The 57,671-nt window shown below is 66.8% G+C and carries 41 protein-coding genes, 11 pseudogenes and 1 riboswitch (2 of these 53 cut by a window edge); of the genes and pseudogenes, 31 read left to right on the top strand and 21 right to left on the bottom strand.

The window, feature by feature from the left end:
• On the bottom strand, window positions 1–374 hold the beginning of the coding sequence (locus tag ACZK2V_RS17165) for a L,D-transpeptidase family protein (protein WP_486322612.1). It extends 589 nt beyond the left edge of the window; only the first 374 of its 963 coding nucleotides appear in the window; it begins with the start codon at window positions 372–374; its stop codon lies beyond the left edge, outside the window.
• 235 nt (window positions 375–609) lie between these two features.
• Here ACZK2V_RS17165 and ACZK2V_RS17160 point away from each other — a divergent pair, with 235 nt between their 5' ends.
• On the top strand, window positions 610–2,736 hold the full coding sequence (locus tag ACZK2V_RS17160) for a methyl-accepting chemotaxis protein (RefSeq protein WP_486322611.1): 2,127 nt from the start codon (window positions 610–612) through the stop codon (window positions 2,734–2,736).
• A gap of 89 nt (window positions 2,737–2,825) precedes the next feature.
• On the opposite strand, the gene ACZK2V_RS17155 is transcribed toward ACZK2V_RS17160, so the two are convergent.
• Both ACZK2V_RS17155 and ACZK2V_RS17150 read right to left on the bottom strand, forming a co-directional pair.
• Complete coding sequence (locus ACZK2V_RS17155) at window positions 2,826–3,116, bottom strand: hypothetical protein (RefSeq protein ID WP_044570698.1); 291 nt, start codon at window positions 3,114–3,116, stop codon at window positions 2,826–2,828.
• Between the two features lie 14 nt (window positions 3,117–3,130).
• Entirely contained in the window at window positions 3,131–3,670 is a 540-nt protein-coding gene (locus ACZK2V_RS17150; RefSeq protein WP_005414174.1) for a hypothetical protein, read from the bottom strand.
• Between the two features lie 140 nt (window positions 3,671–3,810).
• Here ACZK2V_RS17150 and ACZK2V_RS17145 point away from each other — a divergent pair, with 140 nt between their 5' ends.
• A complete protein-coding gene (locus ACZK2V_RS17145) occupies window positions 3,811–4,551 on the top strand; it encodes an alpha/beta fold hydrolase (protein WP_154353151.1) in 741 nt (246 codons plus the stop codon).
• A gap of 9 nt (window positions 4,552–4,560) precedes the next feature.
• On the opposite strand, the gene ACZK2V_RS17140 is transcribed toward ACZK2V_RS17145, so the two are convergent.
• Window positions 4,561–5,052: a hypothetical protein gene (locus tag ACZK2V_RS17140; protein ID WP_049421237.1), complete on the bottom strand. Its 492-nt coding sequence runs from the start codon at window positions 5,050–5,052 to the stop codon at window positions 4,561–4,563.
• A gap of 22 nt (window positions 5,053–5,074) precedes the next feature.
• Window positions 5,075–7,163 (bottom strand): annotated as a pseudogene (locus ACZK2V_RS17135) (catalase).
• 115 nt (window positions 7,164–7,278) lie between these two features.
• On the opposite strand from ACZK2V_RS17135, the pseudogene ACZK2V_RS17130 reads away from it, so the two are divergent.
• The 4 genes and pseudogenes from ACZK2V_RS17130 to ACZK2V_RS17115 all read left to right on the top strand — a co-directional run bounded on the left by ACZK2V_RS17130 (window position 7,279) and on the right by ACZK2V_RS17115 (window position 9,961).
• Window positions 7,279–7,999, top strand: a pseudogene (locus ACZK2V_RS17130) (PAS domain-containing protein).
• A gap of 81 nt (window positions 8,000–8,080) precedes the next feature.
• A complete protein-coding gene (locus ACZK2V_RS17125; protein WP_014038111.1) occupies window positions 8,081–9,448 on the top strand; it encodes an amino acid permease in 1,368 nt (455 codons plus the stop codon).
• A 103-nt stretch (window positions 9,449–9,551) separates the two neighbouring features.
• Window positions 9,552–9,860: a VOC family protein gene (locus ACZK2V_RS17120; RefSeq protein ID WP_486322610.1), complete on the top strand. Its 309-nt coding sequence runs from the start codon at window positions 9,552–9,554 to the stop codon at window positions 9,858–9,860.
• Window positions 9,833–9,961, top strand: coding sequence for a VOC family protein (locus ACZK2V_RS17115; RefSeq protein WP_486322609.1), 129 nt, complete (start codon window positions 9,833–9,835; stop codon window positions 9,959–9,961). Before ACZK2V_RS17120 ends, ACZK2V_RS17115 begins: the two co-directional genes overlap by 28 nt.
• A gap of 92 nt (window positions 9,962–10,053) precedes the next feature.
• Here the strand turns inward: ACZK2V_RS17115 and gcvP are convergent, their stop codons facing one another.
• A complete protein-coding gene (gene gcvP / locus ACZK2V_RS17110; protein WP_201117062.1) occupies window positions 10,054–12,921 on the bottom strand; it encodes an aminomethyl-transferring glycine dehydrogenase in 2,868 nt (955 codons plus the stop codon).
• 62 nt (window positions 12,922–12,983) lie between these two features.
• Window positions 12,984–13,086, bottom strand: a riboswitch (glycine riboswitch).
• Between the two features lie 299 nt (window positions 13,087–13,385).
• On the opposite strand from gcvP, the gene ACZK2V_RS17105 reads away from it, so the two are divergent.
• The 3 genes from ACZK2V_RS17105 (at window position 13,386) to ACZK2V_RS17095 (ending at window position 16,125) form a co-directional block, all read left to right on the top strand.
• Window positions 13,386–14,612, top strand: coding sequence for a multidrug effflux MFS transporter (locus ACZK2V_RS17105; RefSeq protein ID WP_201117060.1), 1,227 nt, complete (start codon window positions 13,386–13,388; stop codon window positions 14,610–14,612).
• Between the two features lie 141 nt (window positions 14,613–14,753).
• On the top strand, window positions 14,754–15,650 hold the full coding sequence (locus ACZK2V_RS17100) for a siderophore-interacting protein (protein WP_100473587.1): 897 nt from the start codon (window positions 14,754–14,756) through the stop codon (window positions 15,648–15,650).
• A gap of 82 nt (window positions 15,651–15,732) precedes the next feature.
• Window positions 15,733–16,125, top strand: a complete 393-nt coding sequence (locus ACZK2V_RS17095) for a hypothetical protein (RefSeq protein WP_201117058.1) — start codon at window positions 15,733–15,735, stop codon at window positions 16,123–16,125.
• 119 nt (window positions 16,126–16,244) lie between these two features.
• Here ACZK2V_RS17095 and ACZK2V_RS17090 read toward each other — a convergent pair.
• From ACZK2V_RS17090 to ACZK2V_RS17075, 4 genes and pseudogenes are all read right to left on the bottom strand, one after another.
• A pseudogene (locus tag ACZK2V_RS17090) lies at window positions 16,245–18,208 on the bottom strand (M2 family metallopeptidase).
• 617 nt (window positions 18,209–18,825) lie between these two features.
• Window positions 18,826–20,472: a phosphoethanolamine transferase gene (locus ACZK2V_RS17085; RefSeq protein ID WP_486322608.1), complete on the bottom strand. Its 1,647-nt coding sequence runs from the start codon at window positions 20,470–20,472 to the stop codon at window positions 18,826–18,828.
• Window positions 20,469–21,236: a phosphatase PAP2 family protein gene (locus tag ACZK2V_RS17080; RefSeq protein ID WP_154264165.1), complete on the bottom strand. Its 768-nt coding sequence runs from the start codon at window positions 21,234–21,236 to the stop codon at window positions 20,469–20,471. The genes ACZK2V_RS17085 and ACZK2V_RS17080 overlap by 4 nt, the downstream gene beginning before the upstream one ends.
• Before the next feature lie 111 nt (window positions 21,237–21,347).
• On the bottom strand, window positions 21,348–23,051 hold the full coding sequence (locus tag ACZK2V_RS17075) for an ArnT family glycosyltransferase (RefSeq protein WP_486322607.1): 1,704 nt from the start codon (window positions 23,049–23,051) through the stop codon (window positions 21,348–21,350).
• A gap of 130 nt (window positions 23,052–23,181) precedes the next feature.
• On the opposite strand from ACZK2V_RS17075, the gene ACZK2V_RS17070 reads away from it, so the two are divergent.
• Together ACZK2V_RS17070 and ACZK2V_RS17065 are read left to right on the top strand one after the other, a co-directional pair.
• Entirely contained in the window at window positions 23,182–23,895 is a 714-nt protein-coding gene (locus tag ACZK2V_RS17070; protein ID WP_049421248.1) for a response regulator transcription factor, read from the top strand.
• Window positions 23,882–25,164 (top strand): annotated as a pseudogene (locus ACZK2V_RS17065) (sensor histidine kinase). The gene ACZK2V_RS17070 and the pseudogene ACZK2V_RS17065 overlap by 14 nt, the downstream one beginning before the upstream one ends.
• A 215-nt stretch (window positions 25,165–25,379) precedes the next feature.
• On the opposite strand, the gene ACZK2V_RS17060 reads toward ACZK2V_RS17065, so the two are convergent.
• The gene (locus ACZK2V_RS17060; RefSeq protein WP_049401346.1) at window positions 25,380–25,769 is read right to left on the bottom strand and encodes a VOC family protein; all 390 of its coding nucleotides are present in this window, start codon (window positions 25,767–25,769) and stop codon (window positions 25,380–25,382) included.
• A gap of 134 nt (window positions 25,770–25,903) precedes the next feature.
• Here ACZK2V_RS17060 and ACZK2V_RS17055 point away from each other — a divergent pair.
• Window positions 25,904–27,152 (top strand): annotated as a pseudogene (locus ACZK2V_RS17055) (DUF819 family protein).
• 200 nt (window positions 27,153–27,352) lie between these two features.
• Here ACZK2V_RS17055 and ACZK2V_RS17050 read toward each other — a convergent pair.
• Window positions 27,353–27,577: a YbdD/YjiX family protein gene (locus ACZK2V_RS17050; RefSeq protein WP_005410613.1), complete on the bottom strand. Its 225-nt coding sequence runs from the start codon at window positions 27,575–27,577 to the stop codon at window positions 27,353–27,355.
• Window positions 27,577–29,658 carry a carbon starvation CstA family protein gene (locus ACZK2V_RS17045; protein WP_049401342.1) on the bottom strand — a complete coding sequence of 694 codons (2,082 nt, stop codon included), beginning with the start codon at window positions 29,656–29,658 and terminating at the stop codon, window positions 27,577–27,579. The genes ACZK2V_RS17050 and ACZK2V_RS17045 overlap by 1 nt, the downstream gene beginning before the upstream one ends.
• A gap of 215 nt (window positions 29,659–29,873) precedes the next feature.
• Between ACZK2V_RS17045 and ACZK2V_RS17040 the strand changes: the two genes are divergently transcribed.
• Window positions 29,874–30,725: a pirin family protein gene (locus ACZK2V_RS17040; protein ID WP_049421250.1), complete on the top strand. Its 852-nt coding sequence runs from the start codon at window positions 29,874–29,876 to the stop codon at window positions 30,723–30,725.
• Between the two features lie 128 nt (window positions 30,726–30,853).
• Here ACZK2V_RS17040 and ACZK2V_RS17035 read toward each other — a convergent pair whose 3' ends face one another.
• The 4 genes and pseudogenes from ACZK2V_RS17035 to ACZK2V_RS17020 all read right to left on the bottom strand — a co-directional run bounded on the left by ACZK2V_RS17035 (window position 30,854) and on the right by ACZK2V_RS17020 (window position 36,093).
• The gene (locus ACZK2V_RS17035; protein WP_071229554.1) at window positions 30,854–31,315 is read right to left on the bottom strand and encodes a hypothetical protein; all 462 of its coding nucleotides are present in this window, start codon (window positions 31,313–31,315) and stop codon (window positions 30,854–30,856) included.
• Window positions 31,316–31,511: 196 nt separating this feature from the next.
• On the bottom strand, window positions 31,512–32,231 hold the full coding sequence (aqpZ, locus tag ACZK2V_RS17030) for an aquaporin Z (RefSeq protein ID WP_486322606.1): 720 nt from the start codon (window positions 32,229–32,231) through the stop codon (window positions 31,512–31,514).
• A 120-nt stretch (window positions 32,232–32,351) separates the two neighbouring features.
• Window positions 32,352–33,213, bottom strand: a pseudogene (locus ACZK2V_RS17025) (pirin family protein).
• A gap of 818 nt (window positions 33,214–34,031) precedes the next feature.
• A pseudogene (locus ACZK2V_RS17020) lies at window positions 34,032–36,093 on the bottom strand (3-hydroxyacyl-CoA dehydrogenase NAD-binding domain-containing protein).
• Window positions 36,094–36,328: 235 nt separating this feature from the next.
• Between ACZK2V_RS17020 and rpoE the strand changes: the two are divergent.
• From rpoE to recO, 9 genes are all read left to right on the top strand, one after another.
• Window positions 36,329–36,949: an RNA polymerase sigma factor RpoE gene (gene rpoE, locus ACZK2V_RS17015; protein ID WP_010482816.1), complete on the top strand. Its 621-nt coding sequence runs from the start codon at window positions 36,329–36,331 to the stop codon at window positions 36,947–36,949.
• Window positions 36,946–37,833 (top strand): sigma-E factor negative regulatory protein, encoded by an 888-nt coding sequence (locus ACZK2V_RS17010; RefSeq protein WP_049421254.1) that lies wholly within the window; start codon window positions 36,946–36,948, stop codon window positions 37,831–37,833. Before rpoE ends, ACZK2V_RS17010 begins: the two co-directional genes overlap by 4 nt.
• A 74-nt stretch (window positions 37,834–37,907) precedes the next feature.
• Window positions 37,908–39,443, top strand: coding sequence for a DegQ family serine endoprotease (locus tag ACZK2V_RS17005; RefSeq protein WP_032129850.1), 1,536 nt, complete (start codon window positions 37,908–37,910; stop codon window positions 39,441–39,443).
• 179 nt (window positions 39,444–39,622) lie between these two features.
• Window positions 39,623–41,416, top strand: a complete 1,794-nt coding sequence (gene lepA, locus ACZK2V_RS17000; protein ID WP_032129849.1) for a translation elongation factor 4 — start codon at window positions 39,623–39,625, stop codon at window positions 41,414–41,416.
• Between the two features lie 54 nt (window positions 41,417–41,470).
• Entirely contained in the window at window positions 41,471–42,265 is a 795-nt protein-coding gene (gene lepB / locus ACZK2V_RS16995; RefSeq protein WP_032129848.1) for a signal peptidase I, read from the top strand.
• A 52-nt stretch (window positions 42,266–42,317) separates the two neighbouring features.
• Window positions 42,318–42,701 (top strand): DUF4845 domain-containing protein, encoded by a 384-nt coding sequence (locus tag ACZK2V_RS16990; RefSeq protein WP_010482821.1) that lies wholly within the window; start codon window positions 42,318–42,320, stop codon window positions 42,699–42,701.
• Window positions 42,691–43,371: a ribonuclease III gene (gene rnc, locus ACZK2V_RS16985; protein ID WP_032129847.1), complete on the top strand. Its 681-nt coding sequence runs from the start codon at window positions 42,691–42,693 to the stop codon at window positions 43,369–43,371. Before ACZK2V_RS16990 ends, rnc begins: the two co-directional genes overlap by 11 nt.
• On the top strand, window positions 43,368–44,264 hold the full coding sequence (gene era, locus ACZK2V_RS16980; protein ID WP_010482823.1) for a GTPase Era: 897 nt from the start codon (window positions 43,368–43,370) through the stop codon (window positions 44,262–44,264). Before rnc ends, era begins: the two co-directional genes overlap by 4 nt.
• A gap of 18 nt (window positions 44,265–44,282) precedes the next feature.
• Entirely contained in the window at window positions 44,283–45,002 is a 720-nt protein-coding gene (recO, locus tag ACZK2V_RS16975; RefSeq protein ID WP_049421256.1) for a DNA repair protein RecO, read from the top strand.
• Window positions 45,003–45,576: 574 nt separating this feature from the next.
• Here the strand turns inward: recO and ACZK2V_RS16970 are convergent.
• Complete coding sequence (locus ACZK2V_RS16970; RefSeq protein ID WP_032129364.1) at window positions 45,577–46,305, bottom strand: response regulator; 729 nt, start codon at window positions 46,303–46,305, stop codon at window positions 45,577–45,579.
• A gap of 127 nt (window positions 46,306–46,432) precedes the next feature.
• On the opposite strand from ACZK2V_RS16970, the gene rlmD reads away from it, so the two are divergent.
• The 9 genes and pseudogenes from rlmD (at window position 46,433) to ACZK2V_RS16925 (ending at window position 53,756) form a co-directional block, all read left to right on the top strand.
• Complete coding sequence (gene rlmD / locus ACZK2V_RS16965) at window positions 46,433–47,767, top strand: 23S rRNA (uracil(1939)-C(5))-methyltransferase RlmD (protein ID WP_049421257.1); 1,335 nt, start codon at window positions 46,433–46,435, stop codon at window positions 47,765–47,767.
• 33 nt (window positions 47,768–47,800) lie between these two features.
• Window positions 47,801–48,286 carry a CYTH domain-containing protein gene (locus tag ACZK2V_RS16960; protein WP_049421258.1) on the top strand — a complete coding sequence of 162 codons (486 nt, stop codon included), beginning with the start codon at window positions 47,801–47,803 and terminating at the stop codon, window positions 48,284–48,286.
• Window positions 48,287–48,400: 114 nt separating this feature from the next.
• Entirely contained in the window at window positions 48,401–49,096 is a 696-nt protein-coding gene (locus ACZK2V_RS16955; RefSeq protein WP_049421259.1) for a DsbA family oxidoreductase, read from the top strand.
• A gap of 163 nt (window positions 49,097–49,259) precedes the next feature.
• Window positions 49,260–50,263: pseudogene (gene nagZ, locus ACZK2V_RS16950) on the top strand (beta-N-acetylhexosaminidase).
• A pseudogene (locus ACZK2V_RS16945) lies at window positions 50,263–50,813 on the top strand (hypoxanthine-guanine phosphoribosyltransferase). The pseudogenes nagZ and ACZK2V_RS16945 overlap by 1 nt, the downstream one beginning before the upstream one ends.
• Before the next feature lie 82 nt (window positions 50,814–50,895).
• Window positions 50,896–51,642, top strand: a complete 747-nt coding sequence (locus tag ACZK2V_RS16940) for an S-methyl-5'-thioinosine phosphorylase (RefSeq protein WP_010482830.1) — start codon at window positions 50,896–50,898, stop codon at window positions 51,640–51,642.
• 88 nt (window positions 51,643–51,730) lie between these two features.
• Window positions 51,731–51,937, top strand: coding sequence for a cold-shock protein (locus ACZK2V_RS16935; protein ID WP_005410590.1), 207 nt, complete (start codon window positions 51,731–51,733; stop codon window positions 51,935–51,937).
• 102 nt (window positions 51,938–52,039) lie between these two features.
• Window positions 52,040–53,306 (top strand): annotated as a pseudogene (locus ACZK2V_RS16930) (FAD-dependent oxidoreductase).
• A 180-nt stretch (window positions 53,307–53,486) separates the two neighbouring features.
• Complete coding sequence (locus ACZK2V_RS16925; protein ID WP_049421261.1) at window positions 53,487–53,756, top strand: hypothetical protein; 270 nt, start codon at window positions 53,487–53,489, stop codon at window positions 53,754–53,756.
• A gap of 1 nt (window position 53,757) precedes the next feature.
• On the opposite strand, the gene pdeM is transcribed toward ACZK2V_RS16925, so the two are convergent.
• From pdeM to ACZK2V_RS16910, 3 genes and pseudogenes are all read right to left on the bottom strand, one after another.
• Complete coding sequence (pdeM, locus tag ACZK2V_RS16920; protein ID WP_032129346.1) at window positions 53,758–54,399, bottom strand: ligase-associated DNA damage response endonuclease PdeM; 642 nt, start codon at window positions 54,397–54,399, stop codon at window positions 53,758–53,760.
• Entirely contained in the window at window positions 54,389–56,848 is a 2,460-nt protein-coding gene (locus tag ACZK2V_RS16915) for a ligase-associated DNA damage response DEXH box helicase (protein ID WP_201117043.1), read from the bottom strand. The genes pdeM and ACZK2V_RS16915 overlap by 11 nt, the downstream gene beginning before the upstream one ends.
• Window positions 56,845–57,671 (bottom strand): annotated as a pseudogene (locus ACZK2V_RS16910) (ATP-dependent DNA ligase) (it continues 779 nt past the right edge of the window). Before ACZK2V_RS16910 ends, ACZK2V_RS16915 begins: the two are co-directional and overlap by 4 nt.

The following is a 57,671-nucleotide window of genomic DNA, read 5'->3' as shown; positions in this document are numbered from 1 at the left end:
TTCGGAGTGGCCTGGAACGGACCGGCGACATCCTCAGCAGTCAGCGTGTAGCTGGCCAGCGGCCCAACGGTATCGGCCTGCAGGGCCTTCCAGGTGGTGTCGTCCAGTTCGCCCGTTACGTCCAGCCCATGCGCTGCCTGGAAACCCGACACCGCGCGTCGCTGGTTGCTGCCCACTTCGCCGTCGATCTGGCCAGGGGAGAAGTTCGCGCGATCCAGCAGCACCTGGGCGTGCAGCGCGGAGTGGGGTGCGGTGTCCGGTCCGGCCGTTTCGGCAATGGGTGCGGGCAGGTGGGGCGGCGGCGCCTGCGCGAAGGCTGGCGACGCCAGCAGCGAGAGAGCGAGCAGGGTGGATCGGGACACGGGTAATGGCATTGGGATCTCCAGCAGGTCACGCCACCACCTTGCCCGCAGCAGCCGCCGAGCCACCGTGAAAGGGATCTGATGCCCGCATGAGCAGCCATGGGTATTGCAGCCGTGTCCAGCGCGCAGGTGCTGCTGCGCAGGGGGCTCACCAAGGTGAACGGTGGCCGACGCCGTCGACGGACGGCGATCAAGATTGCCTGCCGGGCCGCCGATAAGGGCGCATCCCCCCGTTTTGGATATCCCCATGAACTACTTGAGGAACGTCAGGGTTGCCTGGCGTCTTGGGCTGGGCTTTGGCCTGTTGCTGCTGCTGGTTGCCGCCGTGGTGGCCACCGGCGCCACCGCCAGTGTCGTGCAGAAGCGCGCGATGCAGCAGGTGGTCGACGTCAGCGTAGCCAAGGTGCGCCTGTTGTCGCAGATGCTCGATGCCAACAACCAGATGATGGTGGTGCGTCGCGAGATGCTGATCCGCCAGGGCGACGACCGTGGCCACGACGAGCAGCGCATCGCCGATCTGGTGAAGCGCTACGAGGCCAGCTGGACCGCCTATCAGGCGCTGCCCAGCGACGCCGACGGCAAGGCCATTGCCGAAACCATCGCCGCCAAGCGTGCCATTGCGCGCCCGCTCAACAAGCAGACCAGCGAACTGATGGAGCAGGGCGACTACCCGGGCGCCGTGGCGCTGACCCTGGGCCCGGTGCAGGAAGCCGCCAACGGCTGGAACAAGGCGCTGTCCGATGGCGTGGACTTCGAAGAGAAGGAAAGCCGTGAGGCGGCCGCCGAGGCGATCCGCCTGGGCGAGCGCAGCCTGCTGCAGCTGCTGGTGCTGGGCGGCGTCGCGCTGCTGGTGGGCATCGGTGCCTCGGTGATGATCGGCCGCAGCCTGACCGGCCCGTTGGCCCGCGCGGTGAACCTGGCCGAACGCCTGTCCAAGGGCCAGCTGGACCAGGAGTTCCGCCTTGGCGGCCGCGATGAACTGACCCAGCTGGGTGAAGCCATGGCCAGCGTGCGGCAGAGCGTGCAGGCGGCGATCGGCGCACAGCTGCAGATGGCCGAACAGCACGAGGCGGGTGCGATCCGCTACCGCATGGACGCCAGCGCTTTCCCCGGCGATTTCGGCCGCATGGTGCAGGCCACCAACAGCCTGGTCGAATCGCACGTGCAGGTGGAACTGCTGATGGCTGAAGTGATGCAGCGTTACGCCATCGGTGACCTCAGCCGCGACCTGCCGGACTACCCGGGCGAGAAGGGCACTCTGACCCGCACTCTGGCGGCAGTGAAGCAGAGCCTGATGGCGATCAACGCGCAGATCGATGCACTGGCCCGGGCCGCGCGCGCCGGTGATTTCAGCATGCGTGGCGATGCCGCTGCGTTCCAGTTCCAGTTCAAGGCGATGGTCGAGCATCTCAACGGCATGATGGCCAGTTCGCAGGCCAGCATCGCTGATGTCTCCGATGTGCTGCGTGCGATCTCGCACGGCGACCTGACTGCACGCATGGACGGCGAGTACGACGGTGTATTCGCCCGCATGCGTGACGACGCCAACACCACCACCGCGCAGCTGACCGGCATCGTGCGTGGCATCCAGGTGGCCGCCGACAGCATCAACAACGCGGCGCAGGAACTGGCTGCCGGCAACAACGACCTGTCGCGCCGCACCGAGCAGCAGGCCGCCAACCTGGAAGAAGCCGCCGCATCGATGGAGGAACTGACCTCGACTGTGCGCCAGAATGCCGAGCTCGCTCGTCAGGCCGACAGTGAAGCGCATGCCGCCGGTGCCGCCGTACGCGAAACCGAGCAGGCGATGGCGCAGATGGCGTCGGTGATGGGTGAGATCGATCAGTCCTCGGCACGCATCTCGGAAATCTCCACCGTGATCGACGGCATCGCGTTCCAGACCAACATCCTGGCGCTGAATGCTGCGGTTGAAGCCGCGCGTGCAGGTGAGCAGGGCCGTGGTTTTGCCGTGGTCGCCAGCGAGGTACGTACGCTCGCACAGCGTGCCGGTGTCGCCGCCAAGGAGATCAAGGAGCTGATCGAAGACGCTGCTGCCAAGGTGAAGAGTGGCCTGGCGGTGACCGTTGAATCGGAAGCCGCGATCGCCCGCGTGGCCCAGGCCAGCTCGCGCACCACGCAGCTGATGAGCGACATCGCAGCGGCCAGCAAGGAACAGGCCGCCGGTATCGAGCAGGTCAACCAGGTGGTGGTGCAGATGGACCAGGTGACCCAGCAGAACGCTGCGCTGGTGGAAGAAGCCACTGCCGCCAGCCGCGCGCTGGAGGAACAGGCGCATGCGCTGACCACGTCGGTGGCGGTGTTCAAGGTGGAGCAGGGCGCGCGCATGCCCATCGTGCCTGCGCAGGCGGCGTAAGCAACCTGCGACTGGATGTTGGATGACGCCCTGCATGCGATGCCCCGCATGCAGGGCACCGCATGCACGCAACCGGTCGGTGCCGCTGGCTAGCGGCCGCCCGCGGCGCGTTCGATCAGCCAGCCGGCTGCGTACAGCAACAGCAGTGTTGGCGGAACCAGTACTGCATACGCGGTCGACCAAGGTTTGCCGTACAGCAGGCTGCCTGCGCCGATGGCATCGAGTGCAGCAGACTGCAGGGTGATGGGGAGCGACATCAGGATATAGGCCCCCTTCGGGTCCGCGTCCGACTGCGCGCCGTGAACCAGCCATGCGGTCAACAGCAGGTAGACCACGCAAAGCGCAAGACCGGTCCAGCTCAGTAATCGCCGCATCTTCATCCGCATGCCTCCGTTCAACGGACGTCGAAGTGAGCCTGCAGAGGCAGGCTCACATTCCGCAGCAGATCCCTGACCACCACCTGCGCAGTCCACGTGCCTTTCGGATCACTGGCCTCGGCCACGAACTTCAGGTGCAGGTTGGTCATGTACAACAGGGTTGGCGGGCCGGGCAGGGCAGCGGTGAAACAGGGAACATCGCGTTCGTCGATGCTGGTAGTGCCGTCCGGGCGCAGCATGCGCAGATCGCAGTGCACCTTGGGTACGCGGTTCTCATCCAGTTGCGGGTTGGACAGGAATGTCAGCAGGAACAATTCACCGCCCGGGTGGACTTCGTCGGCCTGGGTAAAACCGGGAGTGGTCTCTGGCGGGGTCTCCCACTTGGCCTGCCAGTCGGCATCGGAGGTGACCAGCAGCGATGCCGCAAAGCCACCGCTGGATTTCATGGCATCGGTCTCCGGCATCGCCTTGCCTGCCCCGTTTATCCAGCCATCGTTGGCGGAACTGTTCAGTGGCAGCATCATGGCCATCATGGCCAGCGCGTAGGTCCATCGCATCAGAGGCTCTCCTTGGCAGCCGCGTCCCGCGGCAGAGCGGGCAGTATCGCTCAACCTTGACCGGGAAAGCAGCAGGAGAGCCGGAGCAGAGGTGCCGCTGCCTGCCGATGTGGGCGATGCTTGCCAGCAAAGGAGGTGACATGGGAATCGGGAGCGAGGAAAAGCCGGGCTGTGATTCAGCATCACCCACGCCGCAGCACGTGCTGATGCTGCCCGGGCTGGATGGCTCCGGCAGGCTGTCGATCCCGTTTCTGTCAGCACTCCAGGCTCATGGGCTGACGACGCAGGCGATTACGCTGCCTGCGCAGGGAGGGCAGGATCACGCCACGCTGGCCCAACGGCTGTGGTCGCAGCTGCCCGGCCATCCCTTCATCCTGCTTGCCGAGTCCTTCTCGGGCCCGTTGGCGGTTGAACTGGCCACGCGACAGCCCGCCGGGCTGCGCGGACTGGTGCTTGCCGCGACCTTTGCGCGTCGGCCGGTGCCATTGCCGGCAGCCAGCGCAGCCCTGCTGACGCCGGCCTGGCCTCTGCCTCCCGTGGCGTTGCTGGCGCGCCTGCTGCTGGGGCGGTGGCGCACCCGCGAGCACCTGTCGATGCTGCGCGATGTGCTGGCCCGGATTCCGGCGGCCACATTGCGGCAACGCGCCGCAGCGACCCTGCGCGTCGACGTACGCGCATTGCTGCCGGCAATCGACGTGCCGACGCTGTGCCTGCACGCGTGCCATGACCGCCTGCTGTGGCCGCCCAGTGTGGCAGAACTGCAGGCCCTTTTGCCGGATGCCCGGCATGTTTCGCTGGAAGGACCGCATCTGCTGCTGCAGGCACGCGCTGACGCAGCCGCAGCCGAAGTTGCCGCGTGGATGAGGACGCTGTCGCCCTGATCGAAGGACTCAGCCGCGCGCGCGGGTACGCGCGGCCTTCTTCGCCGCCACCTTGCGCACGGTCTTCTTCGCCGCACGTGTCTTCGCCGCCTTCTTCGCTGCAGCACTGCGCGAGGCGGCTGTACCGGCCTTCTTCGCCGCTGTCTTCTCTGCGGTTTTCTTTGTGGCTGTCTTGCGAGCCGGTGCCTTCTTTGCCGCCGCCTTCCTGGCTGTCGTCTTCTTCGCAGGTGCCTTCTTCGCCGCCGTCGCCTTGGTCGTGGCCTTCTTTGTGCCCGACTTTCTGGCAGGCGCCTTCTTGGCCGCCTTCTTGGTGGTCGCCTTCTTCGTACCCTTGCGCGCGCTGCCGCTACGCTTGCCACCACCATCCTGCTTGTTCACGGTCGCCCAGGCAATGCGCTCGGCCGTGCCTTCGCTGGCACCGCGCTCGCGCTCGCTTTCCTCGATGTGCTCGGCCTGGCGCTTCTGTTTATCGGAGTATGCGGATTTGTCACCACGGGGCATGACAGTTCTCCTGTTGTTGTAGTCAGGCCAGCAGGCGCAGCTTGGGTTCGCGTGCCCACTGGCGGGTGGCGGCCGTCGCCAGGAATGCCTTGGCGTCTTCCGCTTCGACGATGCCGGCGTCGTTGCCGACCCTTGCCGCCTTCAGCAGCGTCTGGCCGCCCGCATCGCTGGCGATGGCCTTCAGGTGCGCCCACGCCTGGCTGACGAACTCAAGGGCAGCGCTCTCTTTCGACAACGCCTTTGATGCCTCTACGCTCAGCACCACGGCCACCGCATCGAACACGGCCGATGGCGTGCCGGCCAGTTGCCCATCGGCGGCCTGTACGCTGCCGTCACTGAGCGTGGCGCCTCCCACTTTTGGTGCGACCAGCTTCACGTCTGCACCTGCTTTCCTGGCTGCTTTGCTCAGGCTGGCAATGATGCGAGCCTCGGAGCCTTCATCGAAAAGGATGCCGATGCAGCGACCCTGCAGGGTAGGCTTGTTGCGCCCGATCACGCGTACCTCGGGAGCGGGGGGCATGTCCCGCACCGGGGTGCCAGTCGGCGCGGGGGCGGGGAGTGCAGCCAACGCCAACCCGTCGGCCACGCGCTGTGCCAGTGAGTCGTCGATATTGCGCAGGTGGCTGACGGTACGCACCCGCACCTTCAGCGTTTCCACCTTGGACAACTCGAACACCAGCGCCGATGCCAGATGGGCCTGTTCCGGCTTTTCAAGGCTGCGGAAGAACATGCGCGCCTGGCTGTAGTGGTCGGCGAAGCTCTCCGCGCGGGTCCGCCCCTTGCGACCGTCGTCCGCGGTGGCGTGGCTACGGAAGCCGCTCGGGGTCTCGCGTGGTGTGTCGTCCTGCAGCGAGCTGGGATCGTAGGCCACCCGGCCCTTGGGAACCTGCATCTGCATGTGGCCGTCGCGCTGATGATTGGCAAACGGGCACTTGGGCGCATTCACCGGGATCTGGTGGAAGTTCGGGCCGCCCAGGCGCAGCAGCTGGGTGTCCAGGTAGGAGAACAGGCGCCCCTGCAGCAGCGGGTCGTTGCTGAAGTCGATGCCCGGTGGCACGTTGGCCGGGCAGAAAGCCACCTGCTCGGTCTCGGCGAAGAAGTTGTCCGGCCAGCGGTCCAGCACCATGCGCCCGATGACCTGCAACGGCACCAGCGATTCGGGAATGATCTTGGTCGGGTCCAGATGATCGAACGGGAATGCGTCGGCGTCTTCTTCGGTGAACAACTGCACCGCCAGTTCCCATTCCGGGAAGTCGCCGCGCTGGATGGCCTCGAACAGGTCGCGGCGATGGAAGTCATTGTCGGCCGACTGCAGCTTCAGCGCTTCGTCCCAGACCGTGGACTGGATACCCAGCTTGGGCCGCCAGTGGAACTTGACGAACGTTGACTCGCCGGCCTCGTTCAGCAGGCGGAAGCTGTGCACACCGAAGCCTTCGATCATCCGCAGCGAACGCGGTATGGCGCGGTCGCTCATCGCCCACATGATCATGTGCATCGATTCGGGCATCAGCGAAATGAAGTCCCAGAACGTGTCATGGGCCGATGCGGCCTGCGGGAAGGCACGGTCCGGTTCCATCTTCACCGCGTGCACCAGGTCCGGGAATTTCATGGCGTCCTGGATGAAGAACACCGGGATGTTGTTGCCGACCAGGTCCCAGTTGCCCTCCCTGGTATAGAACTTCACCGCGAAGCCGCGCACGTCGCGCGGGGTGTCCACCGAACCTGCGCCACCGGCCACGGTCGAGAAGCGGGTGAACACGGGTGTCTTCACGCCAACCTCGGTCAGGATGCGCGCGGGTATGCGCTTTCAGCGATCGGGTCAATTCGAAGTAGCCATGTGCTGCGCTGCCACGTGCGTGCACGATGCGCTCGGGAATGCGTTCGTGATCGAAGTGGGTGATCTTCTCGCGCAGGATGAAGTCCTCCAGCAGCGTGGGCCCCCGGGTTCCCTGCCGCAGGGAGTTCTGGTTGTCCGCCACCGGGATGCCCTGATCGGTGGTCATCACCGGATGGCTGCCCCCGGCCTGCTGGTGCAGTTCATCACCGTTGCCCCGGTGTTGGTTTTCAGCGTGGGTGGTTGCGCGCTTGCCGGTCGGCTTGCTGGCGGCCATTGACGTTGGCTCCGGAGGATCTGAAGAGAACCACGACACTGGAACCGAGCCCGTTAAACCGAGGTCCGGCAAAGGTGAACGTACAGGCAAAAGCAGGCTCGGGTATGCTTGCCACATGCGAGTCGAGCCCGCCGACATCGAAGCCCTGTTCGACGCCATCCCGGATGTGCTGTTCTTCATCAAGGACCTTCAGGGGCGTTACACCCACGTCAACCAGACCATGCTGCGGCGGCTGGGCCTGCGCGCGCAAGGACGTGATCGGGCGTACCGCGGCTGAAATCTACCCGACCGGCCTCAGCGCGGACTACGTCGACCAGGACGCCCGCGTGCTGTCCGGTGAGGTGATCGAGAACCTGATGGAGCTCCACCTGTTCGCCAACCGCGAACCGGGCTGGTGCCTGACCTGCAAGCGCCCGCTGGTGGTCGATGGGGCCATCGAGGGCCTGATCGGCATATCCCGCGACCTCGGCCAGAAGGACAGCCTGGGCACCCAGTACGAGCAGCTGCGGCTGGCCCTGGCCCACCTCAATGCGCACTACGCCGAGAACGTGCGCATGCAGACCCTGCTGGACATCACCGGCTTCTCGCTGTCGAAGCTGGAGCGCAGCTTCCGCAAGGTGTTCCAGATGACCCCGCAGCAGGTGCTGACCCGACTGCGGATCCAGATGGCCATGCACCTGCTGCACGGTGACGACAGCATCGCCTGCATCGGCCAGGCCTGCGGTTTCAGCGACCAGAGCGCCTTTACCCGCAAGTTCAAGGCTGAAACCGGTTTCTCGCCGCGCGCCTACCGGGCCCGTATTGGTGGCAACGTCGGCGAGCCGGCGCTGGCCTGAGCCGCCTGCTGCGCTGTGCCTATCCCCGTGGGCACGGGACAGGGTAAGGTGTCGCCCCTGTAGCCGCCGCCAGCCCCGCCGATGCCCAACTCGATTCCGACCGCTTCGCCGTCCCGCCTCGGGCACTCGCTCAAGCCCCGCCAGCTGATCATGATGGGTCTGGGCAGCGCCATCGGCGCCGGCCTGTTCCTCGGCTCGGGCGTGGGTGTACAGGCGGCCGGCCCGGCGGTTCTGGTGTCGTATCTGGTCGCTGGTGCGCTGGTGATCATCGTGATGAACGCACTGGGCGAGATGGCGGCGGCCAAGCCGACCAGTGGCGCGTTCTCGGTCTACGCCGCTGATGCCATGGGAGCCACCGCCGGCGCCACCGTGGGCTGGCTGTGGTGGGTGCAGCTGGTGATCGTGATCGCCGCCGAGGCGGTAGGCGCGGCCGGGCTTCTTGCCACGGTCTGGCCGGCGATACCGGTACCGATGGCGGCGCTGGCCTTCATGCTGTTCTTCACCGCGATCAATCTGCTCGGGGTGAAGAACTTCGGCGAGTTCGAATTCTGGTTCGCCATCCTCAAGGTGGCGGCGATCCTGGCCTTCATCGCCATCGGTGTGGCGCTGCTGATGGGCTGGCTGCCGCAGGTGACCTCGCCGGGCCTGAGCAACTTCACCGAGCACGGCGGCTTCGCACCGAAGGGCCTGGCCGGAATCGGTGCGGCGCTGCTGGTTGTCGTTTTTGCCTTTGGCGGTACCGAGATCGTAGCCGTGGCGGCGGCCGAAACCGAAGATCCCGAGCGCAGCATCGCCCGTGCCATCCGCACCGTGGCCTGGCGCATCCTGGTGTTCTACATCGGCTCGCTGAGCGTGATCATCGCTGTGGTGCCATGGACCAGCGAGGCACTGAAGTCGCCGTTCGCCGCCGTGCTGGATATCGCCCGCATCCCGGGCGCGGGTACGGCCATCACCCTGATCGCCGTGATCGCGCTGCTGTCGGCGCTCAATGCCAACCTCTATGGTGCCTCGCGCATGATGTATTCGCTGGCGCAGCGCCGCGAAGCGCCGGCCGTGTTGGGCTGGACCGATCCGCGCCAGGTGCCGGTGATCGCCGTGCTGGCCAGCGTGCTGTTCGGTTTCGCCGCCACGGTGATGGAGCTGCTGTTCCCGGACCGGGTGCTGCCGGTGCTGCTGAACATCGTCGGTTCCACCTGCCTGCTGGTGTGGACGCTGTCGCTGGTGTCGCAGTTGGTGCTGCGTCGCCGCGCGGATCGCCTGGGTACCCGCCTGCCGTTCCGCATGGCCGGCTTCCCGTGGCTGACCTGCTGCGCGCTGGCGATCCTGGCACTGATCTTCGGCCTGCTGCTGAGCGAGTCGCACACCCGCCTGCAGTTCCTGTCGATGGTGGCACTGACTGCCACGATCGCCGCCAGCAGCGCCATCGCCCGGCGCATGCGCGAGGCGTGACTGAAGCTGCCGGCCAGCGGCCGGCACTACCACGGGGGCTGCACATCCGCCGTGCCATCCTGATCGTGTGGGCCGTCCGCGGCCCGTCGACCAGAAGTACCGCATGCTGCGCAGCCGCCCCTTCCTGATGTTCACCGGCCAGGCCGAGGCCGCCCTGGCCCTGTACGCCGAGGCCTTCGCCGATTTCCGCCTGCTGGCAATGCAGCGCCATCCGGACGGCGCCGGTGCCGGCGTGCCCGGGCAGGTCCGACAGGCCATCTTCCTGCTCGGTGGCACCCACTACCTGTGCTTTGACAGCCTGGACGTGCACGATTTCACCTTCAGCCCGTCGATCTCGCTGTTCGTCGAGTGCTCCGGCGCCGAGCAGTTCGAGGCGCCGCGCGCGTGCTGGGCGAGGGCGGCCACTGGCTGATGCCGGTGGGCGACTATGACTTCAGCAACCGCTACGGCTGGGTGCAGGATCGCTTCGGCGTGTCATGGCAGTTGAGCCTGGGGCAGATGCCTGACCCGTGATCCGATGTTTGTGGGTGCGGGCCTTGGTCCACGCGCCCTTACGAAAACGGCCCGCTCGCGCGGGCCGTTTTCGTTGCCGATGCAGTGAGGAATCAAGCCTCGACTTCATCATCCTTGTAGGCATCGACCGGGATGCAGGCGCACATCACGTTCTTGTCGCCGTACACGTTGTCGACACGCGCCACCGGCGGCCAGTATTTGCTCTGCTTCAGGCTGGCCAGCGGGAAGGCGGCCAGTTCGCGCGGGTAGGCGTGGGTCCACTCGCTGGCGGTCACTGCGGTGGCAGTGTGCGGCGCGTTCTTCAGCGGGTTGTCCTCGCGGTCCAGGCGGCCGTCTTCGATCGCAGTGATTTCCTCGCGGATCTGGATCATCGCGTTGATGAAGCGATCCAGTTCGTGCAGCGATTCGCTCTCGGTCGGCTCCACCATCAGCGTGCCGGCCACCGGGAAGCTGAGGGTCGGGGCGTGGAAGCCGAAATCGATCAGGCGCTTGGCCACGTCCTCGGCACCGATGCCGCTGGTCTTCTCCAACGGGCGCACGTCCAGGATGCACTCGTGTGCCACCAGGCCGTTGCGGCCGGTGTACAGGGTCTTGAAGTGCGGGGCCAGGCGCTTGGCGATGTAGTTGGCGTTGAGCTGCGCGACCTGGGTGGCCTTGCGCAGGCCGTCGCGGCCCATCATCGCGATGTACATCCAGCTGATCGGCAGGATCGAGGCGCTGCCGAAGCTGGCTGCGCTGACCATGCCGACCGGGCCGTTGTCACCCAGCTTGCCTGGCAGGAACGGGGCCAGATGCTCCTTGACCGCGCACGGGCCGACGCCCGGACCGCCACCGCCGTGCGGGATGCAGAAGGTCTTGTGCAGGTTCAGGTGCGAAACGTCCGAACCCCACTTGCCCGGCTTGGCCACGCCAACCAGGGCGTTCATGTTGGCGCCGTCGGTGTACACCTGGCCACCGTGCTTGTGGATGATCTCGCAGATCTCCACCACCTCTTCCTCGAACACGCCGTGCGTGGACGGGTAGGTCATCATGATCGCGGCCAGGCGGTCGCTGTATTTTTCGGCGTTGAGGCGGATGTCTTCCACGTCGACGTTGCCGTTGGCATCGGTCTTGGTCACCACCACCTTCATGCCGCACATCTGCGCCGAGGCCGGGTTGGTGCCGTGCGCCGAGTCCGGGATCAGGCAGATGTCGCGGTGGTCTTCGCCGCGCGAGCGGTGGTAGGCGCGGATCGCCAGCAGGCCGGCGTACTCGCCCTGCGCGCCGGAGTTCGGCTGCAGGCTGACCGCGTCGTAGCCGGTGCATTCCACCAGCATCGCTTCCAGCGTGTCGATCAGTTCCTTGTAGCCCAGCGCCTGGTCGGCCGGCACCAGCGGGTGGATCTGCGAGAACTCCGGCCAGGTCACCGGGATCATCTCGGCGGTGGCGTTGAGCTTCATGGTGCACGAGCCCAGCGGGATCATCGTGCGGTCCATCGCCAGGTCCTTGTCGGCCAGCGAACGCAGGTAGCGCAGCAGTTCGTGCTCGCTGTGGTGGGTGTTGAACACCGGATGGGTCAGGAACGCGGACTGGCGCAGCAGGCCGGCCGGCAGTGCATCGGCGGTGCTGGCATCCAGCGCGTCGACGTCGGCCTGGGCACCGAACACGGCAGCCAGCGCGACCACGTCGGCGCGGGTGGCGGTCTCGTCCAGGCTGATGCCGACCGAGTCGCTGTCGATCGCGCGCAGGTTGTAGCCGGCGGCGCGGGCCTTGGCGTGGATCTCATCGGCATGCACGCCGGTGACATGCAGGGTGTCGAAGAAGTCACCACCGACCTGCACGCCGGCGTTGCGCAGCGCGGCGGCCAGGATCGAGGCTAGGCGATGGGTGCGGCGGGCGATGCGGGTCAGGCCGTCCGGGCCGTGGTAAACGGCGTACATCGAGGCCATCACCGCCAGCAGCACCTGTGCGGTGCAGATGTTGGACGTGGCCTTCTCGCGGCGGATGTGCTGCTCGCGGGTCTGCAGGGTCAGGCGGTAGGCCGGGTTGCCCTGGGCATCGACCGAGACGCCGATCAGGCGGCCCGGCATCGAGCGCTTGTAGGCGTCACGGCAGGCCATGAACGCGGCGTGCGGGCCGCCGAAGCCGAACGGCACGCCGAAACGCTGGCTGTTGCCGACCACGATGTCCGCGCCCCATTCGCCCGGGGCGGCCAGCAGGGTCAGGGCCAGCAGGTCGGTGGCCACGGCCACCAGGCCGCCGCGTGCGTGCACGGCGTCGACCAGCGCCTTGTAGTCGCCGACCTGGCCGAAGGTGTCCGGGTACTGCAGCAGCAGGCCGAAGGCTTCCGCTTCCAGTGCTTCGGCCGGGGTGCCGACGCGCAGCACGATGCCCATGGGTTCTGCGCGGGTACGCAGCAGTTCCAAGGTCTGCGGGTGCACGGCGTCGTGCACGAAGAAGGTGTCCGACTTCGACTTGGCCGAACGCTTGGCCAGGGTCATCGCTTCGGCGGCGGCAGTGGCTTCGTCCAGCAGCGAGGCGTTGGCGATTTCCATGCCGGTGAGGTCGGCGCACAGGGTCTGGAAGTTGATCAGCGCTTCCATGCGGCCCTGCGAGATTTCCGCCTGGTACGGGGTGTAGGCGGTGTACCAGGCCGGGTTTTCCAGGATGTTGCGCAGGATCACGTTCGGCGTGTGGGTACCGTAGTAGCCCTGGCCGATGAAGCTGCGCAGCACGGTGTTCTTGTCGGCGATCGCACGGATCTTCGCCAGTGCCTGCACTTCGGTCATCGACTCCGGCAGCGCCAGCGGCGCCGGCGACTTGATCTTGGCCGGTACGATGGCATCGGTCATGCCATCCAGCGACGCGTGGCCGACGACATCGAGCATCTGCGCGATCTCGGCGTCGTTGGGGCCGATGTGGCGCTCGACGAACGCATTGTGGTGCTCGAGCTCACGCAGGGAAGGGGTGTTCTGGGACATGGCGAAGGATCCGTCAGGAAAGGGCACACGCACGGGCACAAGCCGCCGGTCGGCGGTCTGCGGGGCGCCCCTCTGTCCTTTTGCCTGAGAGTTTAAAAGCGCGGCGGACCGCAGCTTCGTGCCCCTTCGGCGCCGGATCGAACCGGTCTCTCCAGAGTTCTGTTACGGGTGGTATCGGGCCTGAGCGATTACGGGCGTTGCGCCTTCGGCAGCGGTGTTCCGCTTCTCCCACCGTGTTGCCCGCTGATTATAGCCCGTTGCGGGCCCGCCGGCCGCCTCCAGGCATGGCCGCCGCGCCTGAATGGCCGATGGCCCGTCCGTGCGTTTTGTGCACCGCTGCATGGCATCGGGCGCAATCCCCACCTATGATGGGTGGATACCCGAATTCATCTGGCGCCGTCCCTGCAGAAGGGGACCGGCGCCCGCCGTGCGTGCCGCGCATGGCCCTGCCGGACGCCTTCCCCATGACCGCCGCTGTTGCTCCCTCCACCCGCCGCATGGCCCTGCTGCTCGCCGGTCTGGCCATGTTCGGTCCGTTCTCGATCGACACCATCTTCCCGGCGTTCCCGCAGCTGGCCCAGCGCCTGGCGGTGGACGAAGTGGCGGTGCAGCAGACCATCAGCGTGTACCTGCTGTTCTACGGCCTGATGAGCCTGGCGCACGGCCCGCTGTCCGATGCCTGGGGCCGCAAGTGGGTGATCCTCGGTGGCCTGGTGGTGTTCGTCGGCGCCTCGGTCGGCTGCGCGCTGTCCACCGACCTCACCACGCTGCTGGCGTTCCGCGCGCTGCAGGGCCTGTCGGCGGGTGTCGGCATGATCGTTGGCCGCGCGGTGATCCGCGATCTCTACCATGGCCACGACGCGCAGCGCCTGATGAGCCAGGTGTCGATGCTGTTCGGCATCGCCCCGGCCATCGCACCGATCATCGGTGGCTGGATCCTGCTCAGTGGCGCCGGCTGGCCGCTGATCTTCTGGTTCCTGGTGGTGTTCGGGCTGGTCCTGCTGGCGGCCACTGCGCGCTACCTGCCGGAGACCCATCCGGTTGAAGCGCGCGTGCCGTTGTCGCCGCGCACGTTGATGCGTGATTACCTGCGCATCGGCTTCAACCCGCGCTTCCTGCGCCTGGCGCTGGCCGGCAGCATCGGCTTCGGTGGAATCTTCCTGTACATCTCCTCGGCGCCGGTGTTCGTGATGCAGCATCTGCATCTGGGCGAGGGCGGCTTCGCCTGGCTGTTCATCCCCACCATCGGCGGCATGACCACTGGTTCGTTCCTGTCAGGGCGCATGGCCGGGCACACCACGCCCACCCGCCAGGTCGCCATCGGTTTCGGCCTGTGCGCGCTGTCGGTGCTGTTGAACGTCGGCTACGTGGCGCTGGCCCCGCAGTTCGTGCTGCCGTGGGCGGTGCTGCCGATCTTCCTGGGCGGCATGGGCATGGCGCTGATCTTCCCGATCCTGGCGCTGGCGGTGCTGGACATGTACCCGCACCAGCGCGGCCTGGCCTCGTCGCTGCAGGCCTTCGTGCAGCTGATGATCAGCACCGTGGTGGCCGGCGTGGTATCGCCGCTGCTGAGCGCCAGCCCGCTGCACCTGGCGTTGGGCCAGGCCGCGTTCTTCGGTGCTGGTTTCGTGTTCTGGTACTGGGAACACCAGCGTGAACGCGCGGCGCAGGCAGTCTGCACGAGTCACTGAGCAGCGTGCAGGGATAGGGCAGGCCGCGACGCCGGCAGCGCTTGCGACGGGAAACCACCGGACTAGGCTGGGCACTCCAGCCAGCCGGTGCACGGGTGCACGACAGCCAGCCAATCCGATGTCGTTGCATGAGGTTCCCCCATGGCTGCGCAGCAGACCTACCGCCTGTTCGAGGTGGCGCTGAAGGAGCGCCGCGTTCTTTCCCCTTCCCTGGACCGCATGGTGTTCACCGGTGCCGACGTGGCGCGGATGAAGACCGAAGGCCCGGACCAGCGCATCAAGGTGTTCTTCCCCTTGCCCGGCCAGGAGGTGCCGCAGGTCCCCAGCGGCGAGGACTGGTATCCACGCTATCGGGCCCTGCCGGACGACCAGCGCCCGCCGATGCGCACCTACACCATCCGCCAGCTGCGCGCCGAGCAGGGCGAGGTCGACGTCGATTTCGTCATCCACGGCGTGACCGGCCCCGCCTCGCGCTGGGCCATGCATGCACGGCCGGGCGACCGTGTGGTGCTGCTGGCCCCGGATGCCGACTGCGCCGACAGCAGCGAGGGCTGGGAATGGAAGCCGCCGGCCGGCGTTGGCCAGGTGCTGCTGGTGGCTGACGAGACCGCGCTGCCGGCCGTGGCCGGCATTCTCGAGGAACTGGCGGCCATGGTGGATCCGCCGCGTACGTTGGCCCTGCTGGAAGTGGCGCAGGCCGGTGATGCGGTTCCCCTGAAGGCGCCGGCCACGGCCGAGCTGGTCTGGTTGCCGCGCGGGCAGGCGGCGTACGGGCAGCCCTTGCTGCAGGCAGTCCAGGCAAGGTTGGCCGCGGCCTCGGGTGTGGCTGCCGGCGATGCGCTGGAGGAGATCGACGTCGATACGCAGATCCTCTGGGAGCAGGCCGATACCCGCGTGGCCGGGCCGCTGTACGCCTGGGTGGCGGGCGAGGCGGGGGCAGTGATGGCGATCCGCCGCCACCTGGTGCGCGATTGCGGGCTGGACCGCCGCGCGATCACCTTCATGGGCTACTGGCGGCACGGCAAGGTGCTGGACTGACCATACTGGATCGAGCACGCGTGAAGCAGCGCTGCGGGCGGGGTGCGCTATCCTTGCGCCCCCCTCGCAGCGGTACCGCACCATGTCCACCAGCTCCAAGACCCGCCGCGACCAGCGCCGTCGCCAGGAAAAGCAGGCCGCCAACAAGGCCGCTGCCCAGGCCTCGCCGGTGGAGCCGCATGCCGAACTGCGCGACGCGCAGCGCACCCTGCTGGCCGGTGTCGTGCGCCGTGACGGCGAATGGGTGCTGGGCATGGATGGCCGCATCGCCGGCCACAGTGATTCTGCCGCGCAGGTACTGGCGCTGATCATGCAGGCCGGTGAACTGCACGAGCGCAACGGCACACCAGTGCGCCTGATGTACTCCGATGCGCTGCGCGATGCCGCGCAGGCCGAAGCGAAAGAGAAGGGCCAGACCTTCGAGGAATTCAAGGCCGAACTGGCTGCAGCGATGGCGGCGAAGAAGAACAGCTGACAGGCCTTTCGGTAGAGCCGGCCGCTGGCCGGCTGCCCGTTGGGTCTTCATCGCGTAGTTGCCGGCCAGCGGCCGGCATTACCGGAAAGGGGCGGATCCTTTCGGATTCGCCCCTTTTTTCATTTCGCCGCCGGGGCCGCGTTGGCCTGCCAGCCGCACATCTGGCCTTCGTTCTGCTGCTTCAGCCACTCGTTGACCGGGGTGAAGTACTCGATCATCGGGCCGGCATCGAGCTTGTCGGTACCGGTCAGCTCCTTCAGCGTGGCCTGCCACGGCTGGCTGGCACCCTTGCTCAGCATCGCCCAGTACTTCTGGCCGGCTTCCTTGTTGCCGTAGAAGGTGCACTCATGCAGCGGGCCCTTGTAGCCGGACGCGTCGCACAGGCCCTTGTAGAACTGGAACTGCAGGATGCGCGCCAGGAAGTAGCGGGTGTACGGGGTGTTGCCCGGCACGTGGTACTTCGCGCCCGGATCGAAGAACTCCTCGCCACGGGTGCTGGCCGGCGCCACGCCCTGGTACTTGGCCTTCAGGTCCCACCACGCCTTGTTGTAGTTGTCGGCGGTGATCGAGCCATCGAACACGCCCCAGCGCCAGCGGTCGATCATCAGCCCGAACGGCAGGAACGACACGCCCGACAGCGCCATGCGCATCTGGTTGTTGATGACCGCTTCGCGGCTTTCGGTCGGCGCATCAACCAGGCCGATCGAGCTGAGGTACTTGGGCGTCATCGCCAGCACGATGGTGTCGCCGATCGCTTCATGGAAGCCATCGTTGGCACCGCCCTGGAACAGCGGCGGCAGCGGGTTGTAGGCCAGGTCGTAATAGATGTGGCCCAGCTCGTGGTAGATGGTGGTGAAGTTCTCTTCGTTCGGCTTGATGCACATCTTGGTGCGCACGTCGCCTTCCATGTTCATGTCCCAGGCACTGGCGTGGCAGACCACGTCGCGGTCATCGGGCTTGATGAACTGGGTCTTTTCCCAATACGACTGCGGCAGCGACGGCATGCCCAGCGACACGTAGAAGTCCTGTGGCGCTCGGTCATCTGCCTGGCGGTACGCAGTTCGGCCTCGCGCTGTGCCTTGTACTGCGCCGCTACGTTGGCATCCTTGCCGGCCTTGGCCAGCGCCGCGCTCAGGTTAGTCTGGTACTGCTTTTCAAGCGCTGCAGTGATGTCCAGGCTGCCGGCACCCGGATACGGCTCCAGCTGGTCCCACAAATTCGACCAGTCCTGCTGCCACATGTTGCCCAGCAGGTGCGCGGCGATCAGGCCGTTGCCTACTTCGGCCTTGTCCTTGCCGTAGGTCTTGTCCAGCTTGCCGCGTGCGTAGCAGTGCAGCTGCTCGTACATCGGCTTGACCTGTTCCCACAGGCGATCGGTTTCCGGGCCGATCTGCTCCGGCGGCATGTCGTAGCCGCTGCGCCACATCTGGCCGGCATCGGTGAAGCCCATGCCCTTGGCACCTTCGTTCACCAGACCGACAAATTTCTGGTAGTCGCCGCGCATGCTCCTGGTGGTGCTGTGCCAGCCCTGCCAGGCGTCGAGCTGCTTGTCGTAATCGCGGCTGCGTGCCAGCACCTGCTCCAGCTCGCCCAGCTGGCGGCAGGAGTTGGGATCGTTGGCATCGGTGCAGTACTTGCCGGCACCGTAGCTGCCTTCCATGCGGGTGGCGATCTGGGTCAGCTCGGCCAGTTTGGCCGGGTCACGCGGTGCCGGCATCGAGGACATCAGCTTCAGCAGGTGGATCGCGCGCTTGCTGTCCTCGCTCATCGGCTTGCCGTCGAACTTGGCGGCCTGTTCGATCCAGCTGTTGAGCTGGGTCAGCGAGCGCTCGTTGGCCTTGGCCGCGATGCGTTCCGAATCACTGTTGATGTAGGTGGAGGACAGCCACTGCGCCGAGGTCATCTCCGGGTAGGCGGCCTTGAATTCGGCATTGATGCGGGCCACGAACTGGTCGGCGGTTTCGCCGGCCGGGGCGCTGCTGCTGGCGGTATCAGTGCCTGGCGCAGCTTCCTTCTTGCAGGCGGCCAGGGCCAGCGTGGCGGCGGCGATTGCCGAGGCCAGCAGGAGATGACGGTGTTTCACGGGAGGTCCTTGGGTGGTGAACGACGGCCGAAGGCTAGTGGGCCGTCGCTGCCACCGCAAGTGGCGGAAGTCGGTTGGGTTCGGCAGGGCTGCGCCCTGCACCTGCCGAAGCCTTCAAGCAACGTCAACGTCAGAAGCGGGTATTCCGTGGTTTGGCGGGGCGGTGTCGGAGTGCGGGGACGCCGCAAGTACGTCCCTGTAGGCTTGGCAGCCGCATCCATGCGGCTGACACCCCGCACTCCGACACCGCCCCACCTCCGACAGATTCCGTGTGCTGTGGGTAGGTGTCGACCTTGGTCGACACATCTGTCAGATATCGAAATGAATCTGGGGTCAGATCCGGTTTCCTCCGGAAAACGGATCTGACCCCAAGGCCGTTCCATCAGATCGCGGAAAACTGTCGAAGGCGGGGTGGGTCCGGTTGCGGGGGCGTGAGCGCCATGGATGGCGCGACCGAGCCTACAGGCATGTATTTACGGCGTCCCCCGCAACCGGACCCACCCCGCCAACCCACGGATAGCCAGCTTCTGCTGTTGCTGTTGCTGTTGCTGTCGAGGCTGCCGGCCAGCGGCCGGCACTACCGCGGGTGCAGGGCTGCAAGCCCTGCCAAACAACCCTCAACCCTCGCAGTTGGCGAACACGTCGCGGTCGCGCTCGTACAGCGAGGTCTTCACCTGCATCAGGCCCAGCACCGACGGGAACAGGTTGTCATGGTCGGTGTAGGCCGCCGAACGCTTGCGCACGCACTGCAGGTCCAGCCCGCGGCTGCTGGCGAAGCCCTGCGAGAACCACATCGTCATCGGTACCCGGGTCTGCTCGGCCGGCGCGATGGCGTAGGGCACGCCATGCAGGAACAGGCCCTTCTCGCCCAGCGACTCGCCGTGGTCGGACAGGTAGATCATCGCCGTGTCGTAGTCCTGCATGCCCTGCAGCGTGCCGATGGTCTTGGTCAGGAAGTGATCGGTGTACAGCACGGCGTTGTCGTAACTGTTGGTGATCTCTTCGCGCGAGCAGCGGCCGATGTCGCGAGTATCGCAGGTGGGGGTGAAGCGGCGGAACGCGGGCGGGTAGCGCTCGAAGTAGGCCGGGCCGTGGTTGCCCAGCTGGTGCAGCACCACAACGCGGTCGCCCGGCTTTGCACGTACCTGGGTGGCCAGGTCCTGCAGCAGGATTTCGTCCATGCAGCGGCCGTCAGCGCACAGGCCCGGGGTGGTCGCATCGGACAATGACTGGAAGTCCAGGCCTTCGCACACGCCCTTGCAGCCGGACTGGTTGTCACGCCACAGCGGCGTAATACCGGCACGGTTCAATACGTGCAGCAACGACTGGTGCGCGCGGATCTTCTTCTCGTCGTAGTCGTGCCTGCCCCATGGCGAGAACAGGCACGGCAGCGAAACCTCGGTGCTGGTGCCGCACGAATGCATGTCCGGGAAATTGACCACACTGGCCTGGGCCAGTTCCGGGGTGGTGTTGCGGCCACCGTTGAGCCCCCAGTTCTGCGCGCGCACGGTCTCGCCCATGACGATCACCAGCAGGCGCGGCTTGCTTGCCGGCGCGGCGGGGTGGCCTTGGCATCGGTGCCGATCGGCAGCTTCGGCGCGCTGCACCGGGTTGTCACCGCGCAGTGCACGCGGCATGCCCAGCAGCACGTTGGCCGGTGTCGCGAGGTAGCGCACTTCGCGCTGGTTGCGCATCAGTGCCGAGACATCCTGGAACGAGATCAATGCACCGCCCACCGCGGTCACTGCCGCCACGACCAGGAAGCCGACGCGCCAGAGCAGGCTGCGGCCCCAGCTGCGGCGGCGCAGCTGCACGCGCCACAGCACCGCCATCGGCAGCACTGCCAGCAACAGCACCGGCCACAGCAGCGACACGGTCATCAGCTCACGGCTTTCCTTGGGATCGGTCGCCAGCACGTTGCGCAGCATGTCCGCATCTAGGTAGATGTGGTAACGGCTCATGTAATGCGCAGCGAATGCGGTCACCAGCAGCAACAGGCTGATCACCACCTTGGCGTTCCAGCGCCAGACCAGGATGCCCAGCAGCACGCCGTGCGCACCCAGCAGCAACAGCAGCAGCGACAGCGCGTAGCGCAGGCTGCCCGGATGGCTGGCCATCGCGCTGTGCCAGAACAGGCCATTGCCGGCCACTGCGAAGAACAGGCTGGTCAGTGTGATCAGTGCTTCGGTGGACAGCTGCGGCCGCCAGCGGCGAAGGTTCGCCAACGCGGGAAGGCGGGCGGGGCGTTGGACCGATGCACTCATGCGTTTGCCTCCTGGCAGTGGGGACGGTCCAGCTGACGGCGGGCCAGGACGCGTTTGACGATCAGATACAGGCCCAGCGAAAGCAGCCAGCAGATCAACGCAGTAGCAACGTCATGCGAAAGGAAATGCGCGCCCCGCAGTTGCTGGCTCACGCCGAATACCAGGCCGGTGCCAAGGCCGATCCACAACCCGGCCCAGCGCCATGAAGGGCGCCACAGCAAGGCGAAAAAGTACAGGGACAACCATGCATAGCCCGCGCTGGCGTGGCCGGCCGGGAAGCAGGCCTGTGCGGTCATGCCTGCGGGGCGTGCCGTGAAAAGCCCGATGAACGGCTGGTGGCCACCGTAGCGCAGCAGGTCCCAGGGGCATTCCATCGGCACCAGCGACTTCAGCAGGGAGATCACACCCGTGCCCAGGGCCATGGCAATCACGACATAAAGCAGCGCCCACCGCAGGGTGCGATCGCGACCCTTTCGCCAGTGGTGGAAGCACAGCAGGATCGCCACGAGCGCAGCAGCCGTGCTCAGCCATTTGCCGGCCTTGTGCACCACCGTGCGGGTGACCCAGGCGTCCTGTAGCGCCCAATGGCCACCCTCAAGGCGGAACAGGTGATCGGCCACCCATTGGTCGCCGCCGAAACCCATCAGCAGCGTAAACACGGGCAGACCGATTGCGACAGGCAGCCAAAGGTGAGTTACGGCGAATTTTGACGCCAGTGGCGATGTCGCAAGCGGCGCTACCGAATCAAGGGGACGGACGGGCATGCTGGGAAAGGGCGGGTCGGGAATCCGCGGCCATGCTCGTCACCTGGATGTCGGAGAAGGGTCGGACGCTCGTTCGTGCCGGGTTAATGCTTGCCCGGCACGGGTCAGCGTTCAGTCTTCTTCAGCGGTCGCGCCGGCCCGTTCGGCGTGGCATTCCGCGTCCCACGCGGTACCGGGAAGCAGTTGCCAGCGATTCCTGTTGGCAATACCGATATTGATCACCTTGCCCGGGTCCACGCACGGGCTCATCGCATCGTCCAGCACCAGCAGCCAGCGCTTGTCCGGTGCCTCGGCCAGCCACGGGCCGGCGTCGTGCCACTGCTCGGCCCAGGGCCGCTTGAAGCCGAACTCGCGCACCGGCCGGTCGGCCTGCAACAGGTTCTGCTCGCGCCAGGCCACCAGCGCCAGTTCGGCGTCGGGTCCGATTCGCGCGCCCACCCGGCGCATGAGTGCCGACGCCGAAGCGAAGGGGTCCAGGGCAGGCATCAGCACCAGGCCGTAGAGCATCCACAGCATGCCGTGGGTCAGCAGTACCAGCGTCGCGGCACGGCGTACCCGCAGCCACACGATCAGCGTGGCCAGGGCAATGGCGAAGGTCAGCAGGCCATCGCCCAGCACCGGCAGCAACGTCTCGGGCATGGCGCGGCGTTGCAGTTGCGCCAACGCCCATGGGTGCTCGGTCATCAGCATCACGCCGAGTACGCCGGTGGCCAGCATCAGCACCACGCTGTAGCCGAACAGGTAGCGGCGCACGCACACGCGGCGCAGCAGGCCGGGCAGCAGCGGCGCCACGGCCAGTGCCATCGCCGGCAGCATCGGCAGCAGGTACACCTCGCGCTTGCCCGGGCTGGCACTGAAGAACACCAGTACCAGTACGGCCCAGCCCAGCAGCAGCCACTGGCGGCGATCGCCACGACGGATGCGGCGCCACCAGGGCTTGAACAGCATCGGCAGCAGCAGGCTGCCCGGCAGCCACAGGGTCAGGATCACCTGCAGGTAGTACCAGGCCGGCTGCCGGTGGTGCCAGGCATTGGCGTAGCGGGTGCCGGTCTGCTTGAACAACAGCTCGTGCGCGTAGGCCTGCAGTTCGGCGCTGGGCGTATGCAGCAGGGCCCAGCCCAGCGGCGCCAGCCACACGCCCACGCCCAGCAGGAACGCCGGGATCAACCACAGCAGCGTTGCCGGGTGCGGACCCTCCACACGGTGCCCGCGACGGCGCTGGTACAGCCACCAGCCGAACCAGGGCAGCACCAGCAGCAGCGGCAGGAAACCCACGCCCTTGGTCACCGTGCCGAGGCCGGCGGCGAAACCGGCCAGCCACAGCGCGGGCAGGTTGCGACGTTCGCACAGGTGCCGCATCAAGCCCCACAGGGCGACGGTGGTCATCCCCACCAGCACCATGTCGATCTGCGCACGCTTGGCCATCAGCCCGAACTGCAGGGTGCAGAACAGCGCCGCGAGGGCGTAGATGGAATGCCGCGGCGACCACAGCCGCCGTGCCAGATCCGACACCAGCCACAGACTCAGCAGGGCGCCCAGCAATGACGGCAGCAGGAACGACCATTGCCAGCTGCCGACCACCTCGTAGGCGGCAGCCTGCAGCCACATGAACACCGGAGGTTTCTCGGCATACAGCTCGCTGCCACGATGCGGCAGCAGCCATTGCCCGCTCTCGACCATGGTCCGTGCGGCCAGCACGAAGCGCGGCTCGTCCGGTGGCTGCGGCTGCCGAAGGCCGATGCCCGCTGCCAATGCAGCAATGATCAGCAGCCACAACAGGGGCAGGCGCCAACGGCGGGGCAGGGCTACGGGCACGGCAGGCTCCGGGAGCAAAACGGCCATTCTGAGGTGGCGGGGGTGGGAAAAGCGTCAGAAGGGGGCGGGACGACCGCATTCCGACATGGGCGGCGCTACCATGGTACGAACTTCCGTGGATGTTTCGTGCATGCGTCTGTTGGTGATCGAGGACAACCGCCAGCTGGTGGCCAACCTGTTCGACTATTTCGAGTCGCGCGGGCATGTGCTGGACGTGGCCCCGGATGGCATCACCGGCCTGCACCTGGCCGGCAGCCACCCCTACGATGCGGTGATCCTGGACTGGATGCTGCCGCGCATGGAGGGACCGGAAGTGCTGCGCCGGCTGCGTGCCGAGCACGCGTCGGAGGTGCCGGTGATCATGCTGACCGCGCGCGATGAACTGCCGGACAAGATCGCCGGTTTCCGCGCCGGTGCCGACGACTACCTGACCAAGCCGTTTGCCCTGCCCGAGCTGGAGGTGCGGCTGGAAGCGCTGCTGCTGCGTGCGCAGGGCCGCAACCCGCGCAAGCGCCTGCAGGTGGGCGATCTGGTGCTGGACCTGGCGACGCTGGAGGCCCAGCGTGAGGGCCTGGTGCTGCACCTGTACCCGGCCTGCCGCAAACTGCTGGAAGTGCTGATGCGGGCCAGCCCGGGTGCGGTGACGCGACAGCAGCTGGAGTTCGCCCTGTGGGGTGACGAGCCGCCGGATGGCGACCTGCTGCGTTCGCATGTCTACGAGTTGCGTCGCAGCGTTGACGGTCCGTTCGCCGAGAAGCTGATCCACACCCTGCCGCGCGTGGGTTACCGGTTGGCGGTAGTGGAGGGGGCCGACGCCGGCAGGAATGCTGATGAGGGCGCGTAAGCCGGGGCCGTTGTACAGGCGCGTGGTGTGGTGGTTGCTGGGCTATCTGGCGCTGCTGTCGATCGCGGTGTTCAGCGTCGGCAACTACGTGCACGAGCACGCCGAGCATGCTGCCTGGCGCGCTGCTCAACTCCGAGCTCGACAGCATCGTCGAGCATGTCGAGCACGAACCGCACTATCGCTGGCAGGATTCGGACACGCTGAGCCTGTACCGCTTCGACGCGGTCAACCTTCCCGATAGCCTGCGTACCCTGCATCCAGGGCTGCACGACGGCGTAATGGTCAAGGGCCGCGAGACGGCGGTGATGGTGCGTGAAACCCAGTCGATGGGACGGGTCGCGCTGGTACTGGACATCTCCGACTTCCATGACCTGGAACAGTTCGCCACGCGCTGGGTGATGCTGGCCGGGGTGATCATGATCTTCGTTACCGTGCTGATGGCTTCGTTCGGCATGGAGCGGATGGTGCGTCCGCTGAGCCTGCTGGCACAACACATCGCCGCGCTCAGGCCGGGCGTGCAGGGGCAGCGCATCGAGGTCGACCCGCGCGGCAGCTCAGAGCTGCACACCATTGCCAATGCGCTGAACGATTACCTGGACCGCAACGAGCAGTTCGTCGAACGCGAGCGGGTCTTCATCAGCACCGCCAGCCACGAATTGCGCACGCCGATCGCGGTGATGACCGGTGCCGCCGAACTGGCGCTGGAGCAACCGGGCCTGCCCGAGCGCGCGCCAGCAGATGCAGCGGGTACTGCGCACCGCACAGAGTGTGGAGCAGTTGATCGAACTGCTGCTGGTGCTGGCGCGTGATCCGGCGCGACTGGCGGCGCGTGCCGAGCGCATCGCGCTGGACCAGCTGCTGCCGGAGATCGTCGACGACCATCGCCACCTGCTGGGCGACAAGGACCTGAGCATCGGCATCCAGGCCGCACCGGTGGACATCGTCGCGCCGCTGGCGGTGGTGCAGGCAGCGATCGGCAACCTGCTGCGCAACGCCATCGAGAACAGTGGCCGTGGCCACATCGAATTGCGCCTGAGTTCATCGGCGGTGCTGACCCTGCAGGACCCGGGACATGGCATGAGCCCGGAAGAGATCGCGGCGATCCATGCGCGGATGGCCCGTGGCGAACGCGCCGATCGTGGCGGCGGCATCGGACTGGATCTGATCGCGCGGCTGTGCGAGCACCTCGGATGGACCCTGCAGCTGCAGCCCTGCGAGCCGCGTGGCACGCGTGTCACGCTCGATTTCAGTGCCTCGCGACCGCGCTGATCCAGCCGTTCGTGTAAATGCCAACCTTGGTTGGCATGCCGTTCGTCGACCAAGGTCGACGCCTACCCAGGCGGTGGCTGTCCGTGTCCTGGTAGATGCCAGCCCTGGTTGGCATGCCCTGGCGGTGGCTGGGCGTGCTCTGGTAGATGCCAACCTTGGTTGGCATGCCGTTCGTCGACCAAGGTCGACGCCCACCCAGGCAATGGCTGTCCGCTTCAACGCCCGTTCGGTCGCGCCACGTGCTGGTCGATCAGGATCACGTTGCCGTCGGGATCGGCCAACTGCAGATAGCCCGTACCCTGGCCATCAGGATCGGTGCGGACCGCCAGTTCGATGCCCCTGGTATCCAGCTCTGCCTGCAGCTCACGCACATCCTGGAAGTGGGGCAGTTCCTGCTTGTGCTGGTCCCAGCCGGGGTTGAAGGTCAGCAGGTTGCCCTCGAACATGCCCTGGAACAGCCCGATCACCGTGCCGTTGCTGCGCATCACCAGCCAGTTCTGTGCCGGATCGCCGCCGGTGACCGAGAAGCCCAGGGCTTCGTAGAAGGCACGGGAGGCCGCGAGATCCTTCACCGAGAGGCTGACCGAAAAGGCACCAAGCTGCATGAGTGGGCTCCCTGACGGGATGGGGGGTGTCGGCACTGCAGCATGACCGGGCGTGAAGACAATGTTAATCTCGATCTGCGCCGCCTTATGCGGCGCTTTTTTTTTCTCCGCTCTTTCGATCGACAGAGGATCCCATGCCGACCGAACCCGCTACTGCCCTGATCAGCAACGACATCGTTGGACTGGGCCTGATTGCTGCCACCCTGGCCCTGATCTTCTGGGCCGCCAGTGGTCCAACCCCGCTGCTGAAGAAGATCTTCGCCTGGGTGCCGGCCCTGCTGCTGTGCTATTTCATCCCCGCCGTCTACAACACCGCCGGTGTCATCGATGGCCACAACACCTCGCTGTACAACCCGGTCGCGCGTGACGTGCTGCTGCCCGCCGCGCTGGTCCTGCTGACGCTTTCGATCGACCTGAAGGGCGTCATCAAGCTCGGCCCGAAGCTGCTGGTCGTGTTCTGCGCCGGTACCGCCGGCATCATGCTCGGCGCCATCGTTTCATTCCAGCTGATGAAGCTGATCCACCCGGAAACCGTGGCCGGTGATACCTGGGCCGGCATGGCCGCGCTGGCCGGCAGCTGGATCGGCGGCGGCGCCAACATGGTCGCCATGCGCGAAGTGTTCGGCACCGATGCCACCACCTTCGGCCAGTTCGCGGTGGTCGACGTGGCCTGCGCCAGCCTGTGGATGGCGATCCTGCTGTTCCTGGCCAACCGCGCGCAGCAGATCGACACCCGCAACGGTGCCGACACCCGTGCCATCGACGAGATGAAGGCACGCATCAGCGCCTACGAGGCACAGAACGCGCGCATTCCCAGCATGACCGACCTGATGGTGATCGTTGGCGTGGCCTTGGGTGGCGTCGGCCTGGCCCACGCCATCGCCGCGCCGCTGTCGGGCTGGTTCAAGGCCAATGTCAGCTGGGCCAGCCAGTTCAGCCTCGACAGCCAGTTCGTCTGGGTGATCCTGCTGTCCACGGCGATGGGCCTGGGCCTGAGCTTCACCCGTGCGCGCCGGCTGGAAGCGGCAGGCGCTTCGCGGCTGGGCACGGTGTTCCTGTACTTCCTGATCGCCTGCATCGGCATGCAGATGAACCTGCTGTCGCTGCTGGATCGGCCGTGGCTGTTCCTGCTCGGCGCGATCTGGATGGCTACGCATGTGCTGGTGCTGTGGGTGGTGGCCAAGCTGCTGCGCGCCGCTGTTCTTCTTCGCGATCGGTTCGCAGGGCAACATCGGCGCAGCCGCTTCGGCCCCCGTGGTGGCCGCGGCGTTCCATCCGACGCTGGCCCCGGTGGGCGTGCTGCTGGGCACGGTGGGGTATGCCACCGGCACCGGCCTGGCCTACGTCACCGGTTTGATCCTGAAGTGGATGGCGACCGGCTGAGTTCGGGCCGTCCTGGCGTCACGCTTCCGTAGATCCACGCCATGCGTGGATGCATTTCATGGATGTCCATGAACAAGGGGTCAGATCCGTTTCCCGCAGGAAACGGATCTGACCCCGGACTCAACTCGATATCTGCCAGGTTTCATCCACGCATGGCGTGGATCTACTCAACGTCACTCGAGAGCTGTTGAACCGGATCCTCAACAGCAGCGGCCACCGTTGCGTCCGCCATAACGTGCTTCCTGACGCTCGCGGAAGAACGTCTTGTAGTCCATCGGCTCCTGGTCCGGATGTTTTTCCAGCATGTGCCGGACGTAGTTGTCGTAATCAGGAATGCCACAGCACAGTCGTGCGGTCTGCACCAGGCGCCGCCAGATGCGGCGGTGCGCCTGGTACTGGCCGGCGGGAACCAGTTGGGTACTCATCACAGATCCACCATTTCATGCGGCTTCAGCGCCACGTACGGGGTCTCGCGGTCAGTGCGCTGCGGATTGCGGCGGGCCGCCAGGATGGTCTTGATCGAATACACCAGCACCGCGCCCACCACCAGCAGGAACAGCGCGGTCAGGCCGGTGTTGACGTAGGCGTTGACCACGATCTGCTTCATCTGCGCCACCGACTTGGCCGGTGCAGTGATGGTATCGCTGGCGAGCGCGGCCTGGAACTTGTGTGCCTGTGCCAGGAAGCCCTGTGCCGGATTGCTGTCGAAGATCTTGATGAAGCCGGCGTAGGTGGTGCAGATCAGCAGCCACACCGCCGGTACCGCAGTCACCCATGCATAGCGGTCACGCTTCATCTTGAACAGCACCACCGTGCCCAGCATCAGCGCGATACCGGCCAGCATCTGGTTGGAGATGCCGAACAGCGGCCACAGCGTCTGGATGCCGCCGAACGGATCCACCACGCCGGTGTACAGCAGGTAGCCCCACAGCGCCACGCAACCCGCGGTGCCGATGATGTTGGCGGTCCACGATTCGGTCTTCTTCAGGGCCGGCACGAAGTTGCCCAGCAGGTCCTGCAGCATGAAGCGGCCCGCACGGGTACCGGCGTCCACCGCGGTGAGGATGAACAGTGCTTCGAACAGGATCGCGAAGTGGTACCAGAACGCCATCATCGCGTCGCTGCCACTGGGAATCGCTTCGTGCAGGATCTGCGCGATGCCTACCGCAAGTGTTGGCGCGCCACCTGCACGATGCAGGATGGTCGGTTCACCAATGGCCGCCGCGGTCGCGGTCAGCTGCTCGGGGGTGATGGTGAAGCCCCAGGTGTTGGTGATGTAGTGCGCGGCCGAGGCCGCATCGGCACCGATCACCGCCGCCGGGCTGTTCATCGCGAAGTAGATGCCCGGATCGATGATCGAGGCCGCCACCAGCGCCATCACCGCCACGAACGATTCCATCAGCATGCCGCCGTAGCCGATGTAACGCATGTGCGCTTCATTGGCCAGCAGCTTCGGCGTGGTGCCGGAGGAAATCAGTGCATGGAAACCGGAGACCGCGCCACAGGCGATGGTGATGAACAGGAACGGGAACATGCCGCCCTTCCACACCGGGCCGTCGCCGCTGGCGGCGAACTGGGTCAGCGCCGGCATCTTCAGTTCCGGCATCACCACCAGGATGCCGATGGCCAGCGCGATGATGGTACCGATCTTGAGGAAGGTCGACAGGTAATCACGCGGGGCCAGCAGCAGCCACACCGGCAGCACCGAGGCGACGAAGCCGTAGCCGATCAGCATCCAGGTGATCTGGGTGCCGGTGAAGGTGAAGGCCGGGCCCCAGACCGGATCGGCGGCGACCTTGCCGCCGTACCAGATCGCGGCCAGCAGCAGGATCAGGCCAACCACCGAGATCTCGCCGATCTTGCCGGGGCGGATGTAGCGCATGTACACGCCCATCAGGATCGCGATGGGCATCGTCGCGATCACCGTGAACATGCCCCACGGGCTTTCGGCCAGCGCCTTGACCACCACCATCGCCAGCACTGCCAGGATGATGATCATGATCAGGAACGCACCGAACAGCGCGATGGTGCCGGGCACCTGGCCCATCTCCTCGCGCACGAGATCGCCCAGCGAGCGACCATTGCGGCGGCTGGACAGGAACAGGACCATGAAGTCCTGCACCGCACCGGCCAATACCACGCCCACCACCAGCCACAGCAGGCCGGGCAGGTAGCCCATCTGCGCGGCCAGCACCGGGCCGACCAGCGGGCCGGCGCCGGCAATGGCGGCGAAGTGGTGGCCGAACAGCACGTGCTTGTTGGTCGGCACGTAGTCCAGGCCATCGTTGTTGATCACCGCCGGGGTGGCCCGGGTCGGATCCAGCTGCATCACCTTGTTGGCGATGAACAGGCTGTAGAAGCGATAGGCGACGAGGTACAGCGACACCGCCGCGACGACGATCCACAGGGCATTGATGTGTTCGCCGCGGCGCAGCGCCACGGTGCCCAGACAGAACGCGCCGAGCAGAGCGAGTACCGCCCAGCCCAGTTTGGAAAACCCTTTCATGAGGTGCTCTCTCCCGGAAAGACAGACAAAGAGTCCTGCTTGCCCACGACAGGGTCAATTGGCACAGGACGAATCAGCGTTAGTACTTTGGTCGTACGCAGGGGGCGCTGACGTGCAGCGAACATCAGGGATGGAACAATCGGTTGCGGTGCCATCCATTGGCGTACGGCCATGTGGCGTCCATCTTCACTGGCATCCATCCAACAGGAGTCGCCATGAGCCTTCCCGAACCGGTCCGCGTGCTGCGTACCATCCGTGGCATGCCCACCTCCGACGGTGCCGGTGTGCGCCTGACCCGCGTCATCGGCGGCCCGACGCTGCCCGACCTGGATCCGTTCCTGCTGCTTGATGAGTTCGGTACCGACCGTGCCGAAGACTACATCGCCGGCTTCCCGGAACACCCGCACCGTGGTTTCGAGACCGTCACCTACATGCTCGACGGACGCATGCGGCATCGCGACAACCACGGCAACGAAGGCCTGCTGACCCCGGGCAGCGTGCAGTGGATGACCGCTGGCCGTGGCCTGGTGCATTCGGAGATGCCCGAGCAGGAAAGCGGGCAGATGCGCGGGTTCCAGCTGTGGGTGAACCTGCCGGCGAAGGAGAAGATGACCGAGCCGAAGTACCAGGAATTCGCGCCCGAGCGCATTCCCGTGGTGCACCCGGAGCCGGGCGTGGAGGTGAAGGTGATTGCCGGCAGCGTGGACGGCACCGATGGCCCGATCGTGCAGCCGGCCACCGATCCGCTCTACCTCGACATCACGCTGGCGCCCGACCGGGCCTGGACCTATGCGCTGCCGGAGGGGCACAACGCGTTCGCCTACGTGTTCGAAGGTGCGATGACCGTGGGTGAGCAGGACGCCGCGCGCGACGTTGCACGCCAGGAACTGGCGGTGCTGGGCGGTGGCGAGCAGTTGCACATCTCGGCCGGCAGCGAAGGTGCGCGGTTGATCCTGGTGGCCGGCCGTCCGCTGCGCGAACCGGTGATGCGCCACGGGCCGTTCGTGATGAACACGCGGCAGGAACTGATGCAGGCCTTCGTCGATTTCCAGGAAGGCAAGTTCTGAGGGAGTGCCGGCCGCTGGCCGGCAGCAGCCTCGGACAAAGGCGGATCGGGGTGCCGGCCAGCGGCCGGCACTACCGTCAGGTCGGCTCGCATTGCGGGGATGCTGCCAGGCAGTCATCCCCGTCACCTTCAGCGCCCCGCGGCCACGGCCGACGGGGTCAGGCTCATGCCCTGCGCCAGCTGTTGCAGCGAGCCCAGTTCCTGCGCGCTGTCCGGATACAGCGAAATCTGCGCGTAACGCCCTTTGTCGAGCTTGACCACACTGATGCGACGCTCGGCATAGCCGGGCGGCTGCTGGCCTCCCAGATCGGGCTGATACCAGTACAGCGATTCACCGCCGAAGCTGCCCTTTTCCTGGCGCAGCGAGCGGTTCAATGGAAGGTTGGGATCGCGCGCACTGAGCATCAGGCTCAGTACCTCGCGGCCATCGCCGGTGCTGGCGCGGCAGACCAGGAAATCGGCCTGTGCCTGCTGTTGCCACTGCAGGCCGCTGCTGGCCGGCAATGAAGGACATTCGGTGGGAGCCTGTGCAGCGGCGGCCTGGGCCACCGCGAACAGCAGGCTCGACAACACTACAGGCGCGAACTTCATGCATCCCCCAAGGTGGTGTGTCGTTGGCTCCGCCGGATGGACCGGCAGCCTTGGCATCCCATCCCCGGATGCCGCCCCGGCCGGCATGTGCACGGACGGTCAACTCAACCTTAACGGAACGTGAGCGATCGCACAAATCGCGGTTACACGCGTAACCATTGCGGCCGGTGGTCGGCCGCAATGGTCCGCACAGGTCTCAGCGGTCGTTGCCGATCCACTTGTAGATGATGCCGCCGATCGCGCCGCCCAGCAGCGGGGCGACCCAGAACAGCCACAGCTGGCTGACCGCGCCGCTGCCGGCGAAGAAGGCCACCGCCGTGGAACGGGCCGGGTTCACCGAGGTGTTGGTGACCGGGATGCTGACCAGGTGGATCAGGGTCAGCGACAGGCCGATCGCCAGCGGGGCGAACCCGGCCGGTGCTTTGCCGTGGGTGGCGCCCATGATCACGATCAGGAACACGGCGGTCAGCACGACTTCGCACAGGAAGGCCGCGGCCACGCTGTAGCCGCCGGGGGACAGCGCGCCGTAGCCGTTGCTGGCGAATGCACCGGCCTGGCTGCCATCAATGGCGAAGCCGCTGGCGCCCGATGCGATCTGCAGCAGGATGAAGCCGGCCAGCAGGCCGCCGGCGACCTGGGCGATGATGTACGGGATCAGGTCCTTGGTCGGGAAACGACCGCCGGCCCACAGGCCGACACTGACCGCCGGATTGAAGTGCGCGCCGGAGATATGGCCGAACGCATAGGCGCCGGTCACCACGGTCAGGCCGAAGGCCAGCGCAACGCCGAGGAAACCGATACCCAGCGGATTGCCGTCACCGCCGAACTTGGCGGCCAGCACGGCACTGCCACAGCCACCCAGAACCAGCCAGAACGTGCCGAGGAACTCGGCGGACAAGCGTTTACCCATGCTCATGTGTTGCACTCCTTTGACGGTCGAAAGTGTGATTTATGTCACATTTCAATGATCAGCGGGTGACTGTAGTGTCAACGCCGGGTGCAGGGATACACCTTCGGATGTGTGCAACACGCGATGTCAGTACTGCGGCAGCGGGATGAATTCCTTGTCGTCGCCCGGAATGGTGCCGAAGCGGCCGGCCTCCCAGTCGTGCTTGGCCTGTTCGATACGTTCCTTCGAGCTGGACACGAAGTTCCACCACAGGTGACGCGGGCCATCCAGCGGCTCGCCACCGAACAACATCGCCTTCACCGGCGTCTTCGCGCGCAGGCGGCCACGCGCACCAGCCTCGGGGATCACCAGGTGCTGGGCAGGGATGTCCACGCCATCCAGCTGCGCGTCGCCTTCGAGGATGTACAGCGCGCTCGCGGTGGCCGTTGTCGATATCGATTTCCGCATCCGGGTCGAGGTCGATCGCCACGTTGAGCGTATCGGCGAATACTTTGACCGGCGATTCCTCGCCATAGGCGCGGCCGGCGATTACCCGCAGCCAGACACCATTGCGGCGCTGCTCGGGCAGGGTGGCCGCGGCATGGTGGTAGAACGCCGGCTCGATTTCCTCATGCGACTTCGGCAGTGCGACCCAGGTCTGCATGCCGTGGATCGGGTTGTCGTGATCGCGGTCTGGTTGCGGCGTGCGTTCGGAATGGGCGATGCCGCGGCCAGCGGTCATCCAGTTGACGTCACCGGGACGGATCACCTGGTCCGAACCCAGCGTGTCGCGGTGGCCGATCGCGCCCGACCACAGGTAGGTGACGGTGGCCAGGCCGATATGCGGATGCGGGCGCACGTCGATGGCCGTGCCGGGATGCATGAGCGCCGGGCCCATCTGGTCGACGAACACGAACGAGCCGATGCTGCGCGCCTGCAGGGTGGGGACGGCGCGACGGACTTCGAGTCCGCCGATGTCGTGCACGCGCGGGGCGATGATGGTGGTCATGCGGGCGTTCTCGCTGGCAGGGATCAGGTGATCAGCATCGCATGCAGCGGTGACGGGGACATGCCCCGTATGGGTAACAGGTTGTTCCGTAGAGTGGAGCTTGCTCGACTGGGGTTCCAGCCAACGGCGCAGCCCCTCGTGGCTGGTTGCTTGGTCGTGTAAAGCAAAAGCCGCGCTTGGCCGGGCGGGGTGGGTTCGCGGGGGACGCCGTGAATCCGTCCTTGGAGGCTTGGCCGCGGCATCCATGCCGCGGACACCCCCGCGAACCCACCCCGCCCGGCCTCTGACAGTTTCCGTGTGCGTCCAGCCACGGAGAAGAAAAAAAGAAAATCAAAATCAAACGCCGGTCGCTTCGCTCGCATCCACGCATGGCGTGGACCAAGCGTGTCGACCAAGGTCGACACCTACCAGCTCCCGAAGGTCACTGACCGTCACCGGGAAACTGTCAGGGGTGGGGCGTTGTGGGCAGGCAGGACCGTTGGCGCCATGGGCCCGAGGCATGCCTCGGGCGGGTTGGGCAGGACGCCCAACCCCGGTCTTGCCGTGTGCGCAGGACAGCGCACACGAGCAAGGCGCCATCGAGCCCCCATGGGTGAGGGCGCTTTGCTTGCGAAGCACTGCTTCGCAAGCGCCCGAACGCACAGCCGCCAGCGGCTGGGCCGGACCGCGGAGCGGGGTTTACGGCGTGTCCTGCCTGCCCACACCGCCCCGCCCAGCAAACAGAAAAGCCAGAGCCGGCTGTTGCTCCGGCTCTGGCTCTTGCTTTTGCTTCGGCGGTTGCCTCTGCGGGTGCCGGGCCGCAGGCCCGGCCGATCAACTCACACCACCGGTTCGCGCAGGGCGGGGTTGTCCCAGCCCGGGCGCGGTGCGAAACGGTCACCATGGCGCTGCTGCAGCGCCTTCAACCGCTCGACGATCGCGTCGGCACCCACCGCGCGGATGTGCTGGATCGGACCACCGCGGAACGGTGCGAAGCCGGTGCCGAAGATCACGCCGGCATCCAGCAGGTCCGCATCGGCCACCACGCCTTCGTGCAGGCAGGCCACCGCTTCGTTCAACAGCGGCAGAATCAGGCGGTCCTCCAGATCGGCCGGGGCCTGGTAATCGCTGGCCACGTCCGGCTTCTTCGGCTTGCCGTTCTCCCAGGTGTAGATGCCCTGGCCATCCTTCTTGCCGCGCTTGTCCGGTTCCACCGTCTGCAGCGCGGCCGGAATCTGCAGACCAAGGAACGGCGCCAGTTCGCGACCGACGCCGGCGGCCACGTCCAGGCCGACGGTGTCGATCAGTTCGATCGGGCCCATCGGCATGCCGAACTTCACCGCGGCCCTGTCGATCACCGGGCCCGGGATGCCTTCGGCGTAGGCAGTGGCGGCTTCCAGCATGTACGGGAACAGCACGCGGTTGACCAGGAAGCCCGGGCTGCCGGCCACCGGCACCGGGAACTTGCCCAGTGCCTTGCAGAACGCGGCCAGGCGGCGTTCGGTCTCAGGCGCCATGCCGTCGTGATGGATGATTTCCACCAGCGGCATCTGCGCGACCGGGTTGAAGTAGTGCAGGCCAGCGAACTGTGCCGGGCGCTGGATGTGGTCGCGCAGCTCCACCAGCGGAATCGACGAGGTGTTTGTGGTCAGCAGCGCATCCAGCTTCATCTTCGGTTCCAGCGTCTGGTACAGCGCACGCTTGGCTTCCGGGTTCTCGATGATCGCCTCGATCACCAGGTCGGCCTCGGCCACGCCGTTGCCTTCCAGGTCGGCACGCAGGCGCGCGGCCACCGCAGGACGCTTGCTCTCGTCGCGTACCTTCTTGGCGAACAGGGCCTGCGCGCGCTCCATGGCCGGGTCGATGAAGCGCTGCTCGCGGTCCTGCAGGGTCACGTCGAAGCCCTTGTAGGCGGCCCACGCAGCGATATCACCGCCCATCACGCCGGCGCCGACCACGTGCACGTGGCGGATGCCGGAGTCACCACCGCCGAGGCCCTTCAGGCGCTCGGTCAGGAAGAAAATGCGGATCAGGTTGCGCGCGGTCGGCGTGCTGGCCAGCTTCACCACGGCACGCCGCTCGGCATCCAGGCGTGCCTGGATCGGCTTGCCGCCGCTGCGCTGCCAGGTGCTGATCAGCGCGTAGGGCGCCGGGTACTGGTCCTTCTTGGCCTTGCGTGCGACCTGCTTGACCATCTGCGGCGCCAGCAGCGTGCGGGCCAGCCAGGTGTTGGTGGCCCAGGCCGTCGCGCTGCTTGAACGGGCGGGTGGTGCCGGACAAGGCCAGCGCGACGGCGGTGTCGAGCACCACTGCCGGTGCCACCACCTTGTCGACCAGGCCGATGCTGCGCGCGGCCGAGGCCGACAGGGTGCGGCCGGTCAACATCATGTCCATCGCCGCCGGTGCGCCGACCAGCTGCGGCAGGCGCGCGCTGCCACCCCAGCCCGGGAAGATGCCCAGCTGGGTCTCCGGCAGGCCGATGCGGGTGCTGCTGTCATTGGAGGCCACGCGGTAGCGGCAGGCCAGCGCCAGCTCGGTACCGCCGCCCAGGCAGTGGCCGTGGATGGCTGCCACGGTCGGGCAGGGCAGTTCAGCCAGCTTCTGGTAGGTGGCCTGGCCGCGACGGATGGCGTCGTTGACGGTGCCGCGGCGGTCGAACTCCTGGAACTCCTTCAGGTCGGCACCGGCAATGAAGCCGGCCTTCTTCAGCGACTGGATCACCACGCCCTTGGGCGGGTCCAGTGCAATGCGCTCGAGCAGGTCGCCCAGTTCCAGCAGCACGTCCTGCGACATGGCGTTGACGCTGCTGTCCTGACGATCCAGGGAGAGAACCACCACGCCGTCGTCGCGGATCTTGGGGTGCCAGTGGCTGAAGCGGAGACCATCGAAGCCTGAGAGCATGGACGTTCCATCCGGTTGTGTATGGAGAAGCGGCTATGATCCAGAGGTTGTTTCCCTCGCGTCAAATCCCAATAGCAGGGGAGTGGCGACCCCGGATCCATGGCCGTGGACCGGGACGCTAACGGAACGGTGGTTAAAAGCTGGTGCGGCGCCAGGTGATCGGCGACTGAACTTTTCCCGGGATTGGCAGTCTCATTGCCCGACGTCGGTTGGGCTGACAGGAGTGCGGCCCCTCATGGCCGATGTTGATACACCTCAGGAGCTGGATCTGGAACTGGTCCGGCGCGTGCAGCACGGCGAGAGCGCCGCGTTCGATGTCCTGGTGCGCAAGTACCAGCATCGCGTGGTGGCCCTGGTCGGTCGCTACATCGCCGACTGGAGCGAATGTCAGGACGTCGCCCAGGACACTTTCATCCGTGCGTACCGCGCGATTGGAAGTTTCCGCGGCGATGCCCAGTTCTCAACCTGGTTGCATCGAATCGCCGTGAATACCGCCAAAAACTACCTGGCTTCACACAATCGCCGGCCGCCGACCGATGACATCGACATCGGTGACGCCGAACAGTTCGACAGCGGGACGCGCCTGCGCGACACCGATACGCCCGAACGCGAGTTGATGCGCCAGGAACTGGAACAGACGGTGATGAAGGCCGTCAATGCGCTGCCGGAAGAACTCCGGTTGGCGATCACCCTGCGCGAGGTGGAAGGCCTGAGTTACGAAGATATCGCGCAGAAAATGGGGTGCCCGATCGGCACCGTGCGTTCACGGATCTTCCGGGCGCGCGAGGCGATCGACACCGAACTCCGGCCGCTGTTGGACATCGGCAGCGCCACCCGTGAGAAGAGCCGCGTATGACCAGTAATCCGTTCAACGAATCGCAGAACCACCAATCGCCCGCCGGACAGCGCCTGGACCAGCGCCATCGCGAACAGCTGTCGGCCCTGGTCGATGGCGAGCTGGGCGCCGACGAAGCGCGCTTCCTGCTGCGCCGGATGGAGCACGACCCCGAGCTGGCCGGCTGCCAGGAACGCTGGCAGCTGCTGGGTGACGTGATGCGCGGGCAGGCCTCGGCGCTGGCGCCGGCCGGCTTCAGCGCGGCCGTGGCCGCCGCCATCGCTGCCGAACCGGCGCCGCAGGCCGAGCCGCGCCGCGAGGTGCGCCGCAGCGGTTGGCGGGCCTGGGGCGGTGGCGCCGCACTGGCCGCCTCGGTGGCGGCGGTGGCGCTGTTCATGGGCGGCGAGAAGCTGAAGGAAGCCACCCCGGGCGAGCCGTTGGCACCGCAGGTGATCGCCAGCCAGGCCGAACTTGCGCCCGCGCCGGCGCCGACGACGCCGGCTCCGGTAACCGAAGCCTCGGTGGATACCGCCGCAATGGCCGTGGCCGGTGTACCGGCAGTGGCCATGGCCGCGGCCAGCCGACGCCAGGACACCCGTCGCGCCAGCGCTACCCGCAGCCAGCAGGCTGCGCGTGCCGCCCAGCGCGAGGACATGCCGCAACGCGCCGTGGCCGCCGCACAGGCGCCGCTGACCCCGACCGTGCCGGCCAATGCCAGCCGCAACATGCCGTTCGGTGAGGTTGGTGGCCTGCAGGCGCGACCGTGGCCGCGCTCCAGCCTGGCGCCCGCTGCCGGTGGCGCGCTCAATGCGAGCTTCCCGGCCCACGCCGGTGGCGCCGCGTTCTACCCGTTCGAGCCGCGCCTGCAGGACGACCTGCCGGTGCCGCCGCGCCCGCGCGACTGAGCCGGGCGCTTTCACGCCCCGCCGTCGGCGGGGCCCGTATTCCTCTTTCCATCCGATCCGGAGGTTGCCGTCCGATGACTCCCCGACTCCGCACGCAGGCCATGGGCCTGCTGGCCCTGACTCTGCCGTTGGTGGCCTGCGCGCAGGCCCCGGCTCCGGCCGCCCAGACCCAGGCCGCGCCGGCCGCCGCGCCGCGGGCCCCGGCCCAGCCGCTGGTCACGGGCCTGCCTGACTTCACCAATCTGGTCGAACAGGTCGGGCCTGGCGTGGTCAACGTCGACACCACCATCGTCCGCAACAACCGCCAGGCCTCGCGGGGCCCGATGGGCGGCGACGATGACATGCCGGAGTTCTTCCGCCGCTTCTTCGGCCCGGATTTCCCGATGCCGGGGCAGGGCCCGGGCGGTCCGGACGGTGGCCCCAGCATCAAGGGCCGCGGCATGGGCTCGGGCTTCATCATCTCGCCCGATGGCTATGTGCTGACCAACTACCACGTGGTGGCCGATGCCAGCGAGGTGAAGGTCAAGCTGGGTGACCGCCGTGAGTTCACCGCGAAAGTGGTGGGCAGCGACCAGCAGTACGACGTGGCACTGCTGAAAATCGACGGCAAGAACCTGCCGACCGTGCGCGTTGGCGACTCCAACTCCCTCAAGCCGGGTCAGTGGGTGGTCGCGATCGGTTCGCCGTTCGGCCTCGACCACTCGGTCACTGCCGGCGTGGTCAGCGCCCTCGGCCGCAGCACAGGTGGTCCGGACCAGCGCTACGTGCCCTTCATCCAGACCGACGTGGCGATCAACCAGGGCAACTCCGGTGGCCCGCTGCTGAACACCCGTGGCGAAGTGGTCGGCATCAACTCGCAGATCTTCTCCGCCTCGGGCGGCTACATGGGCATCAGCTTCGCGATCCCCATCGACCTGGCGATGAGCGCGGTCGAGCAGATCAAGAAGACCGGCAAGGTCACCCGTGGCCAGCTCGGCGCGGTGGTGCAGGAAATCGACGGGCTGAAGGCGCAGGCGATGGGCCTGCCGGACAGCCGCGGCGCCCTGGTCAACCAGATCGTGCCGGACTCGGCTGCAGCCCGGGCCGGGGTGAAGATCGGTGATGTGATCCGTTCGGTGAACGGCGCGCCGGTCAACAGCTGGTCCGACCTGCCGCCGCTGATCGGCGCGATGGCACCGGGCAGCCGGGTCACCCTGGGTGTGATCCGTGATGGCAAGCCGCGCGACCTCAGTGCCACCCTGACCGCACTGACCGAAGACGGGCAGGCCGGTTCGCGTGGCCCGGCCACCGGCGACAGCGATGCGGCTCCGCAGGCCGGCGCCAATGCCCTGCTGGGGCTGGACGTCAGTGACCTGACCGCACCGCAGCGCAAGCAGCTGGGCCTGGAATCGGGCGAAGGCGTGCGCATCACCGGGGTCAAGGGCCAGGGCGCGCGTGATGCGGGCCTGTCTCCGGGCATGGTGATCCTGCAGGTGGCCAGCACCCAGGTCGGCAGCGTGGACGCGCTGAACCGTGCGCTTTCCAGCTACAAGAAGGGTGACGTGGTGATGCTGCTGGTGCGCACCGGCAGCGGCAACAGCGCGTTCGTCGCGGTCAAGGCCGGCCAGTAAGGCCTGCCGGGGCCGCTTCGGCGGCTCCTGCTTTTCCCCGAAGCCCCGCCCTGGCGGGGCTTCGGCCATTCCGGGCCCGGTCCGATGAGGCCGTTTTCGCGGGCGGGCGCCGGGCATGCGATAATCGACCGTTACCCTGACGACGCCGCGCGCCGCCGCCACCTATGTCTTCTGATTCGATGCGGAACATCCGCAACTTCTCCATCATCGCCCATGTCGACCACGGCAAGTCCACGCTGGCCGACCGCATCATCCAGCTCTGTGGTGGCCTGCAGGCCCGCGAGATGGAAGCGCAGGTGCTCGACTCCAACCCGATCGAGCGCGAGCGTGGCATCACGATCAAGGCGCAGTCGGTGTCGCTGCCGTACCTGGCCAAGGACGGGCAGACCTACCATCTGAACTTCATCGACACCCCCGGCCACGTCGACTTCTCCTATGAAGTCAGCCGCTCGCTGGCCGCCTGCGAAGGCGCGCTGCTGGTGGTCGATGCGGCCCAGGGCGTGGAAGCGCAGTCGGTGGCCAACTGCTACACCGCCGTGGAGCAGGGCCTGGAAGTGGTGCCGGTGATCAACAAGATCGACCTGCCCACCGCCGACATCGAGCGTGCCAAGGCCGAGATCGAGGCCGTGATCGGCATCGACGCCTCCGACGCCGTGCCGGTCAGTGCCAAGACCGGCCTGAACGTGCAGGACGTGCTGGAAGCGATCGTGCATCGCATCCCGCCGCCGAAGCCGCGCGACACCGACAAGCTGCAGGCGCTGATCATCGACTCCTGGTTCGACAACTACCTGGGTGTGGTCTCGCTGGTGCGCGTGATGCAGGGCGAGATCAAGGCAGGTGACAAGCTGCAGGTGATGTCCACCGGCCGCAACCACCAGGTCGACAACGTCGGCGTGTTCACCCCGAAGCGCAAGGTGCTGCCGGCGCTGCGTGCAGGTGAAGTGGGTTGGGTCACCGCCAGCATCAAGGACGTGCACGGTGCGCCGGTTGGCGACACCCTGACCCTGGCCGGCGACCCGGCACCGAAGCCGCTGCCGGGCTTCCAGGAAATGCAGCCGCGCGTGTTCGCCGGCCTGTTCCCGGTCGATGCCGAGGACTACCCGGACCTGCGCGAAGCGCTGGACAAGCTGCGCCTGAACGATGCCGCGCTGCGTTTCGAGCCGGAAAGCTCCGAGGCGATGGGCTTCGGCTTCCGCTGCGGCTTCCTCGGCATGCTGCACATGGAAATCGTGCAGGAGCGCCTGGAGCGCGAATACAACCTGGACCTGATCAGCACCGCGCCGACGGTGGTGTATGAAGTCCTGAAGACCGATGGCTCGATCATCAACATGGACAACCCGGCCAAGCTGCCGCCGGTGAACCAGGTCGAGGAGATCCGCGAGCCGATCATCCGTGCCAACGTGCTCACCCCCGAGGAGTACATCGGCAACATCATCAAGCTGTGCGAAGAGAAGCGCGGCAGCCAGATCGGCATCAACTACCTGGGCAGCCAGGTGCAGATCAGCTACGAGCTGCCGATGGCCGAGGTGGTGCTGGACTTCTTCGACAAGCTGAAGTCGGTCAGCCGTGGCTATGCCTCGCTGGACTACCACTTCGTGCGCTTCGACGCAGGCCCGTTCGTGCGCGTGGACGTACTGATCAACGGTGACAAGGTCGATGCACTGTCGCTGATCGTGCACCGCAGCCATGCCGACCGTCGCGGCCGCGAGCTGTGCGAAAAGATGAAGGACCTGATCCCGCGCCAGATGTTCGACGTGGCCATCCAGGCCGCCGTCGGCTCGCAGATCATCGCCCGTACCACGGTCAAGGCCATGCGCAAGAACGTGCTGGCCAAGTGCTATGGTGGCGACGTTTCGCGCAAGAAGAAGCTTCTGGAAAAGCAGAAGGAAGGCAAGAAGCGCATGAAGCAGGTCGGCCGCGTGGAGATCCCGCAGGAAGCGTTCCTGGCCGTGCTGCAGATGGACAACAAGTAAGCCCGCACCGGCCCTGCGGGGCCGGTCGTCTGGTGACGTTGCAAAGGACCCTGAATGAAACTGTTTGAGATCCTCCTGGTCGTGCTGACCCTGGCCTCGGGCCTGATCCTGCTCGCGGACAAGCTGTACCTCGCCAAGCGTCGCGCCCAGCGCGCGGGCCTGCTCGATTCCGAGCCGGTGCTGGTGGACTACTCGCGTGCGTTCTTCCCGGTGCTGGCGATCGTGCTGATCGTGCGCAGCTTCATTGCCGAGCCGTACAAGATCCCGTCCAGCTCGATGATGCCGAACCTGCTGATCGGCGATTTCATCCTGGTCAACAAGTTCTCCTACGGCCTGCGCCTGCCGATCAGCAACACCAAGTTCGTGCCGGTGGGCGAGCCCTCGCGTGGTGACGTGGTGGTGTTCCACTTCCCCGGCCATGGCGAGAACGATCCGGCCAAGGGCGAGAACTTCATCAAGCGCGTGATCGGCGTGCCGGGCGACACCGTGGTCTTCGAAGGCGACGGCGTGATCCTCAACGGTGAGCCGCTGAAGTACGACAACAAGGGCATCTACGCCGGCCACAAGGGCCAGGGCGAGGGCGCCAACCTGCTGGTCGAGCACCTGCCGGGCCGCACCCACACGGTGCTGGAGACCGACTATCCGCGTGGCCAGGGCCAGTGGACCGTGCCGGCCGGCAAGTACCTGGTGATGGGCGACAACCGCGACAACAGCGACGATGGCCGTTTCTGGGGCCTGCTGCCGGAAGAGAACCTGCGTGGCAAGGCATTCCTGATCTGGCTGAACTGCCAGGGCTGGTTCTGCAAGGATGGCTTCGAGCCGTCGCGGATCGGCTCGAGCATCAACTGAGCGGGCACCAACTGAGTATTTTCACATCCAACGCGTATCTGGGGAGAACGCAATGAAGACGATGAACACGCAGCGTGGCATGACCCTGACCTCGTTCCTGACGGTCCTGATCGTGGTTGGCTTCTTCCTCTACATCGGCATGAAGCTGTTCCCGATGTACCAGGAGTACTACGCGGTGCGCTCGGCGATGAAGAGCCTGGCCAACGAGCCGGGCGTGGGCAGCATGGAGCCGGCGCGCATCCAGGACCTGTTCTTCAAGCGCCTGTACATCAACTATTCGGACAACGTGAAGCCGGCCAACGTGAAGTTCGACCGTCGCGACAATGGCTGGACCCTCAAGGTCAACTACGAAGTGCGCCGTCAGCTGATCGGCAACCTCGATGTGGTTGGCAAATTCGATTCTTCCCAGGACCTGACACGAAGCGGTGCCCAGTAAATTCATCCAACGTGGCGACCTGATCGGTCATGCCTTCAGCGACCCGGCCCTGCTCAAGCAGGCGCTGACGCATCGCAGTGCCGGTGCGCCGCACAACGAGCGCCTGGAGTTCCTCGGCGACAGCATCGTCAACATGATGGCGGCCGAGGCGTTGTACCGACGCTGGCCCAAGGCCGACGAAGGCGCGATGACCCGTGCCCGTGCCGAGCTGGTGCGTGAAGGCGCGCTGGCGGTGATCGGGCGCACCCTGGAACTGGGCGAACGGCTGACCCTGGGCCCGGGCGAAATGAAGTCCGGCGGTCATCGTCGCGACTCGATTCTGGCCGACGCCGTGGAAGCCGTGGTGGCCGCGATCTACCTGGATGCCGGCTTCGAGGCCTGCCGGGCGGTGGTACTGCCCTGGTTCAGCGCTTCGATCGAGGCACTGCCGGCTTCCGGTCGGCCCGAGAAGGACCCCAAGACCCGCCTGCAGGAATGGCTGCAGGCCCGACAGAAGGCGTTGCCGCAGTATGAACTGGTGTCAGAATCCGGTGACGACCACGCCAAGCACTTCCGGGTACGCTGCAACGTAGCCGACCCGGCCGCCAGCACCGAGGGCGAAGGCGCCTCGCGGCGGCTTGCCGAACAACAGGCGGCTGCAGCCGTCCTAGAACAACTGGATTCCAAGTGAGCGAACAAACTTCCCATCATTGCGGCAGCGTGGCCGTCATCGGCCGCCCGAACGTGGGCAAATCGACCCTGACCAATGCCCTGGTCGGCGCCAAGGTCAGCATCGTTTCCAACCGCCCGCAGACCACGCGCCATCGCCTGCTGGGCATCGCCACCTATCCGGAAGGCCAGCTGGTGCTGGTCGACACCCCCGGCCTGCACAAGGTGCAGAAGCGGGCGATGAACCGGGTGATGAACCGCGCCGCGCGCGGCTCGCTGGAAGGCGTCGATGCCGGCCTGCTGGTGATCGAAGCCGGTCGCTGGGACGAGGAAGACAGCCTGGCCTTCAATGTTCTGCGCGACGCCGGTATCCCGGTGGTGCTGGTGGTCAACAAGATCGACCGGCTGAAGGACAAGGGCGCGCTGCTGCCGTTCCTGCAGGAAGTCACGGCCGGCCGCGATTTCTCGTCGGTACATCCGATCTCGGCGCAGAAGCGCAACGGCCTGGAAGCACTGGTACGCGACGTACTGGCGTTGCTGCCGGAAGCGCCGCCGATGTTCGGCGAAGACGAGATCACCGACCGCAGCCAGCGCTTCCTGGCCGGCGAACTGGTACGTGAACAGCTGATGCGCCAGTTGGGCGAAGAGCTGCCGTATGCCACCACCGTGGAAATCGAGCGCTTCACCGAAGATGGCAACCTGCTGCGCATCGGTGCGGTGATCTGGGTCGAGCGCGAGGGCCAGAAGGCGATCGTGATCGGCAAGGGTGGTACCCGCCTGAAGGAGATCGGGGCCAAGTCCCGCCTGCAGATGGAGCGCCTGTTCGGCGCCAAGGTGTTCCTGGAGACCTGGGTGCGCGTGCGTGAAGGCTGGTCCGACGACGAGGCCGCACTGAAGGCCTTCGGTTACGAGTAAGCCGTTGCAGTCGCTTCGATGATGATCGAGGACGACACCGGCTTCGTGCTGCATGCACGGGCCTATCGCGAGACCAGCCTGCTGGTCGAAGTACTGAGCGCGCAGCATGGCCGGATCGGCCTGCTCGCGCGTGGCGTATCCACCGCCAAGGGACAGGTGCTGCGCGCGGCCCTGCAGCCGCTGCAGTGGATCCGCTTCAGTGCCCAGCAGCGGGGCGAATTGGCCCAGCTGCGGGGTGCCGAGGCACTGGATGCTGCCCCGCGCCTGGTCGGCCAGGCGATGCTGGCCGGCTTCTATCTGAGTGAATTGACCCTGCGCCTGGCCCCGCGCCAGGACCCGCTGCCGGAGTTGTACCTGGCCTACGGCGAGGCACGCGCGCGGCTGGCCGTGGGCGCCGGCCTGGCCTGGACCCTGCGCCGGTTTGAACGCGAGCTGCTGTCTGCGCTGGGCCTGGGTTTCGATCTGGACAGCGCCAGCGACGGCCAGCCGATCGACCCGGCCGCGCGCTACGAACTGGACCCACAGGAAGGCGCGCAGCGCCTGTTCAGCGAGCGCGGTGGGGAACGCCGGGCGGCCGCGACCGGCTCGGCGCTGCTGGCGCTGGCCGCCGACGAAGAGCCCGATGCCGCCGACCTGGCCAGCCTGCGCCTGCCGATGCGGCGGGTGCTGGCCCATCACCTGGGGCCACGAGGACTGAAGTCCTGGGAAATGCTCGAGCAGCTTGCACCCAGGCGTTGAGGGGTGTTCGGCAGGGCTTGCAGCCCTGCACCTGCCGAGGAAGGCACGAGCAACAGCAACAGCAACAGCAACAGCAACAGCGTGCATTCCGTGGGATGGCAGGGTGGGTCCGGTTGCGGGAGACGCCGTAAACCCGTCCATGGGGGCTTGGCCGCGGCATCCATGCCGCGGACACTCCCGCAACCGGACCCACCCCGCCTTGGACAGTTTCTCGCGAGCTGTCGGAATGGCACTCTGCTCTGGTGGGTGTCAACCTCGGTCGACACAGTAGAGCCACGCCATGCGTGGATGCGTTTCGATTTCAATTCGAAATATTTGATTCCGATTGAGATTCATCCACGCATGGCGTGGATCTACTGGCCACCGGCCAACTGTCGAAGGCGGGGCAGTGTGGGTTTGCGGGGTGTGAGCCGCATGGATGCGGCGACCAAGGCTACATGGACGTACTTGCGCCGTCCCCGCAAACCCACAGTGCCCCGCCATCCCACGGAATGCTGCTCTGGCCTTTGACGTTTGACGTTGCCCTGGCTTGAAGGCTTCGGCAGGTGCAGGGCGCAGCCCTGCCGAACAACCCTCAATGCAGCAGGGCAGCCACCGCGTCGCGGAACCCCGCCTGGGCCTGCCCGGACTCCGGCGCATGATGCAGCTGGCGCACCGCCCGCCCCAACCGCGCCGCCCCCACGAAGCCACAGCTCGCCTGCAGCCGATGCAACTGGCTGCGCAGCTGGCGCTCGTCATGCTGGTCCACCGCCTGCTCGACCGCATCGCGTACGCCCGGCAGCTCGGCCAGGAACAGCTCGCGCAGCGCGATCAGGTGGTTGCGCTGGCCATTGAGCGCGGCCAGTGCCGCAGTCTCGTCCCAGTCCTGTACCTGCAGCTCGACCGCGGCCGGCGCCTGGGCCATGACGATCCCGGCCGGGCTGTTGACCAGGGCGCGGCGCACCGCCTTCAGCAGCTGGTCGCGGCCCAGCGGCTTGACCAGCGTGTCGCTGAAACCGGCCTCGCGCAGGCGCGCATGGATCGAGGTATCACCGTCGGCGGTATGCGCCAACGCCGGGGTGTCGGGATGTGAACGGCGCAGTTCGCGCAGCAGCTGCGCGCCGTTGCCGTCAGGCAGGTTGACGTCGATCAGCCACAGGTCATGCGCGCCGGGCTCGGCGCTGGCCAGGGCACTGGCCAATGAGTCTGCGGTGTCCACGTCCGCCGGTAACGTTTCCAACGCCGCCTTGAAAAAACCGCGGCTGATGATGTCGTCCTCGACAAGCAGGAAGCGGGGCCGGCTGGCCCGCGGGGTCATCTGCATCAGGGCTGCCTCCATGTCAGCTGTTGCAATCATCAAGCACAGCGGCGGCGGGCGCAAGCGGGTCCGGACCCTGCCGGTCAGGATCTGCGACAATACGCCCCCATTTTTGCCCGCAGCCTGTTGCCACGTGGCCCGATCCCGCTCCCGCATCGACCGTACCCCGTTCCAGACCGAGATCCTCGACCTCAGCCATGATGGTCGCGGTGTCGCCCGCCGTGAAGGCGAGGGCGGCAAGGTCACCTTCGTCAGCGGCGCCCTGCCGGGCGAGGTGGTCATGGCCGAACAGACCGCCCGCAGCCGCCATTTCGACGAAGCGCGTACGGTGGAAGTGCTGCAGGCCTCGCCGCAGCGCGTCACCCCGAAGTGCCCGCACTTCGGCACCTGCGCCGGCTGCGTGCTGCAGCACCTGGACGAAGACCAGCAGATTGTCGCCAAGCAGCGCGTGCTGATGGACAACCTGGAGCGCATCGGCCACGTGAAGCCGGGCACCGTGCTGGCGCCGCTGGTCGGTGAGAGCTGGGGCTACCGGCGCAAGGGTCGCTTCTCGGTGCGCCGGGTCGAAAAGAAGGACAAGACCCTGGTCGGCTTCCGTGAACAGGATCCGCGATTCGTCGCCGACCTCAGCCAGTGCCTGACCGTGATCCCCGAGATCGGCACCAAGGTCGAGGCGCTGTCCAGCTTCATCGAATCGCTCGATGGCAAGCGTGACATCCCGCAGATCGAATTCATCGCTGGCGACCAGGCCGTGGTCCTGACCGTGCGCCACCTGCAGCCGCTCAGCGATGCCGACCGCGTGGCCTGGGCCGCCTTCGGCCAGCAGCATGGCTTCGTGATCTACCTGCAGTCCGGTGGCGTGGATACCGTGCAGCCGCTGGACGGGCAGGGCGTGCCGCTGTCGTTCCGTCTGGCGCCGTGGGATGTCGAACTGGCGTTCCGCCCGCTGGACTTCATCCAGGTCAATGCCAAGCTCAACGAGAAGATGATCGCCCACGCCCTGGACCTGCTGGAGCCGGGTGAGGACGAGCGTGTGCTGGACCTGTTCTGCGGCCTGGGCAACTTCACCCTGCCGCTGGCGCGCCGCGTGCGCGAAGTGGTCGGTGTGGAAGGCGATGCTGGCCTCGTCGCGCGGGCCCGTGAGAATGCCGAGCGCAACGGCCTGACCAACGCCCAGTTCTTCAGCGCCGACCTCACCCAGGACCAGCGCAGCACGCCGTGGATGCGCCAGGGCTTCGACAAGCTGCTCTTGGATCCGCCGCGCTCGGGCGCGATCGAAGTGCTGCAGCAGCTGCCGCTGAAGCAGTTCAAGCGCATCGTCTACGTCAGCTGCCACCCGGGTTCGCTGGCACGCGATGCCGGCTATCTGGTCAACGAACAGGGCTTCACCCTGGTCAGCGCCGGTGCCATGGACATGTTCCCGCACACCGCACACGTGGAAAGCATCGCGGTATTCGAGAAGCGCTGATCGGCTGTCATGCCCATCGCGCATAATGGCGCGATGGGCATCGAAATCGAACGCAAATTCCTCGTCAGCAGTGATGGCTGGCGCGCCGCCGCGCACCGGGTGATCCCGATGGCGCAGGGCTACATCAACGACATGGGCGCGCTCGACCGCGGCACCCAGAACGCCTCGGTGCGCGTGCGCATCGAGGGCGACCACGCCGCGCTGAACCTGAAGTCGCGCACCATCGGCCACACCCGCCAGGAGTTCGACTATCCGATCCCGGTGGACGATGCTCGCGCACTGCTGGCGCTGTGCGTGGGCGGCCTGATCGACAAGCGCCGCCATCTGGTCGAACACGCCGGCCTGACCTGGGAGGTGGACGAGTTCCTCGGCGACAACGCCGGCCTGGTAGTGGCTGAGGTTGAGCTGGACAGCGCTGACCAGGCCATCGACCTGCCGGACTGGGTGGGTGCCGAAGTCACCGATGATGCCCGCTACTACAACGTTGCCCTGGCCAGCCACCCGTATTCAGAGTGGTGAAGCCGCCCAAAAGGGGACGGAGGGGATTAAGTCGTCTTTACCCCATCTGTGCGGGAAACGACTTAATCCCCTCCGTCCCCTTTTATCGAGGGTGTCGGCCCCCATGTGGAAAGGATGAGAATCGACATCTACTCCGACGTGGTCTGCCCCTGGTGCTGGATTGGCAAGCATCGTTTCCAGCAGGGCGTGCAGTTGCTGGGCGCCAACGCGCCTGAACTCGATATCCACTGGCAGCCGTTCCAGCTCGACCCGGATGCTGACGCCACCCCGGTGCCGCTGCGCGAGGCCTATGTGCGCAAGTTCGGCGGCGTTGAGCGTACCGAACAGATCCTCGGCCAGACCCAGACCACCGCGCGGGCCGAGGGCCTGCCGATGGACTTCAGCCAGGGCCAGGTGCGGGTGACCACGCTGCCGGCGCACCGGGTGTTGTGGCTGGCGGGCGAGCACGGCGTGCAGGATGCGGTGGGCGAAGCACTGTTCCGCGCCCACTTCGAGCACGGTCAGAACCTGGCGGCCCCCTCGGTGCTGATCAAGGCGGGCGCGGCAGGCGGCCTCGACGCGGGTGAAATCGCGCAGATGCTGGCCTCCGACCGCGGCCTGGCCGAGGTCGAAGCCAAGCTGGCGCAGGCTCATGCATTGGGCGTTTCTTCGGTGCCGACCTTCGTCATCGATGGGAAGTGGGCCATTTCCGGGGCGCAGCCCCCCGAGGCCTTCGCCAACGCCCTGCGCCAGATCGCCGCCGAGCAGGGCGCGCCTGCGGCCCCGGCTGACGGCGACGAGGCCTGCGGTCCGGACGGCTGCAAGGTCTGACCGGATCCGAAAAGGGGACGGAGGGAATTAAGACGTATCCAGCCCGTAGGGGCCGATTGCGGCGTAATCCCCTCCGTCCCCTTTTTCTGACCACTGCGCCTGTCGGCCGGTTCTGCGACAATGCGGCACTGCGCCATGCGGGCGCGCGTTGTGGAGATCGACCATGCTGCTGATCGGCGTTGCCGGCACCGAACTGACCGCCCAGGAACGTGACTGGCTGCAGCACGATGCCGTGGCCGGGGTGGTGCTGTTCAAGCGCAACTTCGCCTCGCGCCAGCAGGTGACCGATCTGAGCGCGGCGATCCGCGCTGCCGCGCCGCGCCCGCAGCTGATCTGCGTGGACCAGGAAGGCGGCCGCGTGCAGCGTTTCCGCGAGGGCTACAGCGAGTTGCCGCCGCTGCAGGACATCGGGGCGATGTACGCCACCGACCCGCAGCAGGCGCTGGCCCTGGCCGAGCAGCACGCCTGGCTGATGGCCAGCGAAGTGCGCGCCAGCGGCCTGGACCTGAGCTTCGCGCCGGTGGTCGACCTGGGCCGTGGCAACCGCGCCATCGGCAACCGCGCCTTCAGTGAAGATCCGCAGGTGGTGGCCGCGTTCACCGCCGCCTACGTGCGCGGCATGCATGCGGTCGGCATGGCCGCCACGCTCAAGCATTTCCCCGGTCACGGCACCGTGCTGGAAGATACCCACGTGGATACCGCGATCGACCCGCGCGCTGGACGAGCTGCGCGCCCAGGATCTGGTCCCGTTCCAGGCCGGCATCGCCGCCGGTGCCGACGCGGTGATGATGGCGCACGTGATCTATCCACAAGTGGCACCGGAACCGGCCGGCTATTCGCCGCGCTGGATCCAGGACATCCTGCGCGGCGAGCTCGGGTTCCGCGGCGTGGTGTTCTCCGATGACATCGGCATGGCCGCCTCGCACAGTGCGGGCGGCGTGCCGGCGCGCGTGCACGCGCATCTGGATGCCGGCTGCGACGTGGTGCTGGTCTGCCACCCGGAACTGGTCGATGAAGCCCTGCACGCCGTGCAGGGACGCTCCCTCAATACTGCTGCGCTGCTGGGCCTGCTGGGCCGCGGCGCTCGGCTGGGACGGCCTGCTGGCCGATGCCCGCCATGGCGACACCCAATCCCGTCTGCTTGAAACCCTTGGAAGAACCGTCTGATGCCCAACCTCACCATTTCCCAGGCCCTGGCCCAGGCTGACCTGCTGGTCGACCGCCCCACCATCGACAAGGCCATCGCTGGTATCGCCGACGCCATCGCGCGATTACAAGGGCGAGGTGCCGCTGTTCCTGTCCATCATGCACGGTGCGCTGCCGTTCGCCGGCCAGCTGGCGCTGGAACTGGGCGCGCGGCCAGGACGTGCAGTTCGATTACCTGCACGCCACCCGTTACCGCGGTGAAACCACCGGCGGCGACCTGGTCTGGAAGCACAAGCCGGCCACCTCGCTGTTCGGCCGCCGCGTGCTGCTGGTCGACGATATCCTCGACGAGGGCTACACCCTGCAGGGCGTGCGCACCTGGTGCCTGGAACAGGGCGCGACCGACGTGCGCATCGCCGCGATGACGGTGAAGAAGCACGACCGCGCGCTGCCGGACGTGACTGCCGACTACGCCGGCATCGAACTGCCGGACCGTTACGTGTTCGGCTTCGGCATGGACGTCAACGAAACCCTGCGCTGCGTGCCGGCCATCTACGCGATGAAGGAATAACGGCGCAGCCGCCCGCGGCGTGTCTTCTTCTGCCGCCGGCATCCTCGGGTGCCGGCGTTCGTCTTTTCATGGAGTGCTTCGAATGCAACAGATCGCCCTGGCCGTGATCGGCGGTACCGGTGTCTATAACCTGGCCAAGCTTGACGACGTGCAGACCCACGAGGTCGACACCCGCTTCGGCCGTCCGTCGGGCCCGGTGCGCGTTGGTACGCTGCTCGGCCATCGCGTGGCGTTCCTGGCGCGGCATGGCGAAGGCCATTCGCTGCCGCCGCACAAGATCAACTACCGCGCCAACCTGGCCGCGCTGCAGCAGCTGGGCGCGCAGCGCGTGCTGGCGTTGAACACGGTGGGGGGCATCACCGAACACTTTGGTCCGCGCGTGCTGGCCTGCCCGGACCAGATCATCGACTACACCTGGGGCCGCATCAGCACGATCTGTGAGGAAGAAGGCACCGACGTGGTCCACGTTGATTTCGGCCACCCGTACACACCAATGCTGCGCAGCAAGATCCTGGCGGCGGCCAAAGTGACCGGCGTCACGGTCCATGACGGTGGCTGCTACGGCGCAACGCAGGGGCCGCGCCTGGAAACCATCGCTGAAATCGCCCGTATGCGCCGCGACGGCTGCGATCTGGTGGGCATGACCGGCATGCCGGAAGCCGCCCTGGCACGCGAGCTGGGGCTGGATTACGCCTGCCTGGCGATCATCGCCAACTGGGCTGCCGGCTGTGGTGATGGCGAGGAGATCACGATGGCCGAAGTGCTGGCCAACGTGCAGGCGGCCGGCAACGGACTTCCGGAACTGGTGGGCGAATTGGCACGGGGGTGATTGTCTTCCCCGAGCAAGCTTTGCATACTCAGCTTGTGCGCGGGTTCAGCGTACACCACCCATTCATTGCATAAGGTCTCGCATCACCATGCCGAACGGTACCGTCAAGTGGTTCAACGACGCCAAGGGATTTGGCTTCATCTCGCCGGAGGATGGCAGCGCCGACGTGTTCGCGCACTTCTCCGCCATCAACTCCAAGGGCTTCCGCAGCCTGCAGGAAGGCCAGCGTGTCACCTATGACGTGACCCAGGGCCCGAAGGGTGCCCAGGCTTCGAACATCACGCCGGCCGAGTGATCCACTCGACAGTGCGTTGAAAACCCCGCTTCGGCGGGGTTTTTTTTGCGCGGATTGCCCGCGACCCGCTCGCGATCCACCCGCCTCGGGCACAATGCGGCCATGACGGAACGACTGCGCATCGCCGTGATCGGCTACGGCACCGCTGGACAGGCAGTGTCCATCCTGCTCACCCGTGACGGCCACGAGGTGGAGATCTTCGAACGCGTGCCCACGCCGGGGCCGGTGGGTGCCGGTTTCCTGCTGCAGCCCAGCGGCCTGCAGGTACTGTGGCAGATGGGCCTGCTTGATTCCGTGCGCGCACATGCCGCGCCGGTGCACCGCCTGTATGGCGACACGCCGTGCGAGCGCGCGGTGATGGACATGCGCTACGAGGGACTGGATGCGCGCCTGCACGGCCTGGGCATGCAGCGCGGGGCCTTGTTCTCGCTGTTGGACGAGGCGCGCGCAGGCGAGGGCCAGCTGCATGCCGGTACCACCATTACCGAGGTGGATGCCGAACACGGCCGTCTGCGCGACAGCGACGGGCGCACGCATGGCCCGTTCGACCTGGTGGTGGTCGCCGATGGCGCCGCGTCGACGCTGCGCGGCACGATCGCCGGCGGTGCCGGGCTGGACCGCGTGTATCCGTGGGGGGCGCTGTGGTGCCTGCTGCCGGCCGAGGACTGGCCGCACGTGCAGGAGCTGCGGCAGCGTTACGTGGCCGCGCGCAAGATGATCGGACTGCTGCCGGTCGGCACGCGCCCCGGTGATGACACGCCGCGCCTGAGTTTCTTCTGGAGCCTGCCACGCGCCGACTTCGAACGCTGGCAGGCCGATGGCATGACGCCCTGGCTGGATGAACTGCATGCACTGTGGCCGCAGGCCAGTGCGCGCTTCGCCCATCTGCGTGATGCCGGCCAGTTGGCGCGCGGTCTACCGTGATGCGGTGATGACGCGCTGGCACCACGGCCGCATGGTGCTGGCCGGTGATGCCGCGCATGCGATGAGCCCGCAGCTGGGGCAGGGCGTGAACATGGCGCTGCTCGATGCGCTGGCGCTGCGCGATGCGGTGCGCACCTACGGCGGCAGCACGGTCGCGCTGCAGGCCTACCAGGCGCAACGCAGGGCACACGTTGCGGTGTACCAGCGCTGGAGTCGTTGGCTGACGCCGTTGTTCCAGTCCGACCGCGACGCCTGGGCGAAGGCGCGTGACGTGCTGCTGGGCCCGATGGGGCGCCTGCCCGGTGGCCGTGGCCACATGCTGCGCGTGCTCAGTGGCACCCAGCACGGCTGGTTCGGTTCGCTTGCGCTGGATCCGGCATTCATCGACGCGCTGGCCAGAGCCGCCGAACCACCTCGCGCGCACGTGGCCGCGGCAACGGCGTGAAGCACGCCGTCACGTGAATTAACGGTTGCCTCACCGTGGATATGCGAGAAGTAGATTGCACGCGATTGCGCGTCGCCCGTTTTCATTTCCGTGATCAACATCGCGCGTGGCCCGGGCGGCGCTGCCGTTGCGGCCTGTTGCGGCCCGGACGTGCCGCCTGTTGTTGAAGAGGAGGACGCCATGTTGTTCGCGGTCGAGGAGCTGGAATCGGAAATCTGCAAGCTGCGCGGACTGTTGCAGATGCTGCACGAGGACCAGCCCGACGTACTGGAGGACGTGTTTGAATTCCATGTGGGCAGCCTGATCAGTCATGCATCGCCGGAGCACCACGCACGCATCCGCACCTGCGCGCAGGAAATGCTGGCGGCGATCCAGGCGTTGCCGCGACGACGTGAGGGTGACACGCCTGATTTCCAGTTGATGCCGCAGCTGGGCATTCGTCCGGCCTGATTCAAGCCACCGGCAGTTGCACCAGGCCGTTTTCCACGCAGGCGACCCTTTGCTCACCGCGGGCGGGCACGGGCACGATGCCGGCAGTGAACGCGGAGAAGGCCGGCAGCACCGTCATCCGCTCACGCAGCCAGAACGCGGGGAAGCGCCGTCGCAATGGCGGCAAGGCGACCTGCGGATGCAGATGCCCGGCGATCACATGCAGCTCTGCATCGGGCATCGGCTCATGGCGAAGCAGGAACGGCTGCAGCCGTACTTCATCGTGGATCTGTACCTGCAACTGAGCATGCGGCAGCTGGCGGTCGTGATTGCCACGCAGGACATGCACGTCCAGCGAAGCATTGCGTTCGCGCCATGCAAGCCATTGCTGGTACCACGCAGCGCGATGCGCCGGTCCATGCAGGATGTCACCCAGAATCCACAGCTCGCGACAGGCATGCCTGTCCAGCAGCCCCTGCAGGCGTTGCAGGTCTTCGCCGGTGCCGCCGCTGGGCAATGCGATGCCGGCGCGGCGGAATACATCGGCCTTGCCCAGGTGCAGGTCGGCGATCAACAGCGCCTGCCGCGCGGGCCAGTACAGCGCACGCGCGCCAAGCAGAATCAGCGATTCGCCGGCGCGCAGCAGCGGCAGTTCATCGGCCATGGCGGCGCTCCAGCTGCTGGGCCGCGCGTTGCACGCGGGTGCGCCAGTCCTCGTTGCTGAACTGCCCGCGCAGGCGTTCGGCCCATAACGGGAAGCCCAGTGGCGTGAGTGATGTCGGGTGCTGCACGGAGAGGACCTGCATGCCGATCCTTGCCAGGACCTGCTGTAGTCCAGGCAGATCCAGGCTGTCGTGCAGCACTTCGCGTTCGGCCAATGCCAATAGCAGGTGGCCGGGGTCATGCTCGCGCAGTACGTCGTAGAGCAGGCCTGCCGAGGCCTGCAGCTGGCGCAGCGACCGCGGCATACCGCCGGGCAGGCTGGGGACCAGCAGGCCTGCTACGCGTGCGATGCCACGGAACTGGCGGCGCGCCAGCTCGCCCAGGTTCACCGCGGCACGCAGATCGTCCAGCAGCTGATCGGCGGTGAACAATGCTCGCCATTGCGCCGCATCCAGTTCGATCGCCTGCGCCGGTGCCAGCACCAGGCCATGATCGTTCACCGCGTAGCCGATGCTGTTGCGCTGCCGGCGGGTACAGCGCAGTGCCAGCAAGGCGGCCAGCGCCTCGTGCACGTGACGGCCGGCAAAAGGGTAGACGAACAGGAACTGGCCGTCGCGGCGCCGCACCTCTTCCACCAGCAGATGCTCTGGGCCGGGAAGCGCCGACAACTGCTGCTGCAGTGCCAGCAAGGAGGACAACCAGCGTGATTCGGCACTGTCGTCGGCGCCGGACAGTACCCACTCCAGCTCGCGGCCGAGCGGCATCGACAGTGGCAACTGGCCTCCCTGCCAGCGCGGCACCACACCATCACCGCGCCCTCGTGCCAGCCGCACGAAGGCGGTCATGTCGCGCAGCTGCACCAGTTCCAGCAGGCGCCCGGCGAACTGGAAACGGTCGCCGCGACGCAGGCGGCTGGCGAACTGTTCCTCCACGGCACCCAGGCCACCACCGCGCAGGAACTGCACGCGCACGCTGCCATCGCTGCTGATGGTGCCGATCGACAGCCGATGGCGCAGTACCTGGCGGCGATCGTGCATCCGGTAGTAGCCGTCGGCATCACGCACGACCTTGTGGAAATCGGGGTACTGGGCCAGGGCCTGGCCACCCTGCACGATGAACGTCAGCACGGCCTGCCACTGGTCTTCGCCGAGCGACGCAAAGGCATGGGTACGCCGTACCTGCGCCAGCAGCGCATCGCTGTCGAAGCCACCGGCCAGCGCGCGGCTGACCGCATGCTGGGCCAGCACATCCAGCGACAGCGTCGGCGGCCTGCGCGCTTCGACCACGCCTTGGGCCAATGCACGGCGCACCGCGGCGTATTCGGCCAGCTCCAGTGCATGGCTGGGCACGCACAGGATGGAACCGCTGGCACCCGGGCGGTGACGCGCACGTCCCGCGCGTTGGCGCAGGCGGGCCACGCCCTTCGGGCTGCCCAGCTGCAGTACCTGCTCAACCTCGGGGAAGTCCACGCCGAGGTCGAGGCTGGAGGTGGCAACCACGCAGCGCAGCGCGCCCGCGCGCAGGCCATCCTCGACCTGCTGGCGCAGCGCTGGATCCAGCGAGCCATGGTGCAGCGCAAGCGTGTCCGGGGCTTCCGGCCAGACCGCGGCCAGCGCCTGATGCCACAGTTCTGCCTGCGCACGGGTGTTGGTGAACAACAGGCTGCTGCGTGCCCGCATCAACGCGTCCAGCACCCGCGGCAGCTGCGCCAGGCCCAGATGCCCGGCCCACGGAAAACGTTCGCCGGGTTCCGGCAGCAGGCTGCGCACGCTGATCGCGCGCGGGCGCACGCCCTGCACGATCGGCGCGTCGGGCTGTCCGGGCAGCAGCACGTCGCGCGCCTCATCCAGGTTGCCCAGCGTGGCCGAAAGCCCCCACAGCTGCACTGCAGGCGCAGCTTCGCGCAACACCGCCAGGTTCAACTGCAGCAGCACACCGCGCTTGTTGCCCAGCAGCTCATGCCATTCGTCCACCACCACGCAGCGCAGCTGGCGCATGCGCGGCAACGTATCCGGATAGCTCAGCAGCAGCGCCAGTGATTCGGGCGTGGTGACCAGTACGTCGATGCGGCCTTCGCGGGCCTGGCGCCGCTCGCGGTTGCTGGCGTCACCGCTGCGCAGGCCGACACGCCATCCCAGTCCCAAGCCGTCGACGACGGCCTGGAGCGCGCGTGCGGTATCACTGGCCAACGCGCGCAAGGGCGTTACCCACAGCACCTGCAATGGGCGCACCGCACTGGCGCGGCGTGGCGAGGGCGGTGGATCGATCAGCGCCTGCAGCAACGGCCCGCCGAACATCGCCAGCGTCTTGCCGCTGCCCGTGGGCGTATGCAGCAACCCGGATTCGCCGGCCAGGTAGTGGCGCCACATCGCGCGCTGGAAGGGCAGTGAGCGCCAGCCGCGTGCCGCGAACCAGTCTTCCAGCCGGCGCAGTGCCTGGCTGCGGGTCATCGCGCCAGCGCCTGCAGGCTGGCCAGCTGATCGGCCTCGCTGGCAGGCTTGTCGTGGCGCCAGCGCAGGATGCGCGGAAAGCGCACGGCGATCCCCGATTTGTGCCGGCTGCTGCGGTTGACCGCTTCGAAACCCAGCTCGAACACCTGTTCGGCGCGTACGCTGCGCACCGGCCCGAAACGTTCACGGGTGTTGGCGCGGATCCAGCGGTCAAGCGCGAGGATCTCCTTGTCGTCCAAGCCCGAATACGCCTTGGCCACCGGCACCAGCGTGTCGCCGTCCCAGACGCCGAAGGTGTAGTCGGTGTACAGCGTGCTGCGCCGCCCATGGCCAGCCTGTGCGTACAGGAGCACCGCATCGATGGTGAGCGGATCGACCTTCCATTTCCACCAGTCACCGCGGCGTCGCCCAGCCAGGTAGGGTGAGCCGCGTCGTTTCAGCATCAGCCCTTCCACGCCACGTTCGCGTGCCACATCGCGCATCGCCGCCGCCTGCGCCCAGTCGACGGCGGCAACGTCGGGCGACAGCTGGATCCGCACATCGTCCAGTGCACCGATGACCGCGGCAAGTCGCGTACGCCGTTCCTGCAACGGCAGCTCACGCAGGTCCGCGCCGTCGTGCTCCAGCAGGTCATAGGCGAGCACGCGTACCGGCGTGTTGCGCAGAGTCGCTGCTCCTGGCTTGCGACGCTGGATGCGGGTCTGCAGGGCGGTGAATGCGCGCGGCAGGTTGGCGGTTTCGTCCCAGGCCAGCAGCTCTCCGTCCAGCACGCAGCCCTCCGGCAACGCCATCGCGGCGTGCTCGATCTCGGGGAAGCGGCCAT

Source organism: Stenotrophomonas sp. 93052_Sma (assembly GCF_056481145.1).
This window is presented reverse-complemented; position numbering and strand designations above follow the sequence as displayed.

Bases quoted from the DNA above. Each gene is read 5' to 3' on its own strand.
- ACZK2V_RS16915 (WP_201117043.1), bottom strand. From the start codon at position 56,848: ATGACCCGCAGCCAGGCACTGCGCCGGCTGGAAGACTGGTTCGCGGCA.
- ACZK2V_RS16935 (WP_005410590.1), top strand. From the start codon at position 51,731: ATGCCGAACGGTACCGTCAAGTGGTTCAACGACGCCAAGGGATTTGGC.
- ACZK2V_RS17040 (WP_049421250.1), top strand. From the start codon at position 29,874: ATGAGCCTTCCCGAACCGGTCCGCGTGCTGCGTACCATCCGTGGCATG.
- ACZK2V_RS17145 (WP_154353151.1), top strand. From the start codon at position 3,811: ATGGGAATCGGGAGCGAGGAAAAGCCGGGCTGTGATTCAGCATCACCC.
- ACZK2V_RS16990 (WP_010482821.1), top strand. From the start codon at position 42,318: ATGAAGACGATGAACACGCAGCGTGGCATGACCCTGACCTCGTTCCTG.
- ACZK2V_RS16955 (WP_049421259.1), top strand. From the start codon at position 48,401: ATGAGAATCGACATCTACTCCGACGTGGTCTGCCCCTGGTGCTGGATT.
- ACZK2V_RS17155 (WP_044570698.1), bottom strand. From the start codon at position 3,116: ATGAAGATGCGGCGATTACTGAGCTGGACCGGTCTTGCGCTTTGCGTG.
- ACZK2V_RS17035 (WP_071229554.1), bottom strand. From the start codon at position 31,315: ATGAAGTTCGCGCCTGTAGTGTTGTCGAGCCTGCTGTTCGCGGTGGCC.
- ACZK2V_RS17050 (WP_005410613.1), bottom strand. From the start codon at position 27,577: ATGAGTACCCAACTGGTTCCCGCCGGCCAGTACCAGGCGCACCGCCGC.
- ACZK2V_RS17125 (WP_014038111.1), top strand. From the start codon at position 8,081: ATGCCCAACTCGATTCCGACCGCTTCGCCGTCCCGCCTCGGGCACTCG.
- ACZK2V_RS17140 (WP_049421237.1), bottom strand. From the start codon at position 5,052: ATGCCCCGTGGTGACAAATCCGCATACTCCGATAAACAGAAGCGCCAG.
- ACZK2V_RS16970 (WP_032129364.1), bottom strand. From the start codon at position 46,305: ATGCAGATGACCCCGCGGGCCAGCCGGCCCCGCTTCCTGCTTGTCGAG.
- ACZK2V_RS17105 (WP_201117060.1), top strand. From the start codon at position 13,386: ATGACCGCCGCTGTTGCTCCCTCCACCCGCCGCATGGCCCTGCTGCTC.
- ACZK2V_RS17100 (WP_100473587.1), top strand. From the start codon at position 14,754: ATGGCTGCGCAGCAGACCTACCGCCTGTTCGAGGTGGCGCTGAAGGAG.
- aqpZ (WP_486322606.1), bottom strand. From the start codon at position 32,231: ATGAGCATGGGTAAACGCTTGTCCGCCGAGTTCCTCGGCACGTTCTGG.
- gcvP (WP_201117062.1), bottom strand. From the start codon at position 12,921: ATGTCCCAGAACACCCCTTCCCTGCGTGAGCTCGAGCACCACAATGCG.
- lepB (WP_032129848.1), top strand. From the start codon at position 41,471: ATGAAACTGTTTGAGATCCTCCTGGTCGTGCTGACCCTGGCCTCGGGC.
- ACZK2V_RS17095 (WP_201117058.1), top strand. From the start codon at position 15,733: ATGTCCACCAGCTCCAAGACCCGCCGCGACCAGCGCCGTCGCCAGGAA.
- ACZK2V_RS17070 (WP_049421248.1), top strand. From the start codon at position 23,182: ATGCGTCTGTTGGTGATCGAGGACAACCGCCAGCTGGTGGCCAACCTG.
- ACZK2V_RS17085 (WP_486322608.1), bottom strand. From the start codon at position 20,472: ATGAGTGCATCGGTCCAACGCCCCGCCCGCCTTCCCGCGTTGGCGAAC.
- ACZK2V_RS16960 (WP_049421258.1), top strand. From the start codon at position 47,801: ATGGGCATCGAAATCGAACGCAAATTCCTCGTCAGCAGTGATGGCTGG.
- ACZK2V_RS17005 (WP_032129850.1), top strand. From the start codon at position 37,908: ATGACTCCCCGACTCCGCACGCAGGCCATGGGCCTGCTGGCCCTGACT.
- ACZK2V_RS16940 (WP_010482830.1), top strand. From the start codon at position 50,896: ATGCAACAGATCGCCCTGGCCGTGATCGGCGGTACCGGTGTCTATAAC.
- ACZK2V_RS17045 (WP_049401342.1), bottom strand. From the start codon at position 29,658: ATGAAAGGGTTTTCCAAACTGGGCTGGGCGGTACTCGCTCTGCTCGGC.
- rpoE (WP_010482816.1), top strand. From the start codon at position 36,329: ATGGCCGATGTTGATACACCTCAGGAGCTGGATCTGGAACTGGTCCGG.
- ACZK2V_RS17120 (WP_486322610.1), top strand. From the start codon at position 9,552: ATGCTGCGCAGCCGCCCCTTCCTGATGTTCACCGGCCAGGCCGAGGCC.
- ACZK2V_RS17060 (WP_049401346.1), bottom strand. From the start codon at position 25,769: ATGCAGCTTGGTGCCTTTTCGGTCAGCCTCTCGGTGAAGGATCTCGCG.
- ACZK2V_RS17010 (WP_049421254.1), top strand. From the start codon at position 36,946: ATGACCAGTAATCCGTTCAACGAATCGCAGAACCACCAATCGCCCGCC.
- ACZK2V_RS17080 (WP_154264165.1), bottom strand. From the start codon at position 21,236: ATGCCCGTCCGTCCCCTTGATTCGGTAGCGCCGCTTGCGACATCGCCA.
- recO (WP_049421256.1), top strand. From the start codon at position 44,283: ATGATGATCGAGGACGACACCGGCTTCGTGCTGCATGCACGGGCCTAT.
- pdeM (WP_032129346.1), bottom strand. From the start codon at position 54,399: ATGGCCGATGAACTGCCGCTGCTGCGCGCCGGCGAATCGCTGATTCTG.
- ACZK2V_RS17160 (WP_486322611.1), top strand. From the start codon at position 610: ATGAACTACTTGAGGAACGTCAGGGTTGCCTGGCGTCTTGGGCTGGGC.
- lepA (WP_032129849.1), top strand. From the start codon at position 39,623: ATGCGGAACATCCGCAACTTCTCCATCATCGCCCATGTCGACCACGGC.
- ACZK2V_RS16925 (WP_049421261.1), top strand. From the start codon at position 53,487: ATGTTGTTCGCGGTCGAGGAGCTGGAATCGGAAATCTGCAAGCTGCGC.
- ACZK2V_RS17150 (WP_005414174.1), bottom strand. From the start codon at position 3,670: ATGCGATGGACCTACGCGCTGGCCATGATGGCCATGATGCTGCCACTG.